Origin of the sequence: Halomonas alimentaria, from assembly GCF_009902005.1 — a bacterium.
GTDB classification, from domain to species: Bacteria; Pseudomonadota; Gammaproteobacteria; order Pseudomonadales; family Halomonadaceae; genus Halomonas; species Halomonas alimentaria.
Window position 1 is genome coordinate 967,791 of sequence record NZ_WUTT01000001.1, and the last position, 44,121, is coordinate 1,011,911.

General features: G+C 58.6%; 37 protein-coding genes (1 of these 37 cut by a window edge). 36 read left to right on the forward strand and 1 reads right to left on the reverse strand.

From position 1 onward, the window contains the following. The 17 genes from GRB96_RS04635 to lpxL form a co-directional block, all read left to right on the forward strand. Nucleotides 1-85, forward strand: partial view of a hypothetical protein gene (locus GRB96_RS04635; RefSeq protein WP_161430938.1) — the 3' end only. It extends 497 nt beyond the left edge of the window; only the last 85 of its 582 coding nucleotides appear in the window; its start codon lies beyond the left edge, outside the window; it ends in the stop codon at nt 83-85. 2 nt (nt 86-87) lie between these two features. Next, nucleotides 88-723, forward strand: a complete 636-nt coding sequence (locus GRB96_RS04640) for a hypothetical protein (RefSeq protein ID WP_161430940.1) — start codon at nt 88-90, stop codon at nt 721-723. Nucleotides 724-790: 67 nt separating this feature from the next. Next, nucleotides 791-1,933 carry a hypothetical protein gene (locus GRB96_RS04645; RefSeq protein WP_161430942.1) on the forward strand — a complete coding sequence of 381 codons (1,143 nt, stop codon included), beginning with the start codon at nt 791-793 and terminating at the stop codon, nt 1,931-1,933. A gap of 102 nt (nt 1,934-2,035) precedes the next feature. Next, nucleotides 2,036-2,740 carry a C39 family peptidase gene (locus GRB96_RS04650; RefSeq protein ID WP_161430944.1) on the forward strand — a complete coding sequence of 235 codons (705 nt, stop codon included), beginning with the start codon at nt 2,036-2,038 and terminating at the stop codon, nt 2,738-2,740. Between the two features lie 110 nt (nt 2,741-2,850). Continuing rightward, nucleotides 2,851-3,603 carry a hypothetical protein gene (locus GRB96_RS04655; protein WP_161430946.1) on the forward strand — a complete coding sequence of 251 codons (753 nt, stop codon included), beginning with the start codon at nt 2,851-2,853 and terminating at the stop codon, nt 3,601-3,603. Between the two features lie 173 nt (nt 3,604-3,776). Then, nucleotides 3,777-4,808 carry a transporter gene (locus tag GRB96_RS04660; protein WP_205743489.1) on the forward strand — a complete coding sequence of 344 codons (1,032 nt, stop codon included), beginning with the start codon at nt 3,777-3,779 and terminating at the stop codon, nt 4,806-4,808. A 149-nt stretch (nt 4,809-4,957) separates the two neighbouring features. Further along, entirely contained in the window at nt 4,958-5,293 is a 336-nt protein-coding gene (gene ftsB, locus GRB96_RS04665; RefSeq protein WP_161430948.1) for a cell division protein FtsB, read from the forward strand. Continuing rightward, nucleotides 5,290-6,024 (forward strand): 2-C-methyl-D-erythritol 4-phosphate cytidylyltransferase, encoded by a 735-nt coding sequence (ispD, locus tag GRB96_RS04670; RefSeq protein WP_161430950.1) that lies wholly within the window; start codon nt 5,290-5,292, stop codon nt 6,022-6,024. Before ftsB ends, ispD begins: the two co-directional genes overlap by 4 nt. Next, nucleotides 6,024-6,563 (forward strand): 2-C-methyl-D-erythritol 2,4-cyclodiphosphate synthase, encoded by a 540-nt coding sequence (ispF, locus tag GRB96_RS04675; RefSeq protein ID WP_161430952.1) that lies wholly within the window; start codon nt 6,024-6,026, stop codon nt 6,561-6,563. The genes ispD and ispF overlap by 1 nt, the downstream gene beginning before the upstream one ends. Next, entirely contained in the window at nt 6,556-7,632 is a 1,077-nt protein-coding gene (gene truD / locus GRB96_RS04680; protein ID WP_338074009.1) for a tRNA pseudouridine(13) synthase TruD, read from the forward strand. Before ispF ends, truD begins: the two co-directional genes overlap by 8 nt. A 26-nt stretch (nt 7,633-7,658) precedes the next feature. Continuing rightward, a complete protein-coding gene (gene surE / locus GRB96_RS04685) occupies nt 7,659-8,405 on the forward strand; it encodes a 5'/3'-nucleotidase SurE (RefSeq protein ID WP_161430954.1) in 747 nt (248 codons plus the stop codon). Next, the gene (locus GRB96_RS04690; protein WP_161430957.1) at nt 8,392-9,072 is read left to right on the forward strand and encodes a protein-L-isoaspartate(D-aspartate) O-methyltransferase; all 681 of its coding nucleotides are present in this window, start codon (nt 8,392-8,394) and stop codon (nt 9,070-9,072) included. The genes surE and GRB96_RS04690 overlap by 14 nt, the downstream gene beginning before the upstream one ends. 52 nt (nt 9,073-9,124) lie before the next feature. After that, entirely contained in the window at nt 9,125-10,111 is a 987-nt protein-coding gene (locus tag GRB96_RS04695; RefSeq protein ID WP_205743591.1) for a DUF368 domain-containing protein, read from the forward strand. Continuing rightward, a complete protein-coding gene (locus GRB96_RS04700; RefSeq protein WP_161430959.1) occupies nt 10,104-11,261 on the forward strand; it encodes a peptidoglycan DD-metalloendopeptidase family protein in 1,158 nt (385 codons plus the stop codon). The genes GRB96_RS04695 and GRB96_RS04700 overlap by 8 nt, the downstream gene beginning before the upstream one ends. Before the next feature lie 114 nt (nt 11,262-11,375). Then, nucleotides 11,376-12,356, forward strand: coding sequence for an RNA polymerase sigma factor RpoS (rpoS, locus tag GRB96_RS04705; protein WP_420841782.1), 981 nt, complete (start codon nt 11,376-11,378; stop codon nt 12,354-12,356). Nucleotides 12,357-12,519: 163 nt separating this feature from the next. Continuing rightward, a complete protein-coding gene (gene alr, locus GRB96_RS04710) occupies nt 12,520-13,623 on the forward strand; it encodes an alanine racemase (protein WP_161430963.1) in 1,104 nt (367 codons plus the stop codon). A gap of 101 nt (nt 13,624-13,724) precedes the next feature. Beyond that, a complete protein-coding gene (gene lpxL / locus GRB96_RS04715) occupies nt 13,725-14,624 on the forward strand; it encodes an LpxL/LpxP family Kdo(2)-lipid IV(A) lauroyl/palmitoleoyl acyltransferase (protein WP_161430965.1) in 900 nt (299 codons plus the stop codon). A gap of 99 nt (nt 14,625-14,723) precedes the next feature. Here the strand turns inward: lpxL and ettA are convergent, their stop codons facing one another. Further along, on the reverse strand, nt 14,724-16,430 hold the full coding sequence (ettA, locus tag GRB96_RS04720; protein WP_161430967.1) for an energy-dependent translational throttle protein EttA: 1,707 nt from the start codon (nt 16,428-16,430) through the stop codon (nt 14,724-14,726). A gap of 112 nt (nt 16,431-16,542) precedes the next feature. Here ettA and GRB96_RS04725 point away from each other — a divergent pair, with 112 nt between their 5' ends. From GRB96_RS04725 to GRB96_RS04810, 19 genes are all read left to right on the forward strand, one after another. Further along, nucleotides 16,543-17,766, forward strand: coding sequence for a tyrosine-type recombinase/integrase (locus tag GRB96_RS04725; RefSeq protein ID WP_161430968.1), 1,224 nt, complete (start codon nt 16,543-16,545; stop codon nt 17,764-17,766). Between the two features lie 7 nt (nt 17,767-17,773). Continuing rightward, entirely contained in the window at nt 17,774-19,345 is a 1,572-nt protein-coding gene (locus GRB96_RS04730) for a tyrosine-type recombinase/integrase (RefSeq protein WP_161430970.1), read from the forward strand. After that, a complete protein-coding gene (locus GRB96_RS04735; RefSeq protein ID WP_161430972.1) occupies nt 19,335-21,467 on the forward strand; it encodes a hypothetical protein in 2,133 nt (710 codons plus the stop codon). Before GRB96_RS04730 ends, GRB96_RS04735 begins: the two co-directional genes overlap by 11 nt. Before the next feature lie 2 nt (nt 21,468-21,469). Next, nucleotides 21,470-21,862, forward strand: a complete 393-nt coding sequence (locus GRB96_RS04740) for a hypothetical protein (protein WP_161430974.1) — start codon at nt 21,470-21,472, stop codon at nt 21,860-21,862. Between the two features lie 43 nt (nt 21,863-21,905). After that, entirely contained in the window at nt 21,906-22,523 is a 618-nt protein-coding gene (locus GRB96_RS04745) for a DUF1819 family protein (protein WP_161430976.1), read from the forward strand. Between the two features lie 128 nt (nt 22,524-22,651). Next, nucleotides 22,652-23,260 carry a DUF1788 domain-containing protein gene (locus GRB96_RS04750; RefSeq protein ID WP_161430978.1) on the forward strand — a complete coding sequence of 203 codons (609 nt, stop codon included), beginning with the start codon at nt 22,652-22,654 and terminating at the stop codon, nt 23,258-23,260. 144 nt (nt 23,261-23,404) lie between these two features. Continuing rightward, nucleotides 23,405-27,124: a BREX system P-loop protein BrxC gene (gene brxC / locus GRB96_RS04755; protein WP_161430980.1), complete on the forward strand. Its 3,720-nt coding sequence runs from the start codon at nt 23,405-23,407 to the stop codon at nt 27,122-27,124. Between the two features lie 83 nt (nt 27,125-27,207). Then, nucleotides 27,208-27,861, forward strand: a complete 654-nt coding sequence (locus tag GRB96_RS04760) for a MarR family transcriptional regulator (protein WP_161430982.1) — start codon at nt 27,208-27,210, stop codon at nt 27,859-27,861. 3 nt (nt 27,862-27,864) lie between these two features. Beyond that, the gene (locus tag GRB96_RS04765; RefSeq protein WP_161430983.1) at nt 27,865-28,569 is read left to right on the forward strand and encodes a hypothetical protein; all 705 of its coding nucleotides are present in this window, start codon (nt 27,865-27,867) and stop codon (nt 28,567-28,569) included. After that, a complete protein-coding gene (locus GRB96_RS04770) occupies nt 28,569-29,267 on the forward strand; it encodes a protein phosphatase 2C domain-containing protein (RefSeq protein WP_161430986.1) in 699 nt (232 codons plus the stop codon). Before GRB96_RS04765 ends, GRB96_RS04770 begins: the two co-directional genes overlap by 1 nt. A 37-nt stretch (nt 29,268-29,304) precedes the next feature. After that, nucleotides 29,305-32,976: a BREX-1 system adenine-specific DNA-methyltransferase PglX gene (gene pglX, locus GRB96_RS04775; protein ID WP_161430988.1), complete on the forward strand. Its 3,672-nt coding sequence runs from the start codon at nt 29,305-29,307 to the stop codon at nt 32,974-32,976. 79 nt (nt 32,977-33,055) lie between these two features. Next, nucleotides 33,056-35,152: a GTPase gene (locus tag GRB96_RS04780; protein WP_205743491.1), complete on the forward strand. Its 2,097-nt coding sequence runs from the start codon at nt 33,056-33,058 to the stop codon at nt 35,150-35,152. Nucleotides 35,153-35,169: 17 nt separating this feature from the next. After that, complete coding sequence (locus GRB96_RS15795) at nt 35,170-36,882, forward strand: GTPase (protein WP_161430990.1); 1,713 nt, start codon at nt 35,170-35,172, stop codon at nt 36,880-36,882. 214 nt (nt 36,883-37,096) lie between these two features. Then, nucleotides 37,097-39,727: a BREX-1 system phosphatase PglZ type A gene (gene pglZ / locus GRB96_RS04790; protein WP_161430992.1), complete on the forward strand. Its 2,631-nt coding sequence runs from the start codon at nt 37,097-37,099 to the stop codon at nt 39,725-39,727. 69 nt (nt 39,728-39,796) lie between these two features. Beyond that, the gene (brxL, locus tag GRB96_RS04795; RefSeq protein WP_476729746.1) at nt 39,797-41,884 is read left to right on the forward strand and encodes a protease Lon-related BREX system protein BrxL; all 2,088 of its coding nucleotides are present in this window, start codon (nt 39,797-39,799) and stop codon (nt 41,882-41,884) included. Between the two features lie 50 nt (nt 41,885-41,934). Beyond that, nucleotides 41,935-42,153 carry a BPSL0761 family protein gene (locus GRB96_RS15800; RefSeq protein ID WP_338074050.1) on the forward strand — a complete coding sequence of 73 codons (219 nt, stop codon included), beginning with the start codon at nt 41,935-41,937 and terminating at the stop codon, nt 42,151-42,153. A gap of 61 nt (nt 42,154-42,214) precedes the next feature. Further along, nucleotides 42,215-42,451 (forward strand): hypothetical protein, encoded by a 237-nt coding sequence (locus GRB96_RS04800; protein ID WP_170293767.1) that lies wholly within the window; start codon nt 42,215-42,217, stop codon nt 42,449-42,451. Nucleotides 42,452-42,536: 85 nt separating this feature from the next. Beyond that, a complete protein-coding gene (locus GRB96_RS04805; protein ID WP_161430994.1) occupies nt 42,537-43,190 on the forward strand; it encodes an antitoxin Xre/MbcA/ParS toxin-binding domain-containing protein in 654 nt (217 codons plus the stop codon). 221 nt (nt 43,191-43,411) lie between these two features. Continuing rightward, nucleotides 43,412-43,981, forward strand: coding sequence for a hypothetical protein (locus GRB96_RS04810; protein ID WP_161430995.1), 570 nt, complete (start codon nt 43,412-43,414; stop codon nt 43,979-43,981). The last annotated feature ends 140 nt before the right edge of the window (nt 43,982-44,121 follow it).

Consider the following 44,121-nt stretch of genomic DNA (forward strand, 5'->3'; position numbering starts at 1 on the left):
AGTCGCCGGGCGTGTGACCTCGGCCACCGCCGGCATCGCGGGCAGTGTCAATCGCGCACTCGCACCTCTGACAGGGCGGAACTAACCATGGCGACTGAACGCTTCAGATTTTCGATGCAGGGTCGCCCGGTCAGGGTGACGGCCATCGCCCTGGCACTGGGCCTGATAGCGGGCCTCGGCCAGTCGGCCATGGCGGATCTTCGCAACAGCAGCGTGGTCGAGGGCAATGCCCTGAGCGGCATTACCGGGGTCAGCACCACCAATATGGCGGCCGGTGACGGCAACCTGCAGAGCAATAGCGGGGTGGTGGTCATGGGCACGACGGTCAGTGCCGCCAACACCCTGATGCAGTCCTCGCGCATCGAGCAGCGCATCGGAAGTCAAGACGAAACAGTAGGAATCAAGGGCCGCGCCTTTCGACAGTCCGAGGGATGGCTGTCGATCAACCAGGCGGCGGGCCAGGGGAATGTGCAGAGCAACTCCATGGGAGTGGCTCTGGGCATATCGGCCAGCAACCTCAGCGACGCCACGTTGCAGCAGGTGTTGGCCGATCAGCAGGGGCTGAGAGGTACCGATGAAGCGTCCGGCAGCACGCAGCGAAGAATCGAGGTGGACAAGACCTCCTTCGCGGGTGCCCGGGGCATCATCCAGGTCAACCAGTCAGCCGGTACGGGGAATGCCACTCGCAACAGCTTCCGCATGAACATGGCGCTGGGGCAGTAGCGTGACCCGAAGGAAGCAAGTCACGGCAGTAACAATAGAACGATTCGGCTCATTCGGGAGAAAGACCATGAAAACGTTCCACAAAGCACCGCTAGCACTCGCCATCACCGCGCTGATGACCGCGCCCGCTGCCTTCGCTGACAATGAGTTCAGCGCCGAGAGCGATATCACGTCTACCTTTATGAACAGTATCGATGTGGAGTTGAAACACAAGTCAGACACCGACAAGGACTTCGATGTCGATATCACCGTCAATGACTGGGCCAACTACTACTCCGGCGCCCTGGTCGATAGCAAGCAGTTCAGCGACTACAACGAGGTCACCAGCACGGGCTCCGCCAATAACGCCTCCGTCGGCGATGGCGCTGCCGCCGCGGTCGGGGCGACCGGTAACGTCGGGCTGAACGTGGCCGCCGGCGACAGCAACGCCCAGGCCAACGATGCCGCCCTCGCCGCCAATGACGCCGCCGACGTGTTCGGTCAGGCCGAGATCTTCTCGGCGCAGCATGCCATGCAAAACACCAACACCGATGTGGGTAGCCCCAACACCGCCAGCCTGGGCGCCGGCTCCTTGAATAATGCCAGCGGTAACGTCGGCGTCAATATCGCGGCCGGGGTGGGCAATATCCAGCAGAACGCCCTGTCGGCCTCGCAGAACTCAGCCGGTGGTCATGCGCGTGCCACCGTGGGCGGTGTCCAGCAGACCGCGGGTAACGTCACCAATCGTGAGGCTCTGAGAGAGAGGCAGGTCACTACAACCCGGACGAGTGTGAGTGGCACTCTGGATAACGATGCGTCAATTACGGGCGACTACAACGGCACCTGGCAGCAGACCAACCAGGTGTATCCGGAGATCTGGTTCGGCGGCACCCAGGGCCAAGGTCATGATAGCGGTCAAACCTACCAAGGGCATCTGGACTTCGATGGTCAGAGCGCCGACACCGACCAGTTTGCCGGCATTGAGGGCGGCGCGGTCACCTTCGAGGTAGGGGATGTGGCGCTGAGCGGCACCCTGTCGGGAAATGTCCAGCATACGCACTACATCAATATCGACAACCCCAACGATGCCACCCTAGGCGCCGGTGCCCTGCAGAGCATCAGCGGCAACGTCGGGGTCAATATCGCCGCGGGCAGCAACAACCTGCAGCGTAACTCCCTGGCGATCGCCTCGTCCCTGGGGCCGGTCAACCCGGGCAATCCTCCCGAGTAAGCCTTTATGGCTACTACTATCATGAGAGAGTATTAGCGAAATACCCGGCCTGCCTTGGCAGGTCGGGTTTTACCCAGCTTGTTGAGATGGAGCGAGGATGTTATGACAGCCAGGCGCACTGCCCTACTGGTATCCTTGACCCTCGGATTCCTTCCCATTCACGACGATGCCCAGGCCGCCAGCGTGCGCCTGGGCAATATCGTTTCCGGCACCGTGCTGCAGAAGCAGGTGCAGTCGATCCGCGAACGGCGCTACGAGCATCTGATCGAGCAGCGCACCGACTTCTCCTGTGGCGCCGCCTCCCTGGCGACCATCCTCAAGTACGCCTACCAGCGTCCGGGGGTCACGGAGGAATCGGTGCTGGCCGGGATGCTCGAGGTCGCCGATCCTCAGGTGGTAATGGAACGAGGCTTCTCACTTCTGGATCTCAAGAACTATGTGCAGACCCTGGGCTATCGGGGGCGTGGCTATGAGGTACCCGCCGAGACCCTGGATGAGGTTTCCATTCCGGTGATCGTGCTGCTCGATCTCGATGGCTACAAGCACTTCGTGGTGATGAAGAAGGCCAGCGGCGATCGCGTCTATGTCGGCGACCCGGCACTCGGTAACCGCATCATGACGCGGGACGACTTTATGGAGGCCTGGAACGGCATCATCTTCGCGATCGTCGGTGAAGGGTTCGATCAGCAGACGGTACTGCTGAGCCCACGACAGCCACTCACCGCCCACCGGCTACAGGATGTCTTCTCGCCGATTCCCCGGCAGAAGCTTATCGATTTCGGTTTTCGGCATGCAGATCTCTTCTAATATCCGAGTCGGATGGCTCGCGCACTGGAAGGCTGCACCTTGAGGGGGTAACGATCATGTTTGTGCATAAGCTCAAGCTACACTGCAGGAGAGGAGGGGTAACGGCCCTGGTGGCCATCGCCGCCAGCGGCATGCTGGCGCCCGACGTGGCGCTATCGACCACGTCCAACTTTTCGGATTTCGCCAACGGGCGGCAGCTGAGTGACGCCGAGCTGGGCCAACTGCGCGGGCGCTTCGTCGACAAGGGGCGGATCCTGTTCTTCGGGGTGCAGATGACCAGCGAGTGGCGTAACCCGGCCGGGGGGCATCTGCGGGCCGGTGCGACACTGCATGGCGATCTGACCGGCAGGGCGCCCAGCGTCAGTTTCGAGCCGCATCTGACCATGGTGTCCGCCGGCAATGCCGTCGTGGCGGGGCCGTCGGGCAATGGGGCGATCGTACGGGATGGCGGTACCGGTGGTATCGGCAATGCGCGCGGCGTGGTGCAGAGCATCCAGGCCGCCGGCGACTTCAACGCCGCCGCCAACGATCTGCAGATCGATGTGCTCGATGCATCACAGCACCCCGGAGTGCCTTCTGGCTCGGGAGCTTCCAGCTCGCAGCAGCTCCCCTCGGGAACTCGTATTTCGGCAAGCTATGGCCCCCAGGGGATGAATGTTGCGCTGGATATGCCCGGCATGGGCAGCGTCACGCAGGCGATCGTGCCTAGCCGGGGCCTGCGCCAGTCGATCCAGCTGACCAGTGACCTCCAGCAGGTGCGTAACCTTACCCGGCTGCAGCTCTATATGGGGCAGTCGGGCGCCGATGCTTCCCCCCCCGGACTACGCACTGCCATCGAGTCGGTGCGTCAATTGAGACGTTGAGGGCAGAGCCCACGGAACTTATGTCGTCTGGTCTAGACTGCCGGTGTGGGGTAACGTCAGTCATGCCACCGGCTGCAGCCTGGCAGCGCGGGCCAGTAACAATATATAAGGAGATGTGGGTGGAAAAATCACAACCATTCTGCCGTCAAGGTAAAGGCTGTTCCCTTGTCCTGTTGACATCCCTCGGCGCCTTCTCCCCGCTCGCCCTGGCCCAGGTGTCGAGTGACTCCGGGGAGGTGGTGCGCGAGGCGCGGCCCAGCCAGAGCGTGGAGAACGTCTTCCGCGAGGAGCATGCGCTCTTTTCCGATCGCCTGACCATCGAGCCGGGCATCAACTACTCCTACTCGGACCGCTCCCAGCTGGCGCTGCGGGGCTTCCTCGCCCTGGATGCGATCTTCCTCGGCGAGATCAACCTGGATACGGTCGAGAGCCATATCACCACCTTCGATATCAATACCCGTTATGGCCTGACCGACCGGCTGGAGGTCGGGCTAAACGTGCCCTTCGTCTATCGCAGCACGACCTATCAGTCCGTCGGCGCCGACACCTCGGCCTCTCGGGCAAGCGAGCTGGCGGTCGACGATGCCGACCTGGGCGATATCAGTGCATCGCTCTCCTATCGGTTACTGCCGGAAACAACAGAGCGCCCCGACCTGGTATTGAACCTGGGAGTCACGGCGCCCACGGGGACCGACCCCTACGGTATCTCCCTGAGAAAGGATCCGAATGACGACGGTGGGAACCTGTCGATCCCCACCGAACTGCCCACGGGCAACGGCGTCTGGGCGGTCAACGCCGGGGTATCCGCATTGAAGACGCTGGACCCGGCCATCGTCTTTGCCAATCTGGGCTACACCTACAACTTCGAGGAGAGCTTCGACGATATCTCGGCGACGACGGGCAAGGATCCAGGCGATGTCAAGCTGGGTGACTCCATTCGTGCCGGCTTCGGCACCGCCTTTGCGCTTAACGAGCGGCTAAGCCTCTCGCTCTCCTACTCCCACGAGCATGTCCGGAAGTCCAAGATCACCCAGGGCGGCGTCACCAACAAGGTGATCGGCAGCGATGCCAATGTCGGGGTGTTCAGCATCGGCGGGACCTATGCGCTGAATGACAGCACCTCCATCGTCACCAGCCTGGGGATTGGTCTGACCGATGCCGCATCGGATATCAGCCTGACCTTCCGCATGCCCTTCCAGCTCTAGCCTCCAGCTTTCCTTCCGGTTCGCTACCGGATCACGACCCTCCCTGCGGCTCGCCACGACAGCGGGTCTCAGGGAGTCGGTCTCTCGCCGTTTGGCCATTGGTGATGGCATAATGCGCGGCATCGTAATGACGTAACGGGATAGGCACCATGCTCAAGGGGTTGGCGCTGACGCTGACGATCCTGCTGGCGCTGCTGCAGTATCGGCTATGGCTGGGCCAGGGCGGTATCGAGGAGTTGCGCGAGGTTCGCCAACGGGTGGCGTCGCTGGAGGCGGACAACCAGCCGCTGCGCGACCGCAATGCGCGCCTGGCCGCCGAGGTGCTCGACCTCAAGACCGGCCTCGATGCCATCGAGGAGCGGGCACGCAGCGATATCGGCATGGTGCGCACCGACGAGCAGTTCTTCTGGGTGCCCGATGTGGCGGTGGAGCTGGACCCGGTGGTCAATCCACTGCCCGCCACCCGCCTGGAGGCGAGCCGATGAGCGCGTCACCCTGGCTGGTGGTGCCGGCGGCGGGGCAGGGGCGGCGCATGGGAGCCGACCGCCCCAAGCAGTACCTGACCCTCGACGCCCGCCCGGTGATGGCCCACACCCTGACCCGGCTGCATGCCGCCTTCCCCGGGGCACGACTCTGCCTCTGCCTGGACCCCGACGACGCCTGGTTCGACCCAGACTGGGTACTCTTCGCCGACTGGCGGCGCGTGGCGGGAGGCGCCGAGCGTGCGGACTCCGTGGCCAACGCCCTGGGGGCCATCGCCCATGAGGCGCGTGATGATGACCTGGTGCTGGTCCATGATGTGGCGCGCCCCTGTGTCGCCGTCGAGGACCTGCGGCGGCTGATGCGGGTCCTTGCCGATGATGCGGTGGGCGGGCTGCTGGCCGCCACCGTGGCGGACACCATGAAGCGTGACGATGGCGGCGGCCGGGTCGCCCGTACCGAGCCCCGTGCGGGCCTCTGGCATGCCCTGACCCCTCAGGGCTTTCGCTACGGCCTGTTGAATCAGGCGCTTCGCCAGGCCATGGCGTCCGGCGTCACGGTCACCGACGAGGCCTCAGCGGTGGAGGCCCTGGGGCATGCGCCTCGGCTGGTGCCCGGGCGTCGCGACAACCTCAAGATCACCCATCCCGAGGACCTGGCCCTGGCCGGCATGATCCTGGCCGCCCAGGCCTCGGCGCACAGCGAGACGGCGCCCGCGGGCGTCGCGGAGAGATGATGAGAATCGGCCATGGTTTCGACGTCCACCGCTTCGGTGAGGGCGACCACCTGATGATCGGCGGCGTCGCCGTCCCATTCGAGCGCGGCTTCGTCGCCCACTCCGACGGTGATGTGCTGCTGCACGCCATCAGCGATGCGCTGCTGGGCGCCTGCGCGCTGGGCGATATCGGTCGCCACTTCCCGGATACCGACCCGGCCTGGAAGGGCGCCGATAGCCGCGACCTGCTGCGCCGCGTGGTGGCTCTGGTGCATGCGGCCGGTTACCGGGTCGGCAACCTGGATGCCACCCTGATGGCCCAGGCGCCGAAGATGGCGCCCCATGTGGAAGCCATGGCGGCCAATGTGGCCGCGGACCTGGACGTCGAACCCGGCGCGGTCAACGTCAAGGCCACCACCACCGAGCGCCTGGGCTTCACCGGCCGCGGCGAGGGTATCGCCGCCGAGGCGGTAGCACTGCTGTTGCCGGTTTCGGGACCGGTTTCGGGGCCGGTTTCGGGGCCAGTTTCGAAAGAGACGAGCGAGCGCACCGGTGAGTGATGCCGCCGTACGCCCCCAGGCCGACGCCATCGACTGGCCACCTTCCTGGCCGCGGGTGCTCGACGCCGAGTTCGGTCCGCCGGTCAGCGGGGACTACCGGGCGCGCCCCGAGGATTTCATGGTCGAGGAGGTGCTCGATTTCGCTCCCGAGGGGGAGGGGGAGCACCTCTGGCTCTACATCGAGAAGCGCGACCTGACCACCGCCATGGTGGTGAAAGAGCTGGCACGGCTATGCGAGGTATCGCCGCGGGTGGTGGGCTACTCGGGCATGAAGGACCGTGTCGCCGTGACCCGCCAGTGGCTCTCTGTGCAACTGCCGGGTCGCGAGGCGCCGGAAGGCCTGGCTGAATCACTTGCCGAGCGTGGCGTGCAGGTGCTGGAGATGGCCCGCCACCCGCGCAAGCTCAAGCGCGGCGTGCACCGCGCCAACCGCTTCCGGCTGCGCCTGACCGGGCCGGCGGTGGATGACGAGGGCTTCGCGGCGCGCTGGGAGCGTCTGCTCGAGCGCGGGGTCGCCAACTACTTCGGTCCCCAGCGCTTCGGGCCGGATGGGCGCAACCTGCTGCGCGCTCGTTCGCTGCTGGCCCGCGGCTGGCGCAAGCGCGACGACCGCGATGGCATGCTGCTCTCGGCGGCACGCAGCTTCCTGTTCAACGAGCTGCTCGCAGAGCGCATCCGCGAGGGCAGCTGGGATCGCCTGCTGCCGGGCGAGGTGGCGAACCTCGACGGCACGGCGAGCCAGTTCACCGTCGAGGCGCCGGACGCCGGACTCGAGGCCCGCGCGGCGCGCCTCGACCTGCACCCTAGCGGCGTGCTGTGGGGCACCGGCGGCTCGGTGGCGAATGGTGAGGCGCTGGCCCGCGAGGCACACCTGGCCAGTCGCTTCCCGGCGTTGTGCGGAGGCCTCGAGGCGGCCGGCGTACGGCTGGGGCGTCGCCCGCTGCGCCTGAGCCTGGGGGAAGCGAGCTTAGAGCGCGGTGACGACGAGCTGTGGCTCGCCTTCACGCTGCCCCGCGGCGCCTTCGCCACCGCGGTACTCCGAGAATTGATCGCACACCCGAGCCTGTGACGGGTGTGCCTACGCGAGGATTCGAGATGCGCCGACTGCTGCTCTCCAACGACGACGGCGTGCACGCCCCCGGGCTGCGCGCCCTGCACGATGCCCTGGTCTCCCATGCCAAGCTGCGCGTGGTGGCACCGGACCGCGACAAGAGCGGGGCCAGCAACTCCCTGACCCTGACCCGCCCGCTGGCGCTGGCGGCGTTGGACAACGGCTTCTACAGTGTCGATGGCACGCCGGCAGACTGCGTCTACCTGGGCGTCAACGGTGTCTGGGACGAGAGACCCGACCTGGTGATCTCCGGCATCAACCACGGCGGCAACCTGGGTGATGACGTGCTCTATTCCGGCACCGTGGCCGCCGCCATGGAGGGGCGCAACCTGGGCATGGCCGCCATCGCCATGTCACTGGTGGGCCATCGCCACTTCGAGGCCGCCGGCCGCGTCGCGGCGAGCCTGGTGGGAGCCGCCGGACAGCTCTCGCTGCCGCCGCGCAGCCTGCTCAATGTCAACGTGCCGGATCTGCCCTGGAACGAGATCCAGGGCTTCCGAGTTACCCGTCTGGGCTATCGCGGCCCCGCGGCTCGGCCCCAGGAGGTACGCGATCCCCGCGGCCGGGTGCGTTGGTGGATCGCCGCCGTGGGCGCGAACGCCGATGATGGCCCCGACACCGACTTTGCCGCCGTGGAGGCAGGCTTCGTTTCCATCACCCCGCTGCAGACCGATCTCACCCGGCATGCGGCCATCGCGGACGTAAAGGGCTGGCTGGATGCACTCACCTGAACGTCTCGCCGAGCTGGTGCGCGGGGTGGGCATGACCTCCCAGCGCACCCGCGACCGCATGCTGGAACGACTGGCCGCCCAGGGCATCCGTGATCCCCGGGTGCTGGAGACCCTGGGGCGTGAGCCTCGCCACCTGTTCCTGGACGAGGCGCTGTCTCACCGCGCCTACGAGGACACCTCGCTGCCCATCGGCCATGGACAGACCCTCTCCCAGCCGTGGATGGTGGCGCGCATGACAGAACTGGTCCTGCAGGCGTCGCCGCAGCGCGTGCTGGAGATCGGTACCGGGTCCGGCTACCAGACGCTGATCCTCTCGCGGCTGGTGCCGGAACTCTGGTCGATCGAGCGAATCAATGCCTTGCATCGTCGCGCCGCCGAACGACTGCGTCTGCTTGGCGCACACAATGCCCACCTGCGCCTGGCCGACGGCGGCCATGGCTGGGACGAGGCCGCCCCCTTCGATGTCATCCTGCTGACCGCCTGCGCCAGCGAGCTGCCGGCGGCGCTGCTCTCCCAGCTCGCCGAGGGCGGCGTGCTGATCACCCCGCTGTCCGACGCCCGGGGCCGCCAGTGGCTGACCCGGATCCAGCGTCAGGACAACCAGTTCGAGAAGCGGCGGCTGGAGCCGGTGCGCTTCGTGCCGCTGCTCGAAGGCGTCATTCGTTGAAAGGAGTCCGCTGTTGAAGCGATACCTCAGCATCATCCTCAGGGGCGCCGGCATGGGAGCCGCCGATGCGGTGCCCGGCGTTTCCGGGGGCACCATTGCCTTTGTCACCGGCATCTACGAGGAGCTGATCCATACCATCAAGCAGTTCGGCCCCAGCGCCTTCGGTGCCTGGCGTCGTGGCGGGATGGCGGGCCTGGTGGCCCATCTCAACCTGCCCTTCCTGCTGCCGCTGCTGCTGGGCATCGCCGTCAGCCTGGTCAGCGTCGCCCACCTGGTGGTGTGGCTGATGGAGGACCACCCGTTGCTGCTCAATGGCTTCTTCTTCGGGCTGGTGCTGGCCTCGGCGCTGGTGGTCAGCCGACATCCCGCCGACTGGCGCTGGTGGCATATCCTGCCGCTGGTCGGCGGGCTGCTGCTGGCCCACGGCCTGCCTTCGCTGATGCCGCTGGTGACCGAGCTGGGCAGCCGCGAGGTGATGCTGCTGGTGGGTGGCGCCATCGCCATCAGTGCGATGATCCTGCCCGGCGTGTCGGGCAGCTTCCTGCTGCTGACCATGGGCCTTTATGGCACCGTGATGGATGGGATTCGCGGCTTCGACCTGGGGTTGATCGGGTTGTTCGGGATGGGCTGCGCCGCCGGGCTGTTCGCCTTTTCGCGACTGCTCTCCTGGCTGCTCGACCGCTTCCATACCGGGACGCTGCAGCTGCTGGTGGGCTTCATCATCGGCTCGTTGCCGGTACTCTGGCCGTGGCGGGAACTGGTACGCTACCAGCTCGGCCCGGACGGACAGATGATTCCACTGGACTACCGCTACCTGACCCCCGGTGACTACGCCCTGCTCACCGGTGACGCTCCCCAGCTGGTGGCCGTGGTGGCGCTGATGCTGGCCGGGGCGGCGGGCGTTCTGCTGCTCGACCGCACGGGACGACGCCCGGCGGCGATGCGCGGGAATGAAACACATGGGGCAGGCTCTGATCGGGCAAGCTCTGATAGGCCAAGCTCTGATAGGGCAAACAAGGAGGAAGGCTCTGATGCGTAAGGTATTGATGATTTCGGGCCTGGCCCTGGCGATGGCCGGCTGTGCCAGTCAGCAGGATTCCCCGGGCCAGGTGCCGGTGCGCGACCTCTCGGCGAGCCGTTCGGACACCGCGGCGAGCCACTATACCGTGGAGCAGGGCGATACCCTCTACGGCATCGCCTGGCGCCATGACATGGACTACCGCGACCTGGCGCGACTCAACCGCATCGGTCCGCCCTACGAGATCCAGCCGGGCCAGCGCCTGGTGCTTGAAGGAGGGGCGGGCGAAGGCCAGCCGGCGGCCCGACAGACTGACGACGGCGCAAGCGCCGTGGCGGTGGCCACGCCCCTCGGTGGCGCCCAGGCCGAGGCCGATTCCGGCGACATGGAGTGGCTGCTGCCCAGCGGTGAGACCGAGACGGTCTCCCGCGCCGATCGAGCCACCGACTCCGGCGATGTTGACCAGGCTCAGGCGGCCTCCGACGAAGAGAGCGGGCCTGGCCCGGTCTACTCGCCGGATAGCCCCGGTGCCGATGGCTACCTGAGCGAACGTGACCTGGCCGAGCGCAGCGCGCGTGAAGATGCCAGCGAAGCCGAGCAGACCGCCGAGGCTAGCCAGGAGGCTGAAGAGACCAGCAATACCCGGGACGTGGCCGAGACCGCTGCCCCGGAAGAGCCTGCCCGGGAGGTCGCCAGCGAGGCGCCGAGCGAAGAGGCCCAGAAGACCGATGCGGGCACCGCCGTCGCCGGCGGCACCCAGGGTGCCGATCGCGGCTCGCGCACCTATACACCCGTCGCCGAGGTGCCCTGGCAATGGCCGGCAAGCGGCAATGTGGTCGGCCAGTTCGGCGATGGTGGAGCGATTACCGCCGGCATTGATATCGCCGGTCAAAAGGGGCAACCTGTCAAGGCGGCAGGTCCCGGGATCGTGGTCTATGCGGGCAGTGGTGTCAGGGGCTACGGAAAGCTGATTCTGCTCAAGCACAACGACCAGTTCCTGAGTGCCTACGCCCACAACGACACGCTGCAGGTAAGCGAGAATGACGTGGTCGAGGCCGGCGAAGTGATTGCCACCATGGGCGACAGCGATGCCGAAGACGTCAGGCTGCATTTCGAGGTGCGCAAGGATGGCCAGCCCCAGGACCCCCTGGACTATCTGCCCTCACGCTGATGCCGCGCCCCGCTGGATAAATCCCGGCGGGACTGTCACACAATAATAATCGGTTTCGCCGATGCTTCTGGGCATCGGCGACAGGACGCAAGCACGGGGTAGCCATCGATGAGCATGCTTGAACGGGACCTTCAGGATGTCGATCTGGACACGCTCGAGGAGAAGGAAGATGACACCATCGTCGATGCCATCGACGAACCGGAGGCTGAAGACGAGACGGCCTTCGAGAAGGCGTTGAATCGCGAGGATCGCTACAGCCACCAGAGCCTCGACGCCACCCAGATCTACCTCAACGAAATCGGCTTCTCGCCGCTGCTTACTCCCGAGGAGGAGGTCTTCTACGGCCGCCTGGCCCAGAAGGGCGACCCGCTGGGCCGCTCACGCATGATCGAGTCCAACCTGCGGCTGGTGGTGAAGATCGCCCGGCGCTACCTCAACCGCGGCCTCTCGCTGCTCGACCTGATCGAGGAGGGCAACCTCGGGCTTATCCGTGCCGTGGAGAAGTTCGATCCCGAGCGTGGCTTCCGCTTCTCTACCTACGCCACCTGGTGGATCCGCCAGACCATCGAGCGGGCGCTGATGAACCAGACCCGCACCATTCGCCTCCCGATCCACGTGGTCAAGGAACTCAACATCTATCTGCGCGCGGCCCGCGAGCTGACCCAGAAGCTCGATCACGAGGCTACCGCGGAGGAGATCGCCGATCACCTCGACAAGCCGGTGGAAGCCGTCAAGAAGATGATGGGGCTCAATGAGCGCATCTCCTCGGTGGACTACCCGGTGGGCGGCGACAGCGACAAGCCGCTGATCGAGACCCTGGCCGACGACAACGACCATGGCCCCGAGTCGAGCCTGCTCGACGGCGACGTCAAGCAGCATGTCGACGAGTGGCTCTCCGAACTCACCGAAAAGCAGCGCGAGGTCGTGGTGCGTCGCTTCGGCCTGCGCGGCCACGAGGCGGCCACCCTCGAACAGGTGGGGGAGGAGATCGGCCTGACCCGGGAGCGTGTGCGCCAGATCCAGGTCGAGGCCCTCAAGAAGTTGCGTCGAGTGCTGGAAAAGCAGGGGCTCAGCCTGGATGCCATCTTCGCCTGACTCCCGCTTGACTTGGTGATCAGCAAGAATCCCCAGGTTTCTTGCTGCATTTAGTGATAACTTCCGAGAAGCCACCAGCTATATGGTGGCTTTTTTCGTGATTTGGGCGGCTCTTCCAACGATAATCCCCTGTTTTCCATTCCTTCCAGTTCAGGAGACCGCCATGGCCCGGCCGCTGATCGCCGAGATCGACCTCGACGCCCTGCGCCACAACTATCGTCTCGCCTGCGAGTGCGCCCCCGAGAGTCGCAGTGTCGCCGTGATCAAGGCCGACGCCTATGGCCACGGTGCGGTGGCTTGCGCGCGTGCCCTGGAGGATATCGCCCCGGCCTTCGCGGTGGCCTGCATCGAAGAGGCCGTGACTCTGCGTGAGGGGGGTATCACGGCCCCCATCGTGCTGCTCGAGGGGATCTTTACCGCTGACGAACTCGCCCTGGTGGACGAACTGGGGCTGTGGATGGCGGTGCACAGCGACTGGCAGGTCGAGGCGCTGCTGGCGCACCGCCCGGCGAGGCCGATCCCGGTATGGGTCAAGGTGGACTCCGGCATGCACCGCCTGGGCTTCTCTCCCGAGCGTGTCGAGGCGGTATGGCAGCGCCTGTCGGCCGCTGCGGAGCACGCCCGAGACCTGCATCTGATGAGTCACTTCGCCACCGCCGACCTGGAGGATATCGGCTATTTCGAGCGCCAGATGGCGAGACTCGACTCCCTGGCCCAGCGCCTGGGCGCGCCGCTCTGCCTGGCCAACTCACCGGCGACCCTGGCCCGCCCCGAGGCACACGGCGCCTGGAATCGCCCGGGCGTGATGCTCTACGGCAGCGACCCCCTCGAGAGGCCCAATGCCGTGACCTTGCGGTTTGCCCCGGTGATGACCCTGCGCTCGGCAATCATCGCCGTGCGCGAGCTTCCCGCCGGCGAACCGGTGGGCTACGGCGGACGCTGGCTCACCCCGCGTCCCTCGCGCATCGGCGTGGTGGCCTGTGGCTACGGTGATGGCTATGACCGCCACGCCAGGGATGGCACGCCGGTGCTGGTGGCGGGCAAGCGAACCGCTATCGCCGGCAAGATCTCCATGGACATGCTCACTGTCGATATCACCGATATTCCCGAAGCCGATATCGGCAGCGAGGTCGTGCTGTGGGGCAGGGCGGCCAACGGCCTGGTGCTGCCGGTGGACGAGGTGGCCCGCCACTGCGATACCATCAGCTACACCCTGCTCACCGGGGTGCTGCCCAGGGTGCCCAGGCGGTATCATGGGCAGTCCTGAATGCCCGAGCCGTCGTGGACGAACAGTCGGGGACAGACCCCAATCAACCGTGTAAAGGAGAGGGTTCACATGGAGCGGTCCGTTAATTGGGGTCTGTCCCCATGAGACAGAATTTCGCCCATCCCCGCTACTGGCACGTCTGGCTGGCCATCGGGTCCATGCATGTGGCGGCCTGGCTGCCCTGGCGCCTCAAGCTGTGGATCGGCACGCTGATCGGGCTGGCGGCACTGCGCTTCGCCGGGCGGCGCCGGCATATCACCGAGACCAACATCGGGCTGTGCTTCCCGGAACTCGATTCGGACCAACAGCGACGTCTGGTCAGGAAGACCTTTATCGCCAACGGTATCGGCCTGCTGGAGACCGCGACCGGCTGGTGTCGCGACCCGGAGCATCTTCGCCATCGGGTGGTGTTCAAGGGCCAGGAACACCGGGCCCGGCTGCAGGCGGCGGGCAAGGGCGCGCTGATCCTCGGCGTGCACTTCTCGACCCTGGACCTGGGAGCCGCCCTGCATTCGCTCTACTTCCGGGCCGACGCCGTGCAGCGCCCCCACGACAACCCGCTCTTCGCCCGCTTCATGGGGCGTGCCCGCGCTCCCTACTTCGATGCGGTACTCGATCGGCACGACCTGCGTGGGGTGGTACGTCGGATCAAGGCCGGCCATGCGGTGTGGTACTCGCCGGACCAGGACTTCGGCCGTGACGCCAGCGTCTTCGCCCCCTTCTTCGGCATCCAGGCCGCCACGGTGAAGATGACCGCGCGCATCGCCCGCATGACCGGGGCGGCGGTGATACCGCTGGTCTTCCACCGCAACCCGGATGACCGCACCTATACCCTCGAATACCTGCCGCCGCTGGAGGATTTCCCCAGCGGCGATGAGGTGGCCGATGCCGCCCGCATCAACGCCGTGATCGAGGCGGCGATCCGCAAGCATCCCGAGCAGTACCTGTGGCTGCACCGGCGCTTCAAGACCCGCCCCGAGGGCGAGCCCGGTTTCTACTGACGCTTCGCGTCAAGCTGGAAGCCATAAGAAAACCCCACGAACGCAGGGTCCGTGGGGTTTTCACTTACAGCTTGAAGCTTACGGCTCCGGCGAAGCCGGTCAGGCGTCGATCCGCTTGTACTTCATGCGGTGCGGGGTGTCGTCGCCGACGCGCTTCTTGTGGTCCGCCTCGTACTCGGTGTAGTTGCCCTCGAAGAACTCCACGTGGGAGTCGCCCTCGAACGCCAGGATATGGGTGGCGATGCGGTCGAGGAACCAGCGATCGTGGGAGATCACCAGGGCGCAACCGGGGAAGGCCAGCAACGCCTCCTCCAGTGCCCGCAGGGTCTCGATGTCGAGGTCGTTGGAGGGCTCGTCGAGCAGCAGTACGTTGGCGCCCTGCTTGAGGGTCTGGGCCAGCTGCAGGCGACCGCGCTCGCCACCGGAGAGGTCGCTCAGGCGCTTCTGCTGGTCGTTGCCCTTGAAGTTGAAACGCCCCACATAGGCCCGCGAGGAGACCTCGTAGCCATTGATGTTGAGGATGTCCTGGCCGTCGGAGACCGCCTCCCACACCGTCTGCTTGTCATCCAGGGCGTCGCGCAGCTGCTCGACGTAGGCGATGTCGACGGTCTCGCCGACCACCACCTCGCCGCCGTCGGGCTGCTCCTTGCCGGTGATCAGCTTGAACAGCGTCGACTTGCCCGCGCCGTTGCCGCCGACGACGCCGACGATGGCGCCCTTGGGCACGGTGAAGGTCAGGTCCTCGTAGAGCAGCTTGTCATCGAAGGCCTTGGAAACACCGTGGAACTCGATGACCTTGTCGCCCAGGCGCGGGCCGGGCGGAATGTAGATCTCGTTGGTCTCGTTGCGCTTCTGGAAGTCGCCGGACTGCATCTCCTCGAAGCGGTTGAGGCGCGCCTTGCTCTTGGCCTGGCGGCCCTTGGCGTTGCTGCGCACCCACTCCAGCTCGTGCTTGATGGCCTTGTTCCTGGAGGCCTCCTGCTTGGCCTCCTGCTCCAGGCGCTTCTCCTTGGCTTCCAGCCAGCCCGAGTAGTTGCCCTCGAAGGGGATGCCCTGGCCGCGGTCGAGCTCGAGGATCCAGCCGGCCACGTTGTCGAGGAAGTAGCGGTCGTGGGTGATCGCCACCACGGTGCCGCTGTAGTCGTGCAGGAAGCGCTCCAGCCAGGCCACCGACTCGGCATCCAGGTGGTTGGTGGGCTCGTCGAGCAGCAGCATGTCGGGGCTGGAGAGCAGCAGGCGGCAGAGCGCCACGCGGCGCCGCTCGCCACCGGAGAGGTTGCCCACGCGGGCCTCCCAGGGCGGCAGGCGCAGGGCCTCGGCGGCCACCTCCAGCTTGCGGTCCAGGTTGTGGGCGTCGGAGGCCTCGATGATGTTCTCGAGTCGCGCCTGTTCGCTGGCCAGGGCGTCGAAGTCGGCGTCCGGCTCGGCATAGGCGGCGTAGACCGCGTCGAGCTTCTCCTGGGCGTCCTTGATCTCGCCGAGGGCCTCTTCCACGGTCTCGCGGACGTTCTTGTCGTCGTCGAGCTGCGGCTCCTGGGGCAGGTAGCCGACATTGATGCCCGGCATGGGGCGTGCCTCACCCTCGAACTCGGTATCGACGCCGGCCATGATGCGCAGCAGGGTCGACTTGCCCGCGCCATTGAGGCCCAGCACGCCGATCTTCGCGCCCGGGAAGAAGGAGAGGGAGATATCCTTGAGGATCTGCTTCTTGGGGGGCACGACCTTGCCCACCCGGTTCATGGTGTAGACGTAAGATCCTGTTGCGCCTGTTTTGTTACCTTTTGCCAAAGCCTTCACCTCTAACATACTGTTTGTAAAAGAAAAAATATTTTTATGGATGCTAAAAAATTGTACCGAAAAAAATTGCACATATCTACCAAAGTGCTATTCTAAAATTTGTCACCTTCTTGGACCTCTCATGACATTCTCAATCAAAGAATTCAAGCTGAATGATGAGACCAGAGTCAAGCTCTTACTTCAAGACTCTGTGCCACTTTATTGGCCTTGTCTCTACATTCTAAAAAAAATGCGAGTTAGGTCACCTAATACTCAACAACGATTTTTCAGCGACTTAATCATTTTATTGGAATGGCTAATCTACAAAGGCATTAATATAGAAGAGCGACTTAAAAAAAGACCGAAATCTGTATATCTTAGTGAAACTGAGTTGGCTGAATTTTCTAGTCAAGTGCATTGGAGAAAAGACGTTCTTGATAAAAAGTATAGTGGTGTCAGATTACACCGTTCAGCCTATCAACAAGTAAGTGCATATCAATCTGAGTCAAGGTTGGCAACAGCTAGAAACTATCTTTGCTTCCTTTACGAAGCATTGGGCCATCCAGATGACCGCTTTGATCAAATTGAATGGCTAGTAAAGCGAATTAATCTCAGTATTGTACAGTCTAAACCTTCTTGGAAAAGAAGGCCGATGGAGCCCAAGGGATTAACATCAGAGCAAGAGAGAGTTTTGCTTAATTATTTACATCCGAGGTCAGAGCAAAACCCATGGCCAAAATCATTAGCCGTTAGAGTTAGAAATTACTTGATTGTAATTATCCTTTATAGCTTAGGTGTTCGCCGAAGTGAGATGCTGGGGATAAAGCTTTCAGATGTTAATTACCGCGACAATCGTATTTCTATTGTCCATAGGCCGAATGACCCAGACGATCCCCGTGCCGAAGAGCCTAATATTAAAACTAATGAGAGGAAGCTTCCAGCACCTGAGTATCTTATGTCATTAATAAATGAATATATTGAATGCTACCGAAAATCTAAAAGGGCTAAAAGTCATCCTTATTTGTTCTTGTCGCATGGTAGGAATGAAGGTGCTCCCCTTTCCATAAAGTCAGTCGATGCTGTGTTTAATGTGGCAAAAAAAAACTTCCCTATTCTTAAGTGTGTAACACCACACACACTTAGACATCACGATGTTTATCGAACTATGAAAATCGTTGCAGAAGAAACAAAAAATCTTTCACCTGAGGAAAGAGAAACTATTTTTTATCGTGTTTGCAATTTTCGGTATGGATGGGTAGATACTTCGAGAATGCCTGGGCGTTATGGGCAAAAATTTTTCCAAGAAGAAGCTAGCGAAGCAATGAAGATTTTAAATGAAAAGCTTTTGAGTGAACTTCCCTTTTGATTTTTGAGTGACTACTGTGATTCTTTCATCCCCAAGTAAAAAAAATATTGATGCGTGGTTGATGTCTGAAATGACTGCAAAGAGTGGAGGGCGTTTTACTCCGTCTGATGATTATTGGCGACCTGACCCTACTGCACAGGCAGCTAATGTTGCAAGTGCCAAATGTGCTGTAATTGATAAAGTTCGGCCATGGCTTATTGCGGCATTGTCTTATTATGCAATGGAATATTCAGCCAGAACGTTAAAGCATCTTGCATATATTCTTTCCAAGTGCGGTAATTCGAGTCTTGATGTCCTGGATGAGTCAAATGTTATCGCAGTTCGTAATATTCTTAGCAAGTCTGAGTTTGCGGTGTTGAGGTCTTTTTTAAAACGTTGGCGGGAAGATTATTTGTTGGAGGTTAAACCAAGTGAGGCTGTTGTTGATTACCTATATGCAATAAAGCCAAGAAATAATGTTGGTCAGTGCCCTGTAGAGAGCATGAATCCAGAGAAAGGACCCTTAACCTCATTAGAGAGGCGGTCAATTTTTGACTGGGCAAACGATGCATTTGCATACGGTCGAATAACTATTGAGCAGTTTGTGTATATTCGGATCCTGATTACTACTGGAGTGCGTATTCGCCAGATCCAACAGCTAGTTTTTGGAGATATTATAGAAGATGAGCGTGGCTATTGTCTGAAAATGCCACGTGCAAAAAATAAAGGATTTGGTTATCGTAACAGCTTTAAAAATTTTGATATATCAAAGGATCTTTACGATATACTTGTAAGTTATAAAGAGATTACGCTAAAAGCCTTGCAGCGTGAGCAGTTGCATGTCGATTGGAAAAAAGCTATTCCGCATGTGGCATTGTTTAGGGCAAAAGGGATGAAGTTCGTAATAACTACAATAAAAGATGATCCTGATTTAAATCTTCTTGAAATAGAGCCTCAAATAAAATTTCACAAGCATGATGGTTCCATGAAGGCACTGCTTCGTGGGCTCGAAGACGATCAGGCGTTTCCTGTCTCTGAGCGTACCGGCGAGAAAATACATTTAGGAGCTCATCGCTTTCGATATACAATAGGTACAGAACTGAGTCGTATGGATATTGGAAGGCATACGATAGCCTTTGTGCTTGACCATAAAGGGGTTAGAAGTGTCTCAAGGTATATAAAAGTATCCGCTGCAATGGGCAAGAGAATTGATGATAAAATGAAAAAAGAACTATCATTAGTTGTTAACGCGTTTCAGGGGAGGCTGGTTGCTGGTGCGGCGGATGCAGTTAATGGATCACTAACTAACAAGACTATTCGTGCTGAGTCATCTGCCATTGCTACATGTGGTGCATCAGGAGGTTGCCACCTTGACGCCCCCGTCGCATGTTATACCTGCTCAAAGTTTCAGCCTTGGCTCGATGCACCTCATGAAGAAGTACTTAACCGCCTTATGCTAAGGCAACAAAGAGCAATTGATGTTGCTGGTGAGGAAAGTGAAGTGGCAATTAGTTTTGATCGACCTATTCTCGCAGTAATGCAGGTTATTCATAGTATAAATGATTTAAAGCAGAGCGCTGAAGGTGAACATGATGAATAATGTTTTACCTTTCGTGCCAAGGTCAGGGTTGGCAGCTCGGGCGTCTCTGAATGAGTTTGTTAATTGGGCAAAATCTCAAATACATCTTTATGATAAACCATCTGATCCTGTTCAGTGGGGGGCGATAAGCTGGAGTCGCTGGGGGATAAATAATACTCGATGTTCTAAGCTCGGAAAAAGAAATGAGAGTCTTGATTCTGGGATGATTGACTATGTCAAAGCTATGTTGTTTGAAGAGAGAGTCGTTAATCTTAGTGAAGACAATTATCGCCTCAATGCCCTTCGCTGCCTAGAGAAGGCACTTTTAGATATTAATAAAGAGGCTGATATCATTTCCGTTACAGCGGCAATATTCGATAGGGCTACTTTAATTTCACAGGAATATAATTCTGAGAGCACTGCCTATAGTACTTCTCTTCAACTTAAGCGGATATGTGATAAGCTTATTGAAAGTGGAGTGGTGGCTAAACCTTTTATCTGGGATCCACAGGTAAAGGAACCTAAAATGACCCTTAGGAAGAGCGCAGAAAATGCGGAAAAAAAACTTCCTAGCTTCGAATCGATAGCGGCACTTGGAGATATTTTTAGCAGTAATCCAGAATCCAGTTTGGATATTATGGTAACTTCTGCTGTGGCGATATTGCTTTCTCAGCCTTCACGAGTGGGCGAGCTGTCTTACATTAAGAAAGATTGCTTTGTGACCGACCGTGATGAGCAAGGGCGTAGCCAACTATACATGTTATGGTACTCTCAAAAGGGATTTGGGGCAAACCGAAAAATCATCCCAGACAGTATGGCCGAAATCTGTAAGGAAGCAGTGGGTCGAATAGTTGATATTACGAATGAAGCACGTGGGTATGCTAGGTGGCTGGAAGAGAATCCTGATGATTTCCCACATCATATAGGCGTCCCCAACAAGCACCTCGACGCGCCCTTGACTATGGAGGAGGTTTGTAAATGCTTGATGCTTTCAACCAAGAATCATTCTCCAAGAAATGTATTTAAGGTTTTTATAAAAAAAATATGTACTAGCAAATCAAGTTCAGGTCTGGCACGTGAAGTGGCTGGAGATATTCTTTCTGGATTTAATGAAGATGGTGTGTCGAGAGTTTATATTAAAGGAAGGCTTTCTGGGTATGAGTTCAATGATACTTTTGAAGTGACTTTGAGAAAACTTAATTTATTGGTTAGGGAGAAGTATCTTCCTAAGCATTTCCCATATACGGATAGTAAGAAGGTTGTCAAGTGGAAAGATGCTCTATTTTGTTTCAGGAGTGGCGCGTTTTCAGTTAATAAAGGTAAGTCAGAAAAGCCCTTTGGGATTACAGGGATGTGCAAGCACCGGCTAAGCACTCAGCTGACAGGAACCCAAAAGAAGACTCAATCAATATTTGAAAGGTATGGTTACTCTGGGGTAAAGGTTAATACCCATGCTTTTCGTCATCTACTAAATACAGTCGCTCAACGAGGTGGTCTTTCTCAAGAGTTAATAGCGCGTTGGTCTGGGCGATTACACGAGAGTCAAAATTGGGTTTACAATCATGTCTCACCAGAAGAGATGGCTGATAAGCTTGAAGTCTTTTTGCCTCAAGTTGTGGATAGCAATATCCTTGCGTCAATAAAAACAAATGTTCCTATCCGAATGAAGAATGTCGGTGGTTTTGAAAATCGGATTGTCCATCGTACTGAGTTTGGTGTCTGTGTCCACGATTATGCACAAGAGCCTTGCGCAAAGTTTAATAACTGCCTAACTTGCGGGGAGCATATATGTGTGAAGGGAGATGATGTGAAGCTATTAAATCTTAAAGATGAGAGAGGCTATTTGCGGAGAAGTCTTGTGTCTTTTAAAAAAGAAGCTCGTGAAGAAACTTACGGTGCTAATACCTGGCTTGAAACAACTATAGAGAAATTAGAGCGCTGTGAGCAGTTGATTAAGGTATTGGAAGATCCTACCATAGAAGATGGCGCACTTGTAAAAGGTGTTGATAACAGTTGGACGGCAGGGTGCAATGCTTTGTCGATTAGAGGAGAGCTAGGTGAATCGAAATCTGGAATTTTACCAAAAAATAAAGATGATGATAGGCTGGCTGAGTTGGAGAGGATTTTGGGGCTGGGGGATTGAGCATGGCAAGGCTTTCTGATGCGGATGTTTTTCGTATTGAAGATTTGATAAAAACTTGGAGAGGAAGTAAGCTTACCTGGGAGTTGGTTGTCCTTGCCTGTGAGAATGAGTTAAGTATTAAAACTACTCGTAAAACACTCTTGACGCGTGATAATATAAAAGCTTCAATGCGCTTGCGGAAAGAAGAACTAAAAGCTCCTTCCAAAGTAGTACGCCAGTTTTCTGATATCGATAGGGCGAATGATAGGATCGCACGCTTAACGCAGCGCGTGGCAGAGCTTGAGTGCGCACAGCGAACCCTGATCGACCAATTCGCCCGTTGGGCTTACAATGCTGATGCTCACGGCTTAAACGAGGACCTTCTAAATCAACCTATCCCTAAGCCTCACCGATGATAGCTATAACTAATTTTTCGATAGCCACACGAGCTGCCTCACAATGACGGCAGCCCCACCTTCATTTCACTACAACTCCGACCTCATCGGCGGCTCGCTGATGGTCCGCGAGAGCCGCATCGTGGCGGAGCTGCTGCTGGCTGGTGTGGATGACGCGGCCTGGAAGACGGCCATCATCGACGAGAATCGCCTCCAGAAGGCACGGCCGGCATCAGCCAGGCGCATGGCCCAGGCAATCCGCAAGCGGCTTGTGCGGCTTCCTGAGCCGTTCTGGCAGGTGCTGCATGATGGCGATGACCAACTGGCCACCCAGGTGGCGTTCTGTGCGGCATTGGCCCGCAACCTGCTGCTGGTGGAGTTCCTGGAGACCGTGGTGGCTGATGCCTTCGTGACCCAGGCCGAGCGCCTTGAGCTGTACCAGTGGGATGACTTCCTCGCCGATCGTGCCTACCGCGATCCGGCCATCAACGCCTGGACCGCCTCCTCTAGACGAAAGATGGGTCAGGTGGCCTTTCGCATGCTATCCGAAGTAGGCTTGATAGAAAGTGCACGTAGCCGCCGGCTACGACCGCTGATGCTGCGGCCCGAGGTAGTGACCCTGCTGGAAAGGCACCACCTGATTCGGCTGCTGGACTGCCTGAGTGCCCTGGGGCCGCGGTGAACGCCATGGACCTGGGCTGGCGGTAGCGTGCCCAAAAGCCCGCTATCCACTGCAGGCCGGGCACCAAGCATTATAAGACGCTCAATCATAACGAAAAGAACGACACCGGACGCAAGGATGAGAGCCGTATGTCACCGCTCACGCAGGGGCCGTCCCACCGCGAAGATCCTCACCTGAAGGATCGCCTCAACCAGATCGCCGAGAAGATCACCAGCCCGGCCTTCCTCTCCGGCCAGGGCCTGGGCAACGAGATCGGCTTCTGGATCTTCGACTATCCCCCCGAGCACGAGCTGCAGGTTCGCGAGTACCTCACCTTCCTGGAAGGGGTACTGTCCCGTCAGCACAGCGAGCTGACGGTCGACCACGTCAACCTGCTGCGCGTGTTGCGCGACTATCTCCATGAGCGTGGCTTTCTCGACAAGGCCATCGCCATGCAGCAGACCAAGGGCGATGCGGCGCTGCTCAAGGCGCTGCGCGGCCCGCTGCACATGGACAAGTTCGCCCCCTTCCTTATCCGACACGCGCTGTCGGACGACCCCGATATCATTCTGCTGTCAGGCGTGGGTAGCGTCTGGCCGGTGATGCGTGCCCACAGTTTGCTCAATGCGCTGCATGGCAGGCTCGGCCACAAGCCGTTGGTGCTCTTCTATCCTGGCAGTTACGACGGCCAGAGCCTGACCCTCTTCGACCAGGTCGCGAGTAACCACTACTACCGGGCGTTTTCTCTCGTGCCGTGACGCATGGGCGCCCGGCTCAGTCAGTCCCCGGGAAACTCTCGATCTGAAGGCCAGCCGGCAGCCGCGCTGCCCTGGCACCCGCTTTGTTGACCGCCTTGCCCCACTACGGGAGCGAGGCGTTGCCCGTTAAGGAATCGATCGGACATGCGTATCCAGGACCTCTTCCAGAAACAACTGAACCGCCCCATCAACGGGGTGGTGAAGGCCGACCAGAAGGACCGCGAGACGGTCTACCAGGAGCTCGACGAGTACGTGGTGACCAACGAGCTGGAGAAGCACTTCCGTGCCTTCTTCGAGTCCTACGCCACGCCGCTCAGTGATCCCTCCATCGCCAACCGGGTCGGGGTGTGGATCTCGGGCTTCTTCGGCTCAGGTAAGTCGCACTTCCTCAAGGCGCTCTCGTACCTCTTGGCCAACATCGAGGCCGAGGATGAGGCCGGCAACCACCGCCGCGCCGCCGAGTTCTTCGACGAGCACAAGCTCCACGATCCGATGATCCGCGCCGACGTCACCAAGGCGGTACAGCAGCCGGCCGATGTCATCCTGTTCAACATCGACAGCAAGGCGAGCTCCAACGACGGCGGCAACCCGATCCTCAACGTCTTCCTGCGGGTGTTCAACGAGTACCAGGGCTTCAGCGGCGATCACCCGCATATCGCCCACATGGAGCGCCACCTGGCCCAGCGCGGCGTGCTGGAGCACTTCAAGGCGGCCTTCCAGGAGGCCAGCGGTATGGTCTGGGAAGAGGAGCGCGACGGCTTCCAGTTCTATCAGGACGACATCGAGCAGGCGATCAGCCAGGCGCTGGATCTCTCCCCGGAGGCGGCCCACAAGTGGTTCGAGGATTCCGAGGAGACCTTCAGCGTTTCAGTGGAGAACTTCTGCCGCTGGGTAAAGGAGTACCTGGACGCCAAGTCGCCGACCCAGCGCATCGTCTTCATGGTGGATGAGGTGGGTCAGTTCATCGGCAGCAACACCCGCCTGATGCTGACCCTGCAGACGCTGACCGAGAACCTCGGCACCATCTGCGGCGGTCGCGCCTGGATCGTGGTCACCTCCCAGGCTGACATGGACGCCGTGCTCGGCGAGATGACCGCCGCCAAGGCCAACGACTTCTCCAAGATCGCCGGGCGCTTCAAGACCCGCCTGTCGCTGTCGAGCTCCAACTCCGAAGAGGTGATCCGCAAGCGCCTGCTGGCCAAGACCCCAGAGGCCACCGGCGAGCTGGCCCAGGTGTTCGAGGCCAAGGGCGCGGTGCTGCGCAACCAGCTCACCTTCGACCGCTCCGGCCCCACGCTCAGGAATGTCGACGGCGTGGAGAGCTTCGTCGCCAACTATCCGTTCGTTCCGTACCACTTCCAGCTGGTCCAGAAGGTCTTCGAGGAGATCCGCAAGGTCGGTGCCACAGGGGCCCACCTGGCCTACGGCGAGCGCTCCATGCTCGACGCCTTCCAGATGGCCGCCAAGGCGGTGGGGGATCAGGAGGTCGGCGCCCTGGTGCCGATGCACAGCTTCTACCGCGCCGTGGAGGGCTTCCTCGATACCGCGGTGAAGCGCACCATCGACCAGGCCAGCGAGAACGCGGCGCTGGATGATTTCGACGTCGAGATCCTGCGCACCCTGTTCATGATCCGCTACGTGGATCTGGTCAAGGGCACCCTCGACAATCTGGTCACGCTCTCCATCACCCGCATCGACGACGACCGCCTGGCGATCCGCGAGCGCCTGGAGGGCACCCTGTTGCGCCTGGAGAAGGAGAGCCTGGTCACCCGCAACGGCGAGGAGTACCTGTTCCTCACCAACGAGGAGCGCGACATCACGCGCAAGATCAAGGCCACCGAGATCACCAGCAGCGACGAGAACAAGCTACTGGCCGAGATGATCTACAAGGACCGCCTGCGCGACCGCAACAAGTACCGCTACCCGCTCAACAAGACCGACTACACCATCGGCCGCTACCTGGACGGCCACACCATCGACGGTCGCTTCCAGAGCCAGCTGCGCGTCGAGGTGGTCTCACCGCTGGATATCGATTACACCCAGAGCTTCTCCCCCCAGAGCGGCGAGGCGGGCTGCATCCACCGCAGCAACGAGAACCAGGGCCAGGTGCTGATACGACTGGGCGACAACAAGGACTTCTTTGACGACCTGCGCACCTGCCTCAAGACCGAGAAGTACATCCGCCTGAACGCCGCCTCCGGCGACAGCAGCGTGGAGCGTATCCTCGCCGACCGTGGCCGCGAGAACCAGGAGCGTCGCAAGCACCTGCTGGTGCGCCTGGAAGACATGCTGCTGGAGGCCGACGTCTACGCCCTGGGCCAGAAGCTCGACATCAACCGCAGCAATCTGAATACCCGCCTCGACGACGCCTGCCAGTACCTGCTGGAGAACACCTACAGCAAGCTCGGCTACCTGCAGGTACTCACCCCCGACCCCATGCGCGAGCTGGTCGCCGTGATGACCGCCGACGACATCGGCCAGCAGGCCATCGAGCTCGACGGCGAGGAGGGCAACCCCCAGGCGGTTCGCGAGGTGGAGCAGTACATCGGCCTGCACGGCGGCGAGCCGGTGCCGCTCAATCCGCTGCTGGAGCGCTTCAACAACCGCCCCTTCGGCTGGCCGGTGGAGGAGACCCTGCTGATCCTCGGGCGGCTGTATGCCGTGGGGCGCCTGACCTTCCACACCGCCGGCCCGGCACTGCCCGGCAAGGAAGCCTTCGAGCTGCTCAACAACAGCCGTCGGCGCAGCGAGGTACGCATCCAGAAGAAGCGCCAGACCGACGACGCTGTGCTGCGCCAGGTGCGCAACCTCACCAAGGACCTGTTCACCAAGCTCGGGCCCTCCAGCGAGACCGAACTCTACGCCTTCTACGTCGAGCAGTTCAGCGCGTGGAAGAAGGACCTGGAGGCCTACCGCAGCAAGACCGAGGTGGGCCGCTTCCCGGGGCGCGCCGCCATCGACAGCACCCTCAAGGAGGTCGAGCGCCTGCTGCGCATCGACGACAGCTTCGACTTCTTCAAGGCGGTGGCCGAGCAGCAGGAGGATCTGCTCGATCTCGAAGAGGAATACCGCGACCTCCACGAGTTCTTCACCAAGCAGCTCACCACCTGGAAGCAGCTGGACCAGGCGCTGACCCGTTTCCAGCCCAACCGCCCGGCGCTGGAGAAGGCGCCCGAGGCGAAGGCGGCACTGGTCGAGCTGGACCGCATCTACGCATCCGAGGCGCCCTACGGAATGCTGCAGAAGGTCGCCGGGCTGATTCACACGGTCGACGAGACCAACACCAAGCTGTTGGAACAGAAGCGCGAGCACGCCATCGGCCGGATCGACCAGCGTATCGCCAACGTCAGCGCCGAGATCGTCAAGAGTGGCATCGGCACGCCGGAGCTCAGCAATCGCCTGCTGCGCCCGCTGCAGCTGCTCAAGCAGGACATCGAAAGCGCGGCCAGCATCGCTCAGATCTACCTGCTGCAGGGCGATACCGCCAACGACCGCGAGCAGGAGAGCCTCGACGAGCTTCACCGCGAACAGCAGGCCGAAGCCGAACGCCAGCGCGCCGCCCGCGAGAAGGCGAATAACGCCGGCAAGCCCGACTGGGATGCCAAGCCTGCCGGCGAGGGCGGCTCATCTCAGGGCGACGGTGGCCGCGATACCGGCACGCCGCCCGGTGAAGTGCGCGAGTCTGCGCCCACCCAAGTCGCCGCACCCAAGCCGGTGGCCAACGTCAGCGTGAGTCAGGTACTCAGCCGCACTCATGAAGGGGTCTACCTGGAGAGCCAGCAGGAGGTCGATGCCTTCCTCGATGCCCTCAAGCGCGAGCTCGATGACGCCATCCAGGCCAACAAGCGCATTCGTCTGCGCTGAGCGATTCTCCTTGACAATGGAATGGCACTTCATCAAGCCTGTCCCGTGTCCTAGGACATGGGACATGACGCCTTGGTGACACTATGAAAAGTCAAGATATCGGCCTGCTTTTGAAGCTGGTAGCCCTGAGGAGCAGGGAGGGCCATGGCCACGACACTCACGCCGGCAAGGGGGCAAAGGCGCTTCCCGATGACTGGCGGGACTGGGCGCTGGATGACGCCGACAGCGACTTGCGCCAAGAGAGTTTGCCTGGGCTCGATGACGATCAGCTGCTGGCTCGCTATAGCGTGCGGGCCTTGGCCGAGGAAACCGGGATCAGCAAGAGCCAGGTAAGCCTGGCCCTGCAGCGCTGTCAGGAGGTTGGCCTGGTTCGCAAGGAGCGTAGCACCGGCGTGCCGCGCGCCAATGCCCGCGCCCTGTTCGATTTCATCGTGCATGGGGTGCGCTATGTATTCCCGGCCAAGCCCGGCGAGATCACCCGCGGCATTGCGACGACCTTCACCGCACCGGTGCTGGAGGGCCGGCTGTATAGCTCGGGTGAGCTGCCGATGGTGTGGCCGGACGCCCGGGGCAACAGCAAAGGCCAGGCCATCGAGCCGCTGTTCAAGAGTGTGCCCTACGCGGTACGTCGCGACCCCGAGCTGTACGCCATGTTGGCCCTGGTCGATGCCATCCGACTGGGCCATCCCCGCGAGAGCAAGGTCGCTGCCGAGCGGCTGGCCGCGTACCTGGAGTAACCGATGAGTCTCTTCGACGATCAATGCGCCATGTTGCGGCAGGTAGCGGAGGCGCTAGGGGAAGAGTTGCGGGAGCAGGTTGCCTTCGTCGGGGGCTGCACAACCGGGCTGCTGCTCACCGATGCGTTCACCCGCGAACAGGTACGCAGCACCGACGACGTGGATCTGATCATCAGCGTCATGACCTACGCGCATCTGCACCGCTTCAAGGACGCGCTGAAGACCAAGGGGTTCAAGGAGCCCTCCTCGATGGACGAGGACATGCCCATCTGTGCAATGAAGCTCGGGGAGCTGCGCGTCGACCTGATGCCGGACCATGACGAGGTGCTCGGCTTCAGCAACCACTGGTACCCCTTGGCGCTGCAAACGGCAAAGCCCGTCTCATTGGGCGGGGATCTCACGATTCGCGTGGTCACGCCGCCGCTGTTCGTCGCCACCAAGCTGGAGGCCTACAAGGGGCGCGGCGAGGGTGATCCTTTGTCGAGCCACGACATCGAGGACATCCTCAATCTGGTGGATGGCCGCCCCGAGCTGCTCGACGAGGTGCGGTCCGCCGACAGCGCACTCCAGGCCTACATTGCCGCCGAGCTCAGCGAGCTCCTCGGGAATGATGATTTTGCCTATGCCGTGCAGAGTCAGGCCGGCGACCCGGACCGGGAAGCGCTGCTCTTCGAGCGCCTGGAGATCCTGGCCGGGGAGCGGGGCTGATGCGAGCCCGCTGGTTCAGCCAGCAAGGCCGTGAGCGCGCCTGCAACAGCGATGCCGCAGCCTTGGGTCAGCAAGGTCAGCACCTGTTGGCGATGCTGGTCGACGGTGCGGAAAAAGGCCCCCGAGGCGCCGAGCTGGCTCGGCACTGGGCCGATGTCGTATTGCAAGCACTGGCCGAGGCATCTACTCGCTCACCGGCGGCGGTTCATGCGCGCCTCAAGCAGGAACAGGCCAAGCTCCGTCACGGTTTCCTTCGCGATATCGCCAGCTACTGCATGGTCAGCCTCGATCTGGAGACGCTGGCGACCCAGGTCTGGCACTGTGGCGACTGCCGGGTAGGCCTCCGTCAGCAGGCTGAGACGCGCTGGCTGACAACACCGCACATCCTGGCGCAGCAGCCCGGCCTGCTATCCCCATGCTCACCTGAAGAGCAGGACCGGCAGGAGCAGCAGCTGACCCGCTGCCTGAACGCCAGGCGTTTCAGAGCCCCCGAACACCACGTTTTCTCGCTACAGCAGGGCCAAACCCTGCTGCTCAGCACCGACGGCTACTGGCAGGAACACCTTGAAGCAGGCACCCCACGGCACAGCCTGCGGGACGATGCCAGCCTTCTCACCTTGCCGGTCGGGTCCGCACCGCTTGATCACATCGACCAGGCGTCGGATACCGACAACCTCAGGCACTTTTCACTCGCATGATCACGGCGCCACAATTCAGCGCCGACAGGAATCCAGCATGAACACAGGGAACATCAAGAAGTACGCCCCCAAGGCGCGTACCCGCTTTATCGAGACCATGACCCGCCAGGCCGCCCGCTATGGAATCACGAAGGGCCATGTAGCGCCTGCCGAGGTGCGCGGCGACGTGATGCTGATCAGCGCTCTGGACGGCCAGACCCATAGTTTCCCCAAGGCGTTGCGCGGCCCCCGCGAGGCGCTGGCCAAGTGGGTGACCCAGCTCGGCTTCGAGCAGGCCATGGAGCAGGCCGCCTACAGCTGGTTCAACCGCCTGTGTGCGATCCGCTTCATGGAGCTCAAGGGCTATCTGGATCATGGCCGGCGGGTACTCTCCCACCCGGACCACGAAGGCGGCTTCCAGATCCTCGATGACTGCCTGGAGATCGACCTTCCCGGGCTGGATACCGCCCGCGTGCGCGAGCTCAAGCTCGACGGCACCCAGGATGAAGCCCTCTACCGCGAGCTGCTGCTGGCCCAGTGCCACGCCTTGCATGAGGCCATGCCGTTCCTGTTCGAGCCGCTGGACGATGCCAGCGAGCTGCTGCTGCCCGACAACCTGACCAAGACCGACTCGCTGATCCGCGAGCTGGTGGAGGCGATTCCCGAGGAGGACTGGCAGGACGTCGAGGTGATCGGCTGGCTCTACCAGTTCTACATCGCCGAAAAGAAGGACCAGGTGATCGGCAAGGTGGTGAAGAGCGAGGACATCCCCGCCGCCACCCAGCTGTTCACCCCCAACTGGATCGTTCAGTACCTGGTACAGAACTCCGTGGGCCGCCAATGGCTGCAGACCTACCCGGACTCCCCCCTCAAGGGCCAGATGCCTTACTACATCGAGCCCGCCGAGCAGGAGCCCGAGGTGCAGGCCCAACTGGACGCCATCACCGCGGCCAGCATCGACCCCGAGACCATCAAAGTGCTCGACCCCGCCTGTGGTTCCGGCCATATCTTGGTCGAGGCCTACAACGTGCTGAAGGCGATCTACGAGGAGCGCGGCTACCGTTCCCGGGACATCCCCAAGCTGGTCCTGGAGAACAACCTGTTCGGCCTGGATATCGACGACCGCGCCGCCCAGCTCGCCGGCTTCGCGCTGCTGATGAAGGCCCGCGAAGACGACCGTCGCATCTTCAGCCGAGGCATTCGCCTCAACGTGATGGCCCTGCAGAGCACCCAGCACCTGGTTGCCAGCACCCTGTGGCGGGACCTCAACCTCACCGGTGACTGGCACCAGGGCCAGTCCCAGAACCTGTTCGAGGGCGAGCAGAAGGAGCTCTCCAGCAACGACAGTACCTACAAGGCCATCGTCGACCTGATCGAGCGCTTTCAGGACGCCAAGACCTTCGGCTCGCTGATCGAAGTACCCAATAGCTTTGAAGCCCCGCTCAAGTCCCTGCTGGAAGTGCTCACCGAGCTCGCCGACAGCGGCGACACCATGCAGAAAACCGCTGCCAAGCTACTGATGCCAGTTGTGCAGCAGGCGTGGGTATTGGCGCAGCGATATGAGGCGGTGGTGGCGAACCCGCCCTATATGGGCAGCAAGTACCAAACGCCAGTGGTAAAGAAATACCTGAAAGACGCGTACAAAGGATACGAAAAAGACCTCTTCTCCGCTTTTATCGTACGCAACCTAGCCTTTGCCAAAGACCATGGCCAGCTGGGCTTTATGACGCCATTTGTCTGGATGTTTATCTCCAGCTATGAACAACTCCGTAAGCGTTTAATCGAAGAAGACGTCATCACCAGTTTGATTCAGCTGGAATATTCGGGCTTTGATGGCGCAACGGTGCCAATCTGTACCTTTACACTCAGCAAAGGGCATGTCGCCAGCTATACCGGCAGCTACATTCGGCTATCAGACTTTCGAGGTGCGGTAAATCAGGGGCCGAAAACGCTGGAAGCTATTCAGAATCGAGAGTGTGGCTGGTTCTATGAAACTAAGCCGGATGATTTCAAGAAGATTCCGGGGAGCCCAGTGGCTTATTGGGCCCCGGAGCATATCTTCTCCGCATTTAAAGACGGCATTTTGCTAGGAGATATGGCGCCAGTTAGAAAAGGTATGGATACTGCAAATAATGACCGCTTCCTCCGGCGATGGCACGAAGTCTCAACTAACAACATTTGTTTTGATGCACAGAGTTCTCAAGAAGCCGATGATAGCCAGAAAAGATGGTTTCCTTACAAAAAAGGCGGTGAATTCAGAAGATGGTACGGAAATAATGAATTTGTTTTGAACTGGAAGAATAATGGCAAAGAAGTGAAAAGCACTGGAAGAGCTTCTATTAGGAGTAGCTCTTTCTTTTTCAAAAAGTCCATCACATGGACTGCCACAAGCTCATCTTATTTTGGGGTTAGGCATTGCGATCATGGACATATATCGGATTGCAAAGGATCAGCCGTTTATCCCAATGATGATAATCATTATCTTGTTTTGGCTTATCTCTCAACATCTCTAGTCAACGATACCTTGGCAATTCTCAATCCTACTATCGAGACTCAAGCTGGAAATGTTGCGTCTCTCCCTTTTCCTGCTAAAGTCTATTCGAATGAGAGAGTAAGAGGTGAGCTTAAAGATTTGGCTTACTCGGCAGTAACAATCAGTCGAAATGATTGGGATTCTGATGAAAGGTCTTGGGACTTTGTTGGTAACGAGATCGTTTTTTCCGCATTTAATAAAAGTTCAAAAAAGATAAGCTTTGACTGGAAAAATTTGAGGGATATAGTTGAATACAAAACTTGCGAACTGGCTAAAATAGAGAAAAGGGTTAACGAATTATTTTTAGATAGTATTGGGTCGCCGCAGGGGACTGAAGCAGAGCCACCGAGATCTGCAATCACTTTGTTTAATAACCCAGACTACTCTGTAGGCGACACTGATAAAAATCCATGGGAGATTTTAAAGAGTTATAAAACAGCGCAACTGTTATCTTATTCTGTCGGATGCATGATGGGCCGCTATTCGCTGGACGAGCCTGGTCTGATTCTCGCGAGCCAAGGCGAAACCATCGGTGACTATCTCGCCAAAATTCCCGAACCTAGCTTCGCGCTAGATAAAAATGCCATCATTCCACTGACCGACCAAGAGTGGTTCCCCGACGATGCTACCAACCGCTTCCGTGACTTCGTTCGTACCATCTGGGGTGAAGAACACCTGCAGGAAAATCTCGATTTCGTGGCCGAAAGCCTCTGCCTGCACGCCATCAAGTCCAAGAAGGGTGAAGCCGCGCTGGACACCATCCGCCGCTACCTCAGTACGCAGTTCTACAAGGATCACCTGCGCACCTACAAGAAACGCCCCATCTACTGGCTGTTCAGCTCCGGCAAACAGAGAGCCTTCGAATGCCTGGTCTACCTGCACCGCTACAATGAAAGCACTCTCGCCGAGATGCGCACCGACTACGTGATCCCCCTCACCGAGAAGCTCGCTGGCTACGTCGAGAAGCTAGAGCAGGACAAGGAAGCCAGCGCCTCCGCCGCCGAAGCCAAGCGCATCGAAAAGGAGCTGAGCAAGCTCTACAAGCAGCAGGCCGAGCTCAACACCTTCGACGAGAAGCTGCGCCACCACGCCGACCAGCGGATCTCACTAGATCTGGATGATGGGGTGAAGGTGAACTACGGGAAGTTTGGGGATTTGTTGGCGGAGGTAAAAGCCGTAAGTGGCAAAGATGCATAGTCCGCTTTTCGACTATCAAGAGATCTAGAACTTGACCAACCATACACACTAAACACCACGAGGAACGAGGTTGTTTGCGGTGACAGCATATCAAAAATACCTGGCATCTCTGGATAGTTGCCGCACTATAGCGAGCAGTGAATATCAGGCATCTCAAGAATTCCTTGGCCGCTGCGACACTTCTATGCACGACTTAAGCAAAGAGCTTGAGCGAGTCGTAGATTATGCAAGCGGCTCTTTAGCTACAACCAGCGAACTTAAGCTCGGGCTTCAAAGAATTAAGGGCGACCTGGATAAAGAGCATACAGTATTAGAAGATAAGCGGAACCAAAGCCTAAGTAATCAGAAAAAAAGATTAGGCTATTTCAACGTCATGTTGTTCGGAAGAACTATGGCAGGAAAAAGCACAATACGAGAAGCAATTACTTTTGGTGATGGAAGCACGATAGGTAAGGGGGCGCAAAGAACCACACGAGATGTGAAGGAATATGAGTGGAATGGGTTGCGAATTATTGACACTCCTGGGTTCGGAGCTTATGGAGGGGAGGAGGACACTGAGATAGCAAGAGAGATACTAGAGCTTTCAGACGTGGTTCTATTTCTTCTCAACAGCGACAGCATTCAAGATACAACATTTACCGAGCTTGAGCATGTTTATAAGTTAAACAAGCCTCTCATATTCGTCATGAATATGAAGAAAGATCTAGAGAGTGATGGCAATAGGCGTAGGGCACTTAAGAATCCAGATAAATACATATATAAAAATGAAGTTATAGAAGGTCATATTGATAGATTAAAAAATTTAGCCAGTAAAGTGGGCATGAATCCCGGCAAAATAAGCATAGTGACAATACATGCCCAAGCTGCTTTTATTTCCAACAACCTACAGGGTGAAGAGTCAAGGCAGCTGCACGAGTTAAGCAATATAGATTTTCTTTTAAAAAAACTTCAAGCTGAGGTTGAAACAAGCGGACCAGCAAGGCGCGTACAAACATTCCTAGACTTTACCCTTCATCACATAGACACACAGAGATCTATACTTCTTAGCCAGCGTGACAGACTTGAAGCATTGCTAGAGCAGTATGAGTCAAGCTTAGCCAGGGTGTCTCAATGGCAATCTAAAGTAGAGCGTGACTTGCCAAAAAGGCTCGATCAAGAAGTTGGTTATGCATACAAACCCCTTGTTAATTCAATAGCTGATTTCGTTGATGATCATATTGAAAGCAAGGATCCAGGAGCTCAATGGGATATACACTGCAAAAAATTCAATATTTCTGACAAGATCGAGAAAACAACTAAAGGAATAATTGAAGAAGTATCGGACGAAATTAATGAATTCCAAAGAGAGATGAAGGAGAATATCGATGTTTCTTTAGCGTTCGAGGTTTCACACACGGGAGAAGGTTTTAACGAAGCAGACTACAGAAGGATAAATGGATGGGGCGCAGCTATAACATCAGTTGTTAGCTCAGTTGCATTTTTTAACGCCTGGAACCCGGTAGGCTGGGCTGCAGCTGGAATTGCTATTGCGTTTGGTATTTTCTCATTTTTCTCTGACAGCAGAGATAAAAAGCTAAAAGAAGCTAAAGCAAAGCAAAGGAAGGCATTGCTAAAAGAGGTTGAGAAAAGCAAAAATAAAATAAAGAAAAGTCTCAAGATTTGGTTTAAAAAGGATGTCGAGCAAGGCTTGGTCCAACCATCCAAAAACAACCTCTTAGTGCTTTGCAATTCTATACAGCAGATATCTCAAAATCTTGAGAAAAAAGAAGAAAGTATCAACAATGTAGCCCAGGAGATAAATGTTAGGCTCCTGCACAAAATTTCATACATAATAACGAGGGAGTATTTTAAAATCCCAAGGATAAAAAAAATAGTCAGAGTGCCAGGTTATGCATGCTATTTTATGGTTGATGGTTACTTCAGAGATGCCGCCTTGCTAAGGTCGATGGGGCTAACGATGAGGGAAAATGTCCGAGTAGTATATGACAAGGATTTAAAAAGCAAAGTGTCGCACCTATATAAAGGCGTTATCGAAGAGGTGAATGTCTTAGATGAGAGAACTGTTGAGGTGGCTGTCAAGGCTGAGAATGTAGGAAAAGCTATAGGCAAGGACCACCGAAGAGTAAAAATGGTCGCTGCTATTTGCGAATGTGAGATTAAAATTGTTACTTGCTAGTTTGAGGAGAGGTAGTTGTGTCTGATATTTCTTATAATGTTTTCAACAGCAAGGTAAAATCGCTTGGTGAGCGCGTATATAAACTTCTACGCGATACCGACGGCGGCATTGGGCTACCTGGTTTTAATGAAGATTTCTCACCCCTTAGCATAGTTTTTGCCGGCCAGTACAGTGCAGGTAAGTCCTCATTAATAAAGATGCTTACGAATGATGATGGCGTTAAAGTTGGTGCAGGCGTTACAACGGATTCGGTTGCAGAGTATCGTTACAAGTCTATTTCAATTTGGGATACACCAGGCATTTTAGCTGGACAGTGTGAAGATCATGATGAAAAAGCTATTAGTGCAATTGATGGTGCGGATCTCATTGCCTATGTCATAACTAATGAGCTGTTTGACGATGTCGTAGGCTCTTCTTTTCGTAACCTTTGTTTTGAGAAAGGTCGAGCCAATGAGATGATGATAATAATCAATAAATTCGAGAGCGACTCAGCCAGCAAAGAGACTAAGCTATCTGCAATAGCTCCAGTGTTAGAGCCCAAGATACCTGAGGATTTTTCCATTGTCTTTACTGATGCGGAATCTTATTTCGATGGTTTGGATGAAGATGATAAGGAAGAGCAGGAAGAGCTTTTAGCGATTTCTAATCGTGAAGGGTTTATTAAAGAGATTGATGATTTTGTTGCAAGGAAAGGGATTTACTCTAGACTTACCACCCCTCTTCAAGAGTATCAAAACAAGCTTCAGGAAAAGATTGATAGCTTGACAATTGATGATCCCTTGAGCAGGGGTGTGGTTAGCATGCTTTCTCAGTATAGGAGGGTGTTTAATAATAATAAGCGAGACTATCAAAAGAAAATTAGAGCGATCCTAGACGAGCTTGATGTTTGTGTAATAGAAAACGGCAACAAACTCGCTGATTCGCTAGGTAGTGACACAGAGGAATTTCAGAGAACTCAGGAACAAGCATTGTATGAGTGTGAAAAGATTACTGACTCTGCAATGGAGAAAATTAAAGATGTTTCTCTAGAAACTATAGAGGACTTAGAGAAAGAGCTTGATGATCTTTCTTCCACCCCTGCTGCCAAGAAGGTTATGCAGGCGTTAAAGGAAGCGAGAGAGTTTGACCTCCGGTCAGGTGAAAATAGCCTTGATGGGTTTTCTCACGATGATCCAATACTGTTAAATAGTGTGCTCACTAAAGGTCTTTTAACATCAGCAGAAAAAGGCTTTTCTGCTATTTCTAAAAGTGCAATAGGGGCTTCGGGAAGAACGGGGTTGGGAGGAGTTTCAGGAAGCCAGCTTCACGACATGGTAAAAAATGTTGGGAAGTTTTTTGACTATAGTTTTGGGCCATGGGAGGCAATTAAAATTGCTGACAAGATAGGTAAAGGCGCAAAGTTCCTTGGCCCGGCAATGTCTGTCTTAGGTGTTGGCTTGCAAATAGTTGACGACTATCAAAGAGCCGAGAAGGAGAAGAAGATCCTGCAAGTAAGGCGTGATATCCGTAAGAATTTTCGGGAGTATTCGAAAAGCACTCGAGATGCTTTTGAAACGCAGATATCAAGCTTTATTTTTACTGCATTCTTGAGCCCAGTTGATGCAATTGATACCTCTTTGGAAGAGATTAGAGGTCAAGCTGAAAAAAACTCGGGCCTTTCAAGTGAAATGGCATCTCTTCTTACTGAAACCAAAGCGCTTCGTGATGAAATCCAAAGTGCCTATGAATAAATTATTAATCCCCGGTTTTTTCGGGTGTTGCTTACTTTATCCATAAGTGAAAGACCATAATCTTTATGAAGTTCTCGGCGCATGATGAAAGCTGATAGCAAATATGATTCGTGATTACTATGAGAGCTGTAAGCTAATGGTGCTTGCCTGTACCGTTAAGCGAGTGTCGGGCTACTTCAATTCATCGACTATGCCCGATCGGCAAGGAGGCTAGATGCAGCTCAATCAACTCCAGCAGGGGCTTCAAAACGCTTTTTTCGCTGACAGTCACCGCTTGGTCTTCTGGTACGACGCCCCTGGCCACTTTGCCGATGTGCTGAATGAGCTGGCCCTGGATGGCGTGCAGATCTTCAATATGGCCGGGCAGTCCACCTTCGGGGTGAAGCTGCGCCTGGAGCTGGAGGAGCCGGAGACACCGACGCTGCTCTACTTCCCTTACGCCGAGCCGGCGCCGGAGGATGACTGGCTGCTGGACATCAAGCTCTACTCCGGGCGCTTCTATGCCGACCAGCTGTCGATGACCTTCAACGAGCTGGGGCTTACGCGGCACGTGCTGCGTGAGCATCTTGCAAAGCGCCAGGCCTTCCTGGGCGCCCGCAAGCGTGTTGAAACACTCAAGCGCCTGGTCACACCGGAAATGGACGAGGATGGCCTGGATCTGGCCATGTGCGCCGCCGTGGTGGGCGCGCCCGCGGGCGATATCGCCACGTTGCTGTTCCATCTTGGTGATGAGGCGGTGGAAGAAGAGACAGGGCTGGAGGGCAATCCCTCCTCGCTGGAGGAGATGGCCAAGTACGCCCTGGTGCCGAGCCTGGTGCGGGCCCTGCAGCTGGAGGTGGGCTATCCCGCTACCCAGGCGGAACTGAGTGGCGAGGCGCCACTGTCATTCGGGCAGCTGATGCTGCGGCTGCTGACCACCGGCTACTGCGAGAGCATCTCCGAGATCCCTGATTGGGCACAGAGCCATGCCATCGCCTCGGTGAACGCCCGGGCCACCTCCCGGGCGCTGCTCTCACGCTGGCGGGACAGCTCGCGCTTCTACCCGGGCTTCGATGTGATCTCCGGCTGGGTGGCTGAGGCGCTGCGCATCGAAGACAAGATCCGCGACGTGCCGCTGGAGCGGCTGGCCAACGTGGCAACTTTTGAAGTGGTCGAGAGGCAGATCATCGTCGATCTGTGCCTGGCCATCCCCCAGGCCGACGTGCGCGACCTGGAGATGTTCCGCGGCATCATCGCCGAGCGCCTGGACGGCTACTGGGCCTCGCGCCACAAGAACGACGAGCGCCGCGCACGTTATCGCCAGCTCTACGCCGCCCTGAGTGCCGCCATCGATCTGTTCGCCCTGCGACAGCAGCACCTCAACGGCTTCCACTACGAGAGCGTCGAGGCGCTCTACCACGCCTACAGCACCGAGCTCTACCGCTTCGATACCGCCTACCGCCACTTTGCGGTGGCCTCCGACAACACCGGGGTGGAGCTGCTCAAGAAGCTCGACGAGGCGGTGGAGCGCTGCTACGACGAGTGGTTCCTGGGCCAGCTCACCCGCAACTGGAGCGAGCGCATCGACGCCGAGGGGCGCCTGCACGACTGGAAACTGTCGCGCATCCCCAACCAGCAGCACTTCTTCCGCGACGTGGTGCGCCCGCACCTGGACGCCCATCGCAACAAGCGCCTGGTGGTAATCATCAGCGACGCCTTCCGCTATGAGGCGGCCGAGGAGCTGCGCGAGCGCATCAACGCCAAGCGCTACAGCGAGGCCACCCTGAGCAGCCAGCTCGGTGTGGTGCCCAGTTACACCACCCTCGGCATGGCCTCGCTGCTGCCTCACCGTGAGCTCAGCTACCAGCCCGGTAGTGACAGCGTGCTGGTGGATGGCAAGTCCAGTCAGGGCACCGAGAACCGCAGCCAGCGCCTGAGCGCCGCCGTGAGCGGCCAGGCCATGGCCGTGACCGCCGATGAGGTAAGGGGCTGGTCCCGCGAGCAGGGCCGCGAGGCGATCAAGGGCATGCAGCTGGTCTACGTCTACCACAACGTGGTGGATGCCCGGGGGGATACCGCCAGTACCGAGAGCGAGACCTTCGCCGCGGTGGAGGACGCCATCGAGGAGCTCGATTCGCTCACCCGCAAGATCCTGATGCACCTCAACACCAGCACCGTGCTGGTCACCGCCGATCATGGCTTCCTGTTCCAGCGCAGCAAGCTGGACGCCACCGACCGCACCAGCCTGACCGAGAAGCCGGCCGGCGCCTTCAAGAGCAAGAAGCGCTATGTGCTCGGGACCAACCTGCCCGACAACGCTAGCGTGTGGCACGGCCATACCCGTGAGACCGCCGGCACCACCTGCGACACCGAATTCTGGATACCCAAGGGCGCGCACCGCTTCCACTTCGTCGGCGGCGCCCGCTTCGTGCATGGCGGCATCATGCCCCAGGAGATCGTCGTGCCGGTGCTCACCGTCAAGCAGCTGCGCGGCGAGAAGGTCGAGAAGCGCACTCGCCGCAAGGTGGATGTGATCTCGCCCAAGGCCTCGCTGAAGATGGTCAACAACATCCAGCGCTTCGAGCTGCTGCAGACCGAGGCGGTCAGCGAGCAGCTCAAACCCATCACCCTGGCGGTGGCCATCTTCGAGGGCACCGAGGCGGTCTCCAGCGAAGAAACCGTGACCTTCGACAGCACCAGCGACAACATCAGCGAGCGCATGAAGTCCGTGCGCCTGTCGCTGTCGGGTACCGACTTCGACCGCAAGCGCGATTACTTCCTAGTGCTGCGCGACAAGGACCTGCAGACCGAGCTTGAGCGGTATCGGGTGGTCATTGATCTGGCTTTCACCGATGATTTCTTCTAAGCCAAGGGCCCGGCTCCGCCGGCCGCTCAAGATGGCATCCTGTCACCACCGTACCCTGGAGCCTCTGGCGTGACTTTCAGCATGGACAGTGAACCGCAGCCCGATATGCCACCTCACCCCGCCGCGGAGCAGGAGAGCGACCTCGACACCCTGCTCAACACCCACTTCGCCGGCCGGGTGGTGCGCAAGGACCTGACCCAGCGGGTCAAGGAAGGCGCCAACGTGCCGGTCTACGTGCTGGAGTACCTGCTCGGCATGTACTGCGCCACCGACGATCCGGAGGTGATCGATGAGGGCCTGAAGAACGTCAAGACTATCCTCACCGACAACTACGTGCGCCCCGACGAGGCCGAGAAGGTGAAGTCGTTGGTCCGCGAGCGCGGCAGCTTCAAGGTGATCGACCGGGTGACGGTGCGTCTCAACGAAAAACAGGACTGCTACGAGGCCGCGTTCAGCAACCTGGGGATCAAGGATGCCGAGATCTCTGCCGGCATCGTCAAGGAGCACGAGAAGCTGCTGGTGGGCGGGATCTGGGTGATCGCCACCCTGAGTTACTACCACGAGGAGGGCCAGCGCGGCTCGCCGTTCGGGGTCAGCCAGCTCAAGCCGATCCAGATGCCGCACATGAACATGGAGGAGCTGTTTGAGGGGCGCCGTGGCTTCACCACCGACCAGTGGCGAGAAGTGCTGGTGCGCTCCATCGGCATGGAGCCCGCCGAGCTGGACGCCGAGGTGCAGTGGCACCTGTTGGCCCGGATGATTCCGTTTGTGGAGAACAACTATAACGTCTGCGAGCTGGGCCCCCGCGGAACCGGCAAGAGCCATATCTACAAGGAGTGCTCGCCCAACAGCATCCTGGTCTCCGGTGGCCAGACCACCGTGGCCAACCTGTTCTACAACATGAGCTCGCGGCGCATCGGCCTGGTCGGCATGTGGGACCTGGTGGCCTTCGACGAGGTGGCCGGCATCTCGTTCAAGGACAAGGATGGCGTGCAGATCATGAAGGACTACATGGCCTCCGGCTCCTTCGCCCGCGGGCGCGAGCAGATGGAGGCCTCGGCGTCCATGGTGTTCGTCGGCAACATCAACCAGAGTGTCGAGTCGCTGGTGAAGACCAGTCACCTGCTGACCCCGTTCCCCGACGCCATGATCGACGCCGCCTTCTTCGACCGCTTCCACGCCTACATCCCGGGCTGGGAGATCCCCAAGATGCGGCCATCGTTCTTCACCCAGCGCTACGGCTTCATCGTCGATTACCTGGCCGAGTTCTTCCGCGAGATGCGCAAGCGCAGCTTCGCCGACGCCATCGACCAGCATTTCCGTCTGGGCGACAACCTCAACCAGCGTGACGTCATCGCCGTGCGCAAGACCGTTTCCGGCCTGCTCAAGCTGCTCTACCCGCATGGTGAGTACCAGAAGGAGGACGTGCGCCAGTGCCTGGAGTACGCCCTGCAGGTGCGCCGCAGGGTGAAGGAACAGCTCAAGAAAATCGGCGGCATGGAGTTCTACGACGTCCACTTCAGCTACATCGACAAGGAGACGCTGGAGGAGCACTTCGTCTCGGTGAAGGAGCAGGGCGGCGGCGGGCTGATTCCCGAAGGGCTCGGCAAGCCCGGGGTGGTGCATACCATCGGCCTCAGCGACAAGGGCATGCCGGGGGTCTACCGCATCGAGCTCCAGGTCACCGCCGGTAGCGGCAAGCTGGCCATGTCGGGGCTGTGGAACTCCACCTCGGCCAAGGAGCAGGTCAAGATGGCCTTCGACTACTTCAAGGCCAACGCCAGCCGCATCAGTGGCTCCAGCAAGGTGCTGGAGCACGACTTCCACCTGCATGTGGTCGACCTGCAGAACACCGGGGTGCTGCGAGATCTTGCCCTGGCCAGCCTAGTGGCCTTCTCCTCTGGGCTGCTGGGCAGGCCCACGCAGAGCCAGATGGTGGTGTTGGGCGACATGAGCCTGGGTGGCAGCCTCAAGCCCGTGGAGAACCTCGCGGAGTGCCTGCAGGTGGCCTTTGACGCCGGTGGCAAACGGGTCACCCTGCCCATGGCCAGCGCTGCGGATATCCCCACGATTCCCGCCGAGCTGTTCACCAAGTTCCAGACCAGCTTCTACGCCGAGCCGGTGGATGCCGTGGTAAAGGCGCTGGGGGTGGAGTGACCGTACTGCTGCCGCCGTACACGAGCTGAAAGGGGGAGGTGCCGATGACCATGCCATCTGAACGCACACGCGCCGTGATTCACGCTGGGGAGTTTCTGCAGAGGCTTTCGCTGGATGCCTCCCTCCCTGAATCTGTCCGCCGCCAGGCGAGGGGGTTGCTTCGTCACTACCCGTCTCGGGAAGAGACGCTACACGCCGGCCAAGTGGAAGAGCAGCTGACCGTGGGAACTCTCTTCCAGCCCACCTTCAGCTCCTCGATAGACGAATAGGCTGGCTCGACGCTGCAACGTCACCCGGCGCCGCTCGCGCCGCCAACCACGAGACACCGCCATGAGCACTGAACCCGAGCTGATCCAGAGCCCCTTGAGTCAGACCATCACCCGCGATGGCCACACCCTGCAGGTGGATATCTACCGCCTGGAAGAGGAGGTCGACTGGCTGCTGGAAGTCGTCAATGAGGAGGGCACCTCCCATGTATGGGACGACCGCTTCGCCACCGACCAGGCCGCCCTGGACGCAGTGCATGAGGCGATCGATGAGGAAGGCGTCGCTGCGTTTCTGGACTGATGCTGGTACCCGTCAGGGAGCAACGGTAGTCCGCGTTGGACATGGGCTACCCTGATAGCCAAATCATCCGCTGGGTAGCCACCCCATGACACAGCCCTCACACCTCCCTTCAGACCCGCTAGCCCGGATTTTTGCCTACCGGACCATCGACCTACGTGACCGCTTCCCCCAGCCTCTGGAGAGCTTCCGCGAGGCGCTGGAATGCCTGCAGAGCGACCGTTCCTACATGGCCGCCATGAGCGGCGAGATCATCGCCTACCTGCGCGGTGGTTACTCTCTGACCATCCCTGATGAGTTCTTCATACACCGCAGCGGTGAGATCGACGCCACTCTCGTGCCGCCTGAAGAGAATGACGCGGTGTGCGCGAAGGTTGAGGCGTGGCTGCGAGAAAAGCTCACGCGACCCGATGTCGACACCACCAAGTCTGTTCCCGCGGAGGAGCGGCCTTATTCCCTCGATCAGCTACTGGCACAGTGCGACCCACAGGCTCCACACCCCGATGAGCTACAAGCCTGGCAGAACATGCCCGATGTGGGTCGTGAGATCGTGGATGCGCCTACCGAGACTGACATCTGGCAAGCCGCCGAGCGACTGCTTGAGAGCCGAGAAGGTGCCGAGCGCTGGATGACGAGCCCAGAAATTGCGCTTCGAGGGCGCACTCCGGCAGATGTGATGGTGGAAGATCCTCAGCGAGTTTATGACCTTATCATGCGACTGGAGTATGGGGTGTGTACATGAGGGAAAGTCCGCTATCGACCCAAAGCGGCCATGCCGGAAAAGGCAGCAAGCGCGTTTATTGGTGTTATGCAGCCACGTTGACGAAAGTGCACATAAAAATCAATGGGTTGGTGTGCAGGTATAAGAATGTTGAACGCGCGTGATCGTTCAAGTCAATAAACGAGCATGCTGTCTAATACCTGTTAGGCACAAATTCAGGAAATCTCATTCGCAAGGCTACTATGAAATTTTTATATGAAAACTGGAACTGGATTTCGAGTAATGCATGGGTTGCAACTGGCTTTGCACTTCTGTTTTTTGGACTAGGCTGGGGGTCCGCGCGGATTCTTTATCACGAACGCTTGGAGCTTCTCAAGGCAAAAAGCGGTTCGGCTGAGTCCCAGCCACCATCAACTTCTTTCACCTATCCGCAGTTCGGTAGACACGGGAAAAATGTTCTTGCCAACACGACCACCAACGTGGTTGCGGAAGAGTGGGTATCGCTGCGAGCAGAAATTCCAGTCAACTCTGAGCTACATGTGGAAATGTGCGGGCCGCAGCCAGAATACCTAGATGACACAGAAGGATCTTGGATGTACTCGATCGGGCATGTCATAAACTGGACAGCTAGCGAATATGACTTTAGCAATGGTGGCAAACAATGCTTTGACGCCGAGGGAGGGATAGCGGACATGAAGCTACGCTTTACCAGAGCTGGGGTCGTCAAAATCTCAGCTTACGAGGGTGGGGCTCAACGCGTGACTTGGGAGCGGACGTTTAACGTTGTTCAGGCCAGGAGCAAAAATGCCTAACAATACGCGCCAATTCGCACACTTCGTGTGCCGGACGCTCGCAAGCTCGCGCCGTTGCGCTTTGCGTTGAGCAGAAGGAGCTGAAAAGTGCTGATTCTCAAATTAACGGTCGTGCCGCTGTTCATCGCCGCCGTAACGCT

What these genes read in the sequence shown, in the direction of transcription:
- GRB96_RS04640 (WP_161430940.1), top strand. Translation starts at nt 88, where the DNA reads ATGGCGACTGAACGCTTCAGATTTTCGATGCAGGGTCGCCCGGTCAGG.
- GRB96_RS04645 (WP_161430942.1), top strand. Translation starts at nt 791, where the DNA reads ATGAAAACGTTCCACAAAGCACCGCTAGCACTCGCCATCACCGCGCTG.
- GRB96_RS04650 (WP_161430944.1), top strand. Translation starts at nt 2,036, where the DNA reads ATGACAGCCAGGCGCACTGCCCTACTGGTATCCTTGACCCTCGGATTC.
- ftsB (WP_161430948.1), top strand. Translation starts at nt 4,958, where the DNA reads ATGCTCAAGGGGTTGGCGCTGACGCTGACGATCCTGCTGGCGCTGCTG.
- ispD (WP_161430950.1), top strand. Translation starts at nt 5,290, where the DNA reads ATGAGCGCGTCACCCTGGCTGGTGGTGCCGGCGGCGGGGCAGGGGCGG.
- ispF (WP_161430952.1), top strand. Translation starts at nt 6,024, where the DNA reads ATGAGAATCGGCCATGGTTTCGACGTCCACCGCTTCGGTGAGGGCGAC.
- surE (WP_161430954.1), top strand. Translation starts at nt 7,659, where the DNA reads ATGCGCCGACTGCTGCTCTCCAACGACGACGGCGTGCACGCCCCCGGG.
- GRB96_RS04690 (WP_161430957.1), top strand. Translation starts at nt 8,392, where the DNA reads ATGCACTCACCTGAACGTCTCGCCGAGCTGGTGCGCGGGGTGGGCATG.
- GRB96_RS04695 (WP_205743591.1), top strand. Translation starts at nt 9,125, where the DNA reads ATGGGAGCCGCCGATGCGGTGCCCGGCGTTTCCGGGGGCACCATTGCC.
- GRB96_RS04700 (WP_161430959.1), top strand. Translation starts at nt 10,104, where the DNA reads ATGCGTAAGGTATTGATGATTTCGGGCCTGGCCCTGGCGATGGCCGGC.
- rpoS (WP_420841782.1), top strand. Translation starts at nt 11,376, where the DNA reads ATGCTTGAACGGGACCTTCAGGATGTCGATCTGGACACGCTCGAGGAG.
- alr (WP_161430963.1), top strand. Translation starts at nt 12,520, where the DNA reads ATGGCCCGGCCGCTGATCGCCGAGATCGACCTCGACGCCCTGCGCCAC.
- lpxL (WP_161430965.1), top strand. Translation starts at nt 13,725, where the DNA reads ATGAGACAGAATTTCGCCCATCCCCGCTACTGGCACGTCTGGCTGGCC.
- ettA (WP_161430967.1), bottom strand. Translation starts at nt 16,430, where the DNA reads ATGTTAGAGGTGAAGGCTTTGGCAAAAGGTAACAAAACAGGCGCAACA.
- GRB96_RS04725 (WP_161430968.1), top strand. Translation starts at nt 16,543, where the DNA reads ATGACATTCTCAATCAAAGAATTCAAGCTGAATGATGAGACCAGAGTC.
- GRB96_RS04735 (WP_161430972.1), top strand. Translation starts at nt 19,335, where the DNA reads ATGATGAATAATGTTTTACCTTTCGTGCCAAGGTCAGGGTTGGCAGCT.
- GRB96_RS04740 (WP_161430974.1), top strand. Translation starts at nt 21,470, where the DNA reads ATGGCAAGGCTTTCTGATGCGGATGTTTTTCGTATTGAAGATTTGATA.
- GRB96_RS04745 (WP_161430976.1), top strand. Translation starts at nt 21,906, where the DNA reads ATGACGGCAGCCCCACCTTCATTTCACTACAACTCCGACCTCATCGGC.
- GRB96_RS04750 (WP_161430978.1), top strand. Translation starts at nt 22,652, where the DNA reads ATGTCACCGCTCACGCAGGGGCCGTCCCACCGCGAAGATCCTCACCTG.
- brxC (WP_161430980.1), top strand. Translation starts at nt 23,405, where the DNA reads ATGCGTATCCAGGACCTCTTCCAGAAACAACTGAACCGCCCCATCAAC.
- GRB96_RS04760 (WP_161430982.1), top strand. Translation starts at nt 27,208, where the DNA reads ATGAAAAGTCAAGATATCGGCCTGCTTTTGAAGCTGGTAGCCCTGAGG.
- GRB96_RS04765 (WP_161430983.1), top strand. Translation starts at nt 27,865, where the DNA reads ATGAGTCTCTTCGACGATCAATGCGCCATGTTGCGGCAGGTAGCGGAG.
- GRB96_RS04770 (WP_161430986.1), top strand. Translation starts at nt 28,569, where the DNA reads ATGCGAGCCCGCTGGTTCAGCCAGCAAGGCCGTGAGCGCGCCTGCAAC.
- pglX (WP_161430988.1), top strand. Translation starts at nt 29,305, where the DNA reads ATGAACACAGGGAACATCAAGAAGTACGCCCCCAAGGCGCGTACCCGC.
- pglZ (WP_161430992.1), top strand. Translation starts at nt 37,097, where the DNA reads ATGCAGCTCAATCAACTCCAGCAGGGGCTTCAAAACGCTTTTTTCGCT.
- GRB96_RS15800 (WP_338074050.1), top strand. Translation starts at nt 41,935, where the DNA reads ATGCCATCTGAACGCACACGCGCCGTGATTCACGCTGGGGAGTTTCTG.
- GRB96_RS04800 (WP_170293767.1), top strand. Translation starts at nt 42,215, where the DNA reads ATGAGCACTGAACCCGAGCTGATCCAGAGCCCCTTGAGTCAGACCATC.
- GRB96_RS04805 (WP_161430994.1), top strand. Translation starts at nt 42,537, where the DNA reads ATGACACAGCCCTCACACCTCCCTTCAGACCCGCTAGCCCGGATTTTT.
- GRB96_RS04810 (WP_161430995.1), top strand. Translation starts at nt 43,412, where the DNA reads ATGAAATTTTTATATGAAAACTGGAACTGGATTTCGAGTAATGCATGG.